Source organism: Nonomuraea sp. NPDC059023, from assembly GCF_042740095.1.
In the GTDB taxonomy this organism is placed as follows: domain Bacteria; phylum Actinomycetota; class Actinomycetes; order Streptosporangiales; family Streptosporangiaceae; genus Nonomuraea.
Genome location: NZ_JBHYIO010000029.1, coordinates 1 through 55581, shown reverse-complemented (window position 1 = coordinate 55581; position 55581 = coordinate 1). Strand labels below are relative to the sequence as shown.

General features: G+C 72.2%; 50 protein-coding genes and 1 pseudogene (1 of these 51 only partly in view). 33 read left to right on the top strand and 18 right to left on the bottom strand.

Annotation, left to right across the window (positions count from 1 at the left end; all coding sequences use genetic code 11):
- Window positions 1–702: the 5' portion of an alpha/beta hydrolase gene (locus ACFWYW_RS38995; protein WP_379616357.1), read on the bottom strand. It extends 267 nt beyond the left edge of the window; the window shows 702 of its 969 coding nt (coding positions 1–702); it begins with the start codon at window positions 700–702; its stop codon lies off the left edge, out of view.
- A gap of 204 nt (window positions 703–906) precedes the next feature.
- Here ACFWYW_RS38995 and ACFWYW_RS38990 point away from each other — a divergent pair, with 204 nt between their 5' ends.
- From ACFWYW_RS38990 to ACFWYW_RS38980, 3 genes and pseudogenes are all read left to right on the top strand, one after another.
- A complete protein-coding gene (locus tag ACFWYW_RS38990) occupies window positions 907–1692 on the top strand; it encodes an ABC transporter permease (RefSeq protein WP_379616359.1) in 786 nt (261 codons plus the stop codon).
- Window positions 1685–2473, top strand: a complete 789-nt coding sequence (locus tag ACFWYW_RS38985; protein WP_379616361.1) for an ABC transporter permease — start codon at window positions 1685–1687, stop codon at window positions 2471–2473. The genes ACFWYW_RS38990 and ACFWYW_RS38985 overlap by 8 nt, the downstream gene beginning before the upstream one ends.
- Before the next feature lie 2 nt (window positions 2474–2475).
- Window positions 2476–3156: pseudogene (locus ACFWYW_RS38980) on the top strand (ATP-binding cassette domain-containing protein); the annotation flags it as partial.
- Window positions 3157–3206: 50 nt separating this feature from the next.
- Here ACFWYW_RS38980 and ACFWYW_RS38975 read toward each other — a convergent pair.
- Window positions 3207–3686, bottom strand: coding sequence for a hypothetical protein (locus ACFWYW_RS38975; RefSeq protein WP_379641208.1), 480 nt, complete (start codon window positions 3684–3686; stop codon window positions 3207–3209).
- A gap of 115 nt (window positions 3687–3801) precedes the next feature.
- Here ACFWYW_RS38975 and ACFWYW_RS38970 point away from each other — a divergent pair, with 115 nt between their 5' ends.
- Complete coding sequence (locus tag ACFWYW_RS38970; RefSeq protein ID WP_379616365.1) at window positions 3802–4341, top strand: MFS transporter; 540 nt, start codon at window positions 3802–3804, stop codon at window positions 4339–4341.
- Between the two features lie 54 nt (window positions 4342–4395).
- Window positions 4396–5115: a YcnI family protein gene (locus ACFWYW_RS38965; RefSeq protein ID WP_379616367.1), complete on the top strand. Its 720-nt coding sequence runs from the start codon at window positions 4396–4398 to the stop codon at window positions 5113–5115.
- Window positions 5116–5611: 496 nt separating this feature from the next.
- Here ACFWYW_RS38965 and ACFWYW_RS38960 read toward each other — a convergent pair whose 3' ends face one another.
- From ACFWYW_RS38960 to ACFWYW_RS38950, 3 genes are read right to left on the bottom strand one after another with little or no spacing between them, the layout of a single operon-like run.
- Window positions 5612–6571, bottom strand: a complete 960-nt coding sequence (locus tag ACFWYW_RS38960) for an ABC transporter permease (protein WP_379616369.1) — start codon at window positions 6569–6571, stop codon at window positions 5612–5614.
- Window positions 6558–7505 (bottom strand): ABC transporter ATP-binding protein, encoded by a 948-nt coding sequence (locus ACFWYW_RS38955; protein WP_379616371.1) that lies wholly within the window; start codon window positions 7503–7505, stop codon window positions 6558–6560. The genes ACFWYW_RS38960 and ACFWYW_RS38955 overlap by 14 nt, the downstream gene beginning before the upstream one ends.
- Window positions 7502–8596 (bottom strand): outer membrane lipoprotein carrier protein LolA, encoded by a 1095-nt coding sequence (locus ACFWYW_RS38950; protein ID WP_379616373.1) that lies wholly within the window; start codon window positions 8594–8596, stop codon window positions 7502–7504. The genes ACFWYW_RS38955 and ACFWYW_RS38950 overlap by 4 nt, the downstream gene beginning before the upstream one ends.
- A gap of 642 nt (window positions 8597–9238) precedes the next feature.
- On the opposite strand from ACFWYW_RS38950, the gene ACFWYW_RS38945 reads away from it, so the two are divergent.
- The 3 genes from ACFWYW_RS38945 to ACFWYW_RS38935 all read left to right on the top strand — a co-directional run bounded on the left by ACFWYW_RS38945 (window position 9239) and on the right by ACFWYW_RS38935 (window position 11532).
- On the top strand, window positions 9239–9913 hold the full coding sequence (locus ACFWYW_RS38945) for a response regulator transcription factor (RefSeq protein ID WP_379616375.1): 675 nt from the start codon (window positions 9239–9241) through the stop codon (window positions 9911–9913).
- The gene (locus ACFWYW_RS38940; protein WP_379616377.1) at window positions 9906–11291 is read left to right on the top strand and encodes a sensor histidine kinase; all 1386 of its coding nucleotides are present in this window, start codon (window positions 9906–9908) and stop codon (window positions 11289–11291) included. The genes ACFWYW_RS38945 and ACFWYW_RS38940 overlap by 8 nt, the downstream gene beginning before the upstream one ends.
- 67 nt (window positions 11292–11358) lie before the next feature.
- On the top strand, window positions 11359–11532 hold the full coding sequence (locus ACFWYW_RS38935; protein ID WP_379616379.1) for a hypothetical protein: 174 nt from the start codon (window positions 11359–11361) through the stop codon (window positions 11530–11532).
- A 4-nt stretch (window positions 11533–11536) separates the two neighbouring features.
- On the opposite strand, the gene ACFWYW_RS38930 is transcribed toward ACFWYW_RS38935, so the two are convergent.
- The 3 genes from ACFWYW_RS38930 to ACFWYW_RS38920 form a co-directional block, all read right to left on the bottom strand.
- The gene (locus ACFWYW_RS38930; RefSeq protein ID WP_379616381.1) at window positions 11537–14392 is read right to left on the bottom strand and encodes a BTAD domain-containing putative transcriptional regulator; all 2856 of its coding nucleotides are present in this window, start codon (window positions 14390–14392) and stop codon (window positions 11537–11539) included.
- Between the two features lie 84 nt (window positions 14393–14476).
- Window positions 14477–15310 carry a dihydropteroate synthase gene (gene folP, locus ACFWYW_RS38925; protein WP_379616383.1) on the bottom strand — a complete coding sequence of 278 codons (834 nt, stop codon included), beginning with the start codon at window positions 15308–15310 and terminating at the stop codon, window positions 14477–14479.
- Between the two features lie 294 nt (window positions 15311–15604).
- The gene (locus ACFWYW_RS38920; RefSeq protein WP_379616385.1) at window positions 15605–16474 is read right to left on the bottom strand and encodes a LysR substrate-binding domain-containing protein; all 870 of its coding nucleotides are present in this window, start codon (window positions 16472–16474) and stop codon (window positions 15605–15607) included.
- Window positions 16475–17139: 665 nt separating this feature from the next.
- Here ACFWYW_RS38920 and ACFWYW_RS38915 point away from each other — a divergent pair.
- The gene (locus tag ACFWYW_RS38915) at window positions 17140–18132 is read left to right on the top strand and encodes a neutral zinc metallopeptidase (protein WP_379616387.1); all 993 of its coding nucleotides are present in this window, start codon (window positions 17140–17142) and stop codon (window positions 18130–18132) included.
- A gap of 131 nt (window positions 18133–18263) precedes the next feature.
- Window positions 18264–19817: an LCP family protein gene (locus tag ACFWYW_RS38910; RefSeq protein ID WP_379616389.1), complete on the top strand. Its 1554-nt coding sequence runs from the start codon at window positions 18264–18266 to the stop codon at window positions 19815–19817.
- 17 nt (window positions 19818–19834) lie between these two features.
- Here ACFWYW_RS38910 and ACFWYW_RS38905 read toward each other — a convergent pair whose 3' ends face one another.
- Both ACFWYW_RS38905 and ACFWYW_RS38900 read right to left on the bottom strand, forming a co-directional pair.
- Complete coding sequence (locus ACFWYW_RS38905; RefSeq protein ID WP_379616391.1) at window positions 19835–20656, bottom strand: ion transporter; 822 nt, start codon at window positions 20654–20656, stop codon at window positions 19835–19837.
- A 75-nt stretch (window positions 20657–20731) separates the two neighbouring features.
- A complete protein-coding gene (locus tag ACFWYW_RS38900) occupies window positions 20732–21193 on the bottom strand; it encodes a nitroreductase family deazaflavin-dependent oxidoreductase (protein WP_379616393.1) in 462 nt (153 codons plus the stop codon).
- A 64-nt stretch (window positions 21194–21257) separates the two neighbouring features.
- Here ACFWYW_RS38900 and ACFWYW_RS38895 point away from each other — a divergent pair, with 64 nt between their 5' ends.
- Window positions 21258–21563 carry a DUF4190 domain-containing protein gene (locus ACFWYW_RS38895; RefSeq protein WP_379616395.1) on the top strand — a complete coding sequence of 102 codons (306 nt, stop codon included), beginning with the start codon at window positions 21258–21260 and terminating at the stop codon, window positions 21561–21563.
- On the opposite strand, the gene ACFWYW_RS38890 is transcribed toward ACFWYW_RS38895, so the two are convergent.
- Window positions 21553–22188, bottom strand: coding sequence for a TetR/AcrR family transcriptional regulator (locus ACFWYW_RS38890; RefSeq protein WP_379616397.1), 636 nt, complete (start codon window positions 22186–22188; stop codon window positions 21553–21555). The genes ACFWYW_RS38895 and ACFWYW_RS38890 overlap by 11 nt on opposite strands.
- A 55-nt stretch (window positions 22189–22243) precedes the next feature.
- Between ACFWYW_RS38890 and ACFWYW_RS38885 the strand changes: the two genes are divergently transcribed.
- On the top strand, window positions 22244–22981 hold the full coding sequence (locus ACFWYW_RS38885; RefSeq protein ID WP_379616399.1) for an ABC transporter ATP-binding protein: 738 nt from the start codon (window positions 22244–22246) through the stop codon (window positions 22979–22981).
- Entirely contained in the window at window positions 22978–23715 is a 738-nt protein-coding gene (locus ACFWYW_RS38880) for an ABC transporter permease (protein ID WP_379616401.1), read from the top strand. The genes ACFWYW_RS38885 and ACFWYW_RS38880 overlap by 4 nt, the downstream gene beginning before the upstream one ends.
- Here ACFWYW_RS38880 and ACFWYW_RS38875 read toward each other — a convergent pair.
- Window positions 23660–23926, bottom strand: coding sequence for a hypothetical protein (locus ACFWYW_RS38875; RefSeq protein WP_379641206.1), 267 nt, complete (start codon window positions 23924–23926; stop codon window positions 23660–23662). The genes ACFWYW_RS38880 and ACFWYW_RS38875 overlap by 56 nt on opposite strands.
- Window positions 23927–23931: 5 nt before the next feature.
- A complete protein-coding gene (locus tag ACFWYW_RS38870) occupies window positions 23932–25290 on the bottom strand; it encodes a S8 family serine peptidase (RefSeq protein ID WP_379616405.1) in 1359 nt (452 codons plus the stop codon).
- A gap of 183 nt (window positions 25291–25473) precedes the next feature.
- Between ACFWYW_RS38870 and ACFWYW_RS38865 the strand changes: the two genes are divergently transcribed.
- On the top strand, window positions 25474–27510 hold the full coding sequence (locus ACFWYW_RS38865; RefSeq protein WP_379616407.1) for a spermidine synthase: 2037 nt from the start codon (window positions 25474–25476) through the stop codon (window positions 27508–27510).
- A 7-nt stretch (window positions 27511–27517) separates the two neighbouring features.
- Here the strand turns inward: ACFWYW_RS38865 and ACFWYW_RS38860 are convergent, their stop codons facing one another.
- Window positions 27518–28747: a low temperature requirement protein A gene (locus ACFWYW_RS38860; protein ID WP_379616409.1), complete on the bottom strand. Its 1230-nt coding sequence runs from the start codon at window positions 28745–28747 to the stop codon at window positions 27518–27520.
- Window positions 28748–28749: 2 nt separating this feature from the next.
- Complete coding sequence (gene rpsD / locus ACFWYW_RS38855; RefSeq protein ID WP_379616458.1) at window positions 28750–29364, bottom strand: 30S ribosomal protein S4; 615 nt, start codon at window positions 29362–29364, stop codon at window positions 28750–28752.
- A gap of 78 nt (window positions 29365–29442) precedes the next feature.
- Between rpsD and ACFWYW_RS38850 the strand changes: the two genes are divergently transcribed.
- The 8 genes from ACFWYW_RS38850 to ACFWYW_RS38815 all read left to right on the top strand — a co-directional run bounded on the left by ACFWYW_RS38850 (window position 29443) and on the right by ACFWYW_RS38815 (window position 37303).
- Window positions 29443–30144, top strand: a complete 702-nt coding sequence (locus ACFWYW_RS38850; protein WP_379616411.1) for a DUF2470 domain-containing protein — start codon at window positions 29443–29445, stop codon at window positions 30142–30144.
- A 40-nt stretch (window positions 30145–30184) separates the two neighbouring features.
- Entirely contained in the window at window positions 30185–31333 is a 1149-nt protein-coding gene (gene xylA / locus ACFWYW_RS38845; RefSeq protein WP_379616413.1) for a xylose isomerase, read from the top strand.
- Window positions 31333–32742: a xylulokinase gene (locus ACFWYW_RS38840; protein ID WP_379616416.1), complete on the top strand. Its 1410-nt coding sequence runs from the start codon at window positions 31333–31335 to the stop codon at window positions 32740–32742. The genes xylA and ACFWYW_RS38840 overlap by 1 nt, the downstream gene beginning before the upstream one ends.
- Before the next feature lie 342 nt (window positions 32743–33084).
- Window positions 33085–33639 carry a hypothetical protein gene (locus ACFWYW_RS38835; RefSeq protein WP_379616418.1) on the top strand — a complete coding sequence of 185 codons (555 nt, stop codon included), beginning with the start codon at window positions 33085–33087 and terminating at the stop codon, window positions 33637–33639.
- Window positions 33640–34151: 512 nt separating this feature from the next.
- Complete coding sequence (locus ACFWYW_RS38830; protein ID WP_379616419.1) at window positions 34152–34697, top strand: MFS transporter; 546 nt, start codon at window positions 34152–34154, stop codon at window positions 34695–34697.
- 267 nt (window positions 34698–34964) lie between these two features.
- Window positions 34965–35534 carry a copper chaperone PCu(A)C gene (locus ACFWYW_RS38825; protein WP_379616421.1) on the top strand — a complete coding sequence of 190 codons (570 nt, stop codon included), beginning with the start codon at window positions 34965–34967 and terminating at the stop codon, window positions 35532–35534.
- Window positions 35527–36837, top strand: a complete 1311-nt coding sequence (locus tag ACFWYW_RS38820) for a Dyp-type peroxidase (RefSeq protein WP_379616423.1) — start codon at window positions 35527–35529, stop codon at window positions 36835–36837. The genes ACFWYW_RS38825 and ACFWYW_RS38820 overlap by 8 nt, the downstream gene beginning before the upstream one ends.
- A 109-nt stretch (window positions 36838–36946) precedes the next feature.
- Window positions 36947–37303, top strand: a complete 357-nt coding sequence (locus ACFWYW_RS38815) for an ArsC/Spx/MgsR family protein (RefSeq protein ID WP_379616425.1) — start codon at window positions 36947–36949, stop codon at window positions 37301–37303.
- A 42-nt stretch (window positions 37304–37345) separates the two neighbouring features.
- Here the strand turns inward: ACFWYW_RS38815 and ACFWYW_RS38810 are convergent, their stop codons facing one another.
- Complete coding sequence (locus tag ACFWYW_RS38810) at window positions 37346–38905, bottom strand: OmpA family protein (RefSeq protein WP_379616427.1); 1560 nt, start codon at window positions 38903–38905, stop codon at window positions 37346–37348.
- Between the two features lie 51 nt (window positions 38906–38956).
- Window positions 38957–40126 carry an ROK family transcriptional regulator gene (locus ACFWYW_RS38805; protein WP_184963984.1) on the bottom strand — a complete coding sequence of 390 codons (1170 nt, stop codon included), beginning with the start codon at window positions 40124–40126 and terminating at the stop codon, window positions 38957–38959.
- A 141-nt stretch (window positions 40127–40267) separates the two neighbouring features.
- Here ACFWYW_RS38805 and zwf point away from each other — a divergent pair, with 141 nt between their 5' ends.
- The 4 genes from zwf to eda are packed head-to-tail and all read left to right on the top strand — an operon-like array spanning window position 40268 to window position 45308.
- Window positions 40268–41782 (top strand): glucose-6-phosphate dehydrogenase, encoded by a 1515-nt coding sequence (gene zwf, locus ACFWYW_RS38800; RefSeq protein WP_379616430.1) that lies wholly within the window; start codon window positions 40268–40270, stop codon window positions 41780–41782.
- Window positions 41782–43743, top strand: coding sequence for a phosphogluconate dehydratase (edd, locus tag ACFWYW_RS38795; protein ID WP_379616432.1), 1962 nt, complete (start codon window positions 41782–41784; stop codon window positions 43741–43743). The genes zwf and edd overlap by 1 nt, the downstream gene beginning before the upstream one ends.
- The gene (glk, locus tag ACFWYW_RS38790; protein ID WP_379616434.1) at window positions 43736–44707 is read left to right on the top strand and encodes a glucokinase; all 972 of its coding nucleotides are present in this window, start codon (window positions 43736–43738) and stop codon (window positions 44705–44707) included. The genes edd and glk overlap by 8 nt, the downstream gene beginning before the upstream one ends.
- A complete protein-coding gene (gene eda, locus ACFWYW_RS38785) occupies window positions 44694–45308 on the top strand; it encodes a bifunctional 4-hydroxy-2-oxoglutarate aldolase/2-dehydro-3-deoxy-phosphogluconate aldolase (RefSeq protein ID WP_379616436.1) in 615 nt (204 codons plus the stop codon). Before glk ends, eda begins: the two co-directional genes overlap by 14 nt.
- 4 nt (window positions 45309–45312) lie before the next feature.
- Here the strand turns inward: eda and ACFWYW_RS38780 are convergent, their stop codons facing one another.
- The gene (locus ACFWYW_RS38780) at window positions 45313–46095 is read right to left on the bottom strand and encodes an IclR family transcriptional regulator (protein ID WP_379616438.1); all 783 of its coding nucleotides are present in this window, start codon (window positions 46093–46095) and stop codon (window positions 45313–45315) included.
- Window positions 46096–46291: 196 nt separating this feature from the next.
- On the opposite strand from ACFWYW_RS38780, the gene ACFWYW_RS38775 reads away from it, so the two are divergent.
- The 7 genes from ACFWYW_RS38775 (at window position 46292) to ACFWYW_RS38745 (ending at window position 55490) form a co-directional block, all read left to right on the top strand.
- Entirely contained in the window at window positions 46292–47323 is a 1032-nt protein-coding gene (locus tag ACFWYW_RS38775; protein ID WP_379616440.1) for a rod shape-determining protein, read from the top strand.
- Window positions 47324–47377: 54 nt separating this feature from the next.
- Window positions 47378–48169, top strand: a complete 792-nt coding sequence (mreC, locus tag ACFWYW_RS38770) for a rod shape-determining protein MreC (RefSeq protein WP_379616442.1) — start codon at window positions 47378–47380, stop codon at window positions 48167–48169.
- On the top strand, window positions 48169–48798 hold the full coding sequence (gene mreD, locus ACFWYW_RS38765) for a rod shape-determining protein MreD (RefSeq protein WP_379616461.1): 630 nt from the start codon (window positions 48169–48171) through the stop codon (window positions 48796–48798). Before mreC ends, mreD begins: the two co-directional genes overlap by 1 nt.
- The gene (gene mrdA / locus ACFWYW_RS38760) at window positions 48680–50551 is read left to right on the top strand and encodes a penicillin-binding protein 2 (RefSeq protein WP_379641218.1); all 1872 of its coding nucleotides are present in this window, start codon (window positions 48680–48682) and stop codon (window positions 50549–50551) included. Before mreD ends, mrdA begins: the two co-directional genes overlap by 119 nt.
- Window positions 50548–51660 (top strand): rod shape-determining protein RodA, encoded by a 1113-nt coding sequence (gene rodA, locus ACFWYW_RS38755; RefSeq protein ID WP_379616444.1) that lies wholly within the window; start codon window positions 50548–50550, stop codon window positions 51658–51660. The genes mrdA and rodA overlap by 4 nt, the downstream gene beginning before the upstream one ends.
- A 106-nt stretch (window positions 51661–51766) precedes the next feature.
- The gene (locus ACFWYW_RS38750; RefSeq protein ID WP_379616446.1) at window positions 51767–53212 is read left to right on the top strand and encodes a thiamine pyrophosphate-dependent enzyme; all 1446 of its coding nucleotides are present in this window, start codon (window positions 51767–51769) and stop codon (window positions 53210–53212) included.
- Between the two features lie 430 nt (window positions 53213–53642).
- Window positions 53643–55490, top strand: a complete 1848-nt coding sequence (locus ACFWYW_RS38745) for a serine/threonine-protein kinase (protein ID WP_379616448.1) — start codon at window positions 53643–53645, stop codon at window positions 55488–55490.
- Window positions 55491–55581: the final 91 nt, after the last annotated feature.

Here is a 55581-nt window from a genome sequence, read left to right as displayed (position 1 = left end):
GAGCGGATCGCGCGGGTCGAGCCCGGCCGTCCAGTGCCGGGCCAGCCAGCGCACCCGCCCGGCGGGCAGCATCGGGTCCTGCCAGCGGTTGGCGCGGCGCGGCACGTCGGTCAGGTCGGCCCACGGCGACAGGCACAGGGCCGCCTCGGGCAGGGGCAGGCCGCGGTCGCGCAGGGCCAGCAGGGTGGCCAGGCAGAGATGGCCACCGGCGGAGTCCCCCGCCAGCAGGATGTCGGACGGCGCGTGGCCGCGGGCCAGCAGGCAGGAGTACGCGTCCAGTGCGTCGGCCAGCGACTCCGCCAGCCGGTGCACCGGCCCCTGCCGGTAGTCGAGGGCGAGCACCGGGCGGCGCGCCACGACCGACAGCCGCCAGGTGAGAGGCCGGTGGGTACGCGGCGAGCAGGAGAAGTAGCCGCCGCCGTGGAAGTAGAGCAGCACCTTGCGCTCGTCCAGGCCCGCACCGGCGCGGATCCACTCGCCGCCGCAGTCGCTGAACCGGGCGGGGACGATGCCGACATGATCCGGCGGGGCCATCGGCAGCAGGCGCGACAGCGTGCCCAGCCGGGCGGCGGCGTCGAGCGCGAGCGGGTGGCGCAGCAGCAGGCTGGACGCGGGCTTCAGCGTGCCGCGCAGCAGGCCGTTGAGCGTGCGCGCCTGCCAGCTCATGGGGTAGTCGGGATAGACGTCCCTGTCGATGCGCATACAAGGCCTCCGATATATCCCCTTCCCTTCTGGAACATCGCTCTACCCACCAGTAAGTATCAACTCGCTTACGCGGATATTTCGGGGCGACCGCTCAAAAACCCGTTGCCACCACAGGCCCGGCGGCGCATAATGCATGGCTTGCCCGGCATACCCGTGCGCACCCCCGCGCACGGGCCGTTGTCGTGCCCTCACTCTCCGGAGGTGCACACCATTCTCCTCTACGCCCGGCTCGTCCGGTACGGCTTCCGCAAACACGCCACCTATGTAGCGGCAGCACTGGCCGGCGCCTTCACCAACAGCGTCTTCGGCATCCTGCGCGCCTACGTCCTCATCGCCCTGTGGCAGGCCAGGCCGGGTCTGGCCGGCTACGACGTGCTCGACGCCGTCACGTTCTGCTTCATCACGCAGGCCTTCATCGGCCCGATGCAGCTGTTCGGCGGCGGCCTGACCATCCCCGAACGCATCCGCAGCGGCGACATCGCCCTCGACCTGGTCCGGCCCGCCTCCCTGCAACTGTGCTCGCTCGCGGAGGACCTGGGGCGGGCGGGCTACCTGTTCATCGTGCGGGGCCTGCCGCCGACGATCCTCGGCGCCCTGTTGTTCGGCATCACCGCGCCGGACAACGCGGGCGCCTTCCTGGTCAGCTTCACGCTCGGCGTGGTGGTCAGCTTCGGCTGGCGCTACCTGGTGGCGCTGTCGGTGTGCTGGCTGCTCGACGACCGCGGCACCCTGGCCGTCTCCCTGGTGCTGACCACGTTCTTCAGCGGCATGATGCTGCCGCTGGGCATCTTCCCCGGCTTCCTCGGCGACCTGGCCGCGGCGCTGCCGTGGGCGGCCATGGTCCAGATTCCCATGGACGTCTACCTGGGCAAGACCGACGTCTGGCAGGCGCTCGGCGTCCAGGTGCTCTGGGTCGCGGTGATGCTCGGGCTGGGCGCGCTCGGCACCCGCCTGATCCGCCACCGGGTGGTGATCCAGGGTGGTTAGAACCTACGTGCTGCTGGCCTGGACCTGGACGCGCGCCGCGGCCGCGTACCCGGTCTCCTTCACGATCATGACGGTGCTCGGCTTCCTGGTCGCCGGGCTCGACGTGGCCGCCATCCTGGTGATCTTCTCCAACACCACCACGCTGGCCGGCTTCACCCGCGACCAGGTTCTCTTCCTGTACGGCACCTCCAACGTGGCCTTCGCGCTCTGCGACATGCTGGTCAGCAACCTCGACCGGATCAGCATGCACGTGAAGGCCGGCACGTTCGACACCATGCTGATCCGCCCGGTCAGCACCTGGATCCAGACGGCCACCGACCGCTTCCTGATCACCCGGATCGGCCGGGTGCTCCAGGCCCTGCTCGTGCTCGGCTACGCCGTGACCGCGCTCGACCTGCCCTGGTCGCGGCTGTGGATGGTGCCGATCATGATCGGGTGCGGGTTCGTCATCTTCTCCGCGCTCTGGACCCTGGCCGGGGCGCTGCAGTTCGTGCTGACCGACGCGCCGGAGGTGTCCAGCGCGTTCACCTACGGCAGCGGGCAGCTCACCCAGTACCCGTTCGCGATCTACGGCAGGGAACTGGTGCGCGGGGTGACGTACGTGCTGCCGCTGGCCTTCGTCAACTGGCAGCCCGGCCTGTACGTCCTCGGCCTGCCCGATCCCTTCGGCACGCCGGAGTTCATGCGCTTCCTGGGACCCGTCGCGGCCCTCGTCCTCGCCCTGCTGGCCGGGCTGGCCTGGCGCCAGGGCATCCGAAGCTACCGATCCACCGGGAGTTGACCATGATCGAGCTGGACCGGGCCGGGCGTTCCTTCAAGGTGAAGAGGAACGTCGTGCATGCCGTACACGATCTGTCCTTCACCGTGGCGCCGGGTGAGTTCGTCGGCTACCTCGGCCCCAACGGCGCGGGCAAGTCCACCACCATCAAGATGCTCTGCGGCATCCTCACCCCCACCTCGGGCACGGTACGCGTGGCCGGGCTCGACCCCTCGCGCAGGCGCACGGTCGTGGCCCGGCGCATCGGCGTGGTCTTCGGCCAGCGCACGACGCTGTGGTGGGATCTGCCGCTCAAGGACAGTTTTGAACTGATCCGGCTCCTTTACAAAGTAGATCGCAAGGACTTCCGGGTCCGGCTGGACGAGCTCGTCGAGACGCTCGACCTCAGCGCGTTCATGAAGACTCCGGTGCGGCAGCTCAGCCTGGGCCAGCGCATGCGCGGCGACCTGACCGCCGCGCTCCTGCACGCGCCCGAGGTGCTGGTGCTCGACGAGCCCACCATCGGCCTGGACGTCGTCAGCAAGAACAGCATCCGCGCCTTCCTCCAGCGCGTGAACGCCGAGCGGGGCACCACCGTGCTGCTCACCACCCACGACCTCGGCGACATCGAACGGCTGTGCAAGCGGGTCATGGTGATCGACCACGGCAGGATGCAGTTCGACGGCACGCTGGACGAGCTGATGGCGGGCGAGAACTCCCTGGAGGAGGTCGTCACCCGCCTCTACACCGCGGGCGCTCAGTAGTAGGAGCTCTCCTGCGTCTGCTCGTACTCCTCGTCCATGTCGTCGTAGCGGCGGGCCCAGCGGGAGGGGATCAGCACGGGGATGAACATCGCGACGCCGAGCAGGGCGTAGAAGCCCGAGGTCAGCATCGCCTTGTTGCCCGCGCCCGCCTCGGTGAGCAGCCAGTGCATGGTGGGCTGGTCGGGGATGAGCGACAGCGCGCGTACCGCGTCGAGGGCGTAGACCACCGTCCACGCCAGAAGCACCAGGGACGGGACGAACGTGGCCAGGGGCGAGACCCGCCCCGCCACCACCAGCCCGACCACCAGCCCGACGGCCGCCATGGCCCCGAGCGCGATCCACAACCGCTGCCCGCTCACCGGCGTGCCCATGCCGGCGACGAACGCCTGCTGGACTGCCCATCCTCCGCCTACGAGCACGGCGGCTGTCACCACCAGGCCGAGAAGTAAGCCAGCAAAGTGCCGCAACGTCATCACCTCATGTCAACGCGATCGGCACAGACCCTAGCGACAAAAGCCACAAATCAGCCAGGCATTGGTCACCTTGGGACTACCACAACCACTGCCCCGTGAGAGCATGAGGCAACCCATGCGCGCCCAACTCCCGCTCCGGCTCACCCGCTCGGCCGCCTTCGCCGCGGTCGGCGTGGGACTCGCCGCGCTCGCCCACACCATGGCCGGCGGCGCCGCCCCCACCCCGGGTTTGTTCTGCCTGAGCCTCGCGGCGGTCATGGCGCTGGGCACGGTCCTGTCCGGCCGCGAACGCACCCCGGCCACCATCAACACCGTCCTGATCGCCACCCAGCTCGCCCTGCACACCGCCTTCGGCTACGCGTCCGGCCCCGCGGTCCTCTCCCCGCTGACCGACCCCGAGCACGGCCTCGGCCAGAACACCGGCATGCTCCTCACGCACCTCATCGCCACCCTGCTCACGGGCTGGTGGCTGGCGCGCGGCGAGGGCGCGCTGTGGTCGCTCCTGCGCCGCCTGGGCCGCCGCCTGGCGCTGCTGCTCGTGTGCGTCGTTCCTGCCCGGGTACGGCAGGCCGCCTTCTTCACCTCCCGCCGCGTACCGGTCTGCCCGGCCGTCACGCTCACCGTCAGCAGGCGCGGTCCTCCACTTCCCGCCTGACCATCTGACACCCCTTTCATCCCCTTTCCCTGACAGCGAAGTGGAGATTTCCGCATGTCCTTCCTCCGACGTGCCGCGACCGTGCTCGCCGCCGCCTCAGCCCTCACCCTCGGCCTGGCCGCCCCGGCCCTGGCCCACGTCACCATCAACCCGGGCACCGCCGAGCAGGGCGGGTTCACCAAGGTCGCCTTCCGCGTACCGAACGAGCGCGACGACGCCGGCACCACCAAGATCGAGGTCGCCTTCCCGACCGACCACCCGCTCGCCTTCGTCAGCGTCAAGCCCGTGCCCGGCTGGACCGTCAAGGTCACGGAGAGCAAGCTGCCCCAGCCGGTGAAGACGGAGTTCGGCGACCTGGAAGAGGCCGTCACCAAGGTCGAGTGGTCCGGCGGCAAGATCAACCCGGGCGAGTTCCAGGAGTTCGAGGTCTCGATGGGCCAGCTCCCGAAGGACGTCGACCAGCTGATCTTCCCCACCACCCAGACCTACTCGGGCGGTGAGGTGGTCAAGTGGTCCGACGCCCCCAAGTCCGACGGCACCGAGGCAGAGCACCCGGCCCCCGTCCTGAAGCTGACCCCCGCGACAGCCGACGCCCACGGCACCCCCTCAGCCCCGGCCACCACCGCCCCGGCCGCCAAGCCGTCACTGACCCCGGTAGCGGCCTCGTCCTCTGCCTCCGACAACACCGCCCGCCTGCTGGGCGGCGCCGGCCTGGCAGTAGGCGTCATCGGCCTGGTAGTAGCCGCCCTGGCCCTCCGCCGCCGCCCCTCCTAACCCACCCCGGAAAACCCGGAAAACCCGGAAAACCCGGAAAACCCGGAAAACCCGGAAAACCAGACCCCCGGAACCCACCCTCCAGAGCCCACCACCCCTGGGCCCGACCCCCAAGGCCCGGGCCCAGGACCGAACCCCCAGCGTTGGCACCCCAACACCCCAAGCCCCCTGCCTGAACACCTCCCGGTAGCGCACCCCCCGGAACGCCCGCCGAAGTCAGGGCACCGCCGCCGCACCCACACCCACACCCACGCTTGTCAGCGCCGCAACGGCGGGACGCGTCACGGTCGAGCCCGGCGCAACACGAACGGCGCCCAGCCCTGCCCCACCCCACGCGGACCCGTACGCGTGTACGGCGGATGGCCACGCCACGGTCCCCGGTCAGCGAAGGGCCGTGACGGTGGGTGCCACGTCCGACGTGAGAAGCGATCCCCCCGACCTGCGCGAGCCCACGTCGGCGGGTGGCGCCCACCTGGCCCGCCGTAAAGGAAAAAAGCTATGAAGATATATCCTTGCCAGAAAACCTCGCCCAGGCGATGGAGAGGAACAGGGCGATGTAGGCGGTGAAGGCCAGCAGCCCGCCCGACATGTCGCCGATGGGATCGCGCAACGCCCCGTCGAACCCCGACCAATGCGTCGGCAGCAGGTACGGCGCCAGCCAGTCCAGCTGCGGAAACGCCCGCAGCACCTGCGTGACGATGATCAGCACCAGCGTGGCCGCGATGGCCCCGATCGACACCTCCGTCAGCGTCGACAGCGCCAGCGCGACGGCGGCCAGCGCCGCCATCCCCGCGCTCACGTACCCGACGGTGACGAGGATTCGCAGCAACCCGTCCGCGAAGCTCACGGTCGTCCCCGACAGCAGCGTCACCGGCCCGACGGGGAACAACGCCACCCCCACCACCAGCGCCGACACCGCCACGGCCGCGGTCACGGCGACGGCGAAGATGACCGCGTTGAGGTATTTGACCGCCAGCAGCCGTCCCCGCCCGGCCGGCGCGGCGAGCAGGTAGCGCAGGGTCCCGGCCCCGGCCTCGCCCGCGATCGAGTCACCGGCGACGACCGCGACCGCGATCGGCATCAGCAACGGCACCAGCGCCGACAACGCCACGAACGTCAGCATGAGGCTGTTCCCCGCCGTGGCCGCCAGCAGCGCGCCCATGCCGCCGTCGGCGTCCTCGGTGCCGATGCTCTTCAGCACGATGCCGATGATCACCGGCACCAGCGCGAGCACGCCGAGCATGATGAGGTTGCGCGGACGCCGGAACGTCAGCCCGAGCTCAGAACGCAGCAACCGCCAGAACGCCACCACCCCGCCGGACGGCTCGGGCTCGGACAGCACGGACGGCTCGGGCTCCGGCGGCGCGGCGGCGCGTTCGGCGCTGCGCCGTGTCTCGCTCACCGGCACCAGTCCCGGCGTCCGGCGAGCGCCGGTCTGGGTGTCAGCCGTCGACATCGAACCCCTCCCCCGTCAGTCCCACGAACACGTCCTCCAGGCTCGTGCGCACCACCGACAGCCCGCGTACGGCCACGCCCGCCACGACCAGTTCCGCGTTGATCCGCTCCGGCGCCTGCCCGCCGAGTTCCGCGGTCACGTCGGAGCCCACGCGCACGTCGGGCAGGTCGAGCGCGGTCAGCACCCGTGCGGCCGTTTCCAGGTCGGGCGTGTCGATCCTGATCCGGGCGGCGCGCCCGCCGCTGAGCGAGGCGATGGTGCCCTGGGCGACGAGCCGCCCGGCGCTCATGATCCCGGCGTGGGTGCACATCTGCTCGACCTCGGCCAGCAGGTGCGAGGAGACGAACACGGTCGTGCCCTCGGCGGCGACGTCCTTGACCAGGGCGCGTACCTCGCGGGTGCCCTGCGGGTCGAGTCCGTTCGTGGGCTCGTCGAGCACCAGCAGCCGCCGGGGCCGCAGCAGCGCGGCGGCGATGGCCAGGCGCTGGCGCATGCCCAGCGAGTACGCCCGGTAGCGCTTGCCCGCGGCCGCGGCGAGACCGACCCGCTCCAGGGCCTGCGCGGCCCGCGTCCTGGCGGTCCTGGGCGGCGCGCTCGGGTCGGCGGCGTCGAAGCGCAGCAGATTCGCCTCGCCCGACAGGTACGGATAGAAGGCCGGCCCCTCCACCAACGCCCCCACCGTGGTCAGGGGCGGCATCGTGAAAGTGCCCTCCGTGGGCGCGATCAGCCCGAGCAGCATGCGGATCGTGGTCGTCTTGCCCGAGCCGTTCGGCCCGAGGAAGCCGTAGACGGACCCGCGCGGCACGTCCAGGTCGATCGCGTCCACCGCGACCTGGCCGCCGCGAAAGCGCTTGGTCAGGCCACTGGTGGTGATGGCGGCGGGCGGGGCCGCCCCGGAGGGCGCCCCCGCTTCCAACATGACCTCGGATGTCACTGGCCTGCGACCTTGACGAGCTCGTCAGGGGTGACCGCGCCGGCCAGCAGGCGGCCGTCGTCGGTCAGCAGGGCGGTGACCAGTTTGGTCTTGATCATCTTGCCGGAGCCCCATGCGCCGCTCACCGGGGTCGCCTGGTCGAGGATGAGCTTCGCGGTCTGGGCCTCGCGCGAGTTCGCGTCCTGCCCGTCCTGCTTGAACGGCAGCACCGCCACGCTCGTCCAGCCCTTGCCGATCACCTTGAGCTGCTCGGCGGCCTTCTCGGCCTCCTTGTCGTGACCGGCCGGCGGCTCGCTCAGCTGGCCGAAGTCCTTCTCCTCCACCTTGGCGCCCGCGGGCGGGGTGAAGGCGAAGTTCTCCTCGGCCGGCGGGCTGAACGTCACCTGCGTGAACCCGACCTGGAAAGCCGGTTCCGCCGAGCCCTTGGCGAACACCTGCACCTGCAGCGGCTGGTAGTTCTCGCCGTCCAGGGCCAGGCGCACCTCCTTCACCAGCGAGCTCTGCGCCTTGGGCGTCAGCACCAGCTGGTAGACGGAACGGCCGGCGACCTCGGCGGTGTTCGTCACCGAGACGCCCGTGTCCTCGTTGACCCGGTCCAGGAACGTCTCGGCGACCTGCTGCGGCGTCAGGTCCGTCGGGCTCGGCGTCGCAAGCGGCTCCTTCCGCTGCTCGGACTTGGCGGGCAGCTTCACCTTGGTCGCGGTGTTCGTGCCGCTGTCCCAGTACCAGGTCTGGTCGCCGTTGACGATCAGGTTGGTCTCACTCATCTGGCCGGGCAGGGCGATCCTCAGCCGGTCCTGCGCGCCGTACCAGACCTTGACCTCGTGCGAACCGGACAACAACGCCAGCGGCGAGGCCTCACCACCCTGGGCGGGCAGCGCGGGCAGGCCGAGCGAAGCCGTCTGCTGGACCGTGCCCGACATCGGCGGCGGCCCACCCGCCTTCTTGACCGCCGCGGCGGCATCGGCCAGCAGCTGCTCGGCCGTACGTTCGGGCAGGACGGGCTCGCCGCTGACGGCGGCGATCACGGGACCGGCGCCGACCGCCGCCCCGATCACGGCGGCGGCCGCGATCGGGACCCCCCACCTCACGATCGTTCCTCTGCGCATCTCACTCCTTCACGGTATGCGGATGTTCCCACCGTGGTGCATCGGTCCTTAGGTGATCCTGAGAGCGTCTGAGAGCCCTCTCAGCTGCTCCCCGTCCCGACGTTGCGGTCTCCCTTCCTATCCGTTACGGCGAAGCCGCCGCCCACACCACCCGCCGACGTGTGTCGGCGCAGGTCGGCGGGATCGCTTCTCACGTCGGACAACTCCCCGCCGCAACGGCCCCCTTACCCAGCCACCCCGGCCCCGGCCGGCCTCCGCACACCTTGCGCCGACCTCCACCGCACCCCGTCCCGCCGCACCGGCGCCCAAAAGCGTCGGAGTGCGCGGGAGCGTCGAGACCGCCCAAAGCGCTCGCCGACCATCCCGGAACGCCGCACCCTCGGACGCCGCGCCCCCAAGCACCGCGTGCCCCGGACACCGCGTGCCCAGGCCGGGCGCCGCGCGTCTTGCGCCGACCTCCACCGCACCCCGTCCCGCCGGACCGGCGCTCTTCAAGCGTTGGGGTGTCCGTGGCGCGGGGCACCGTTTCAGGGGGCTGGCTGCGTGCGGAGACGGCTTGACCGGGGGTGCGTGGGGTGGGTGGGCTGAGAGGGTTCTCAGGCGGGGGTGCCTACACTCCAGGGCATGAGGGTTCTGGTCGTCGAGGATGAGCGGCGTATGGCGGCGGCGCTGCAGCGTGGTCTGCAGGCGGAGGGGTTCGCCGTGGATCTGGCCCACGACGGCGAGGAAGGGCTGCACCTGGCCCGCAACGGCGAGTACGACGTGGTCGTCCTGGACATCATGCTGCCCCGCCTGTCCGGCTACAACGTCTGCAAGCACCTGCGCGCCGAGGAGAACTGGGTGCCGATCCTGATGTTGTCGGCCAAGGACGGCGAGTACGACATGGCCGACGGTCTCGATCTCGGGGCCGATGACTATCTGACCAAGCCGTTCTCCTACGTGGTGCTGGTCGCGCGGCTCAGGGCGCTGCTCAGGCGGGACGCGGGCCGGCGGCCGGCCGTTCTGACCGCCGGGGATCTGTCGCTGGACCCGGCCCGGCGACGGGTGGAGCGTGGCGAGGCGCAGGTCGAGCTGACGCCGCGGGAGTTCGCGCTGCTGGAGTACCTGCTGCGGCGGCGGGACGAGGTCGTGTCGAAGTCGGAGATCCTGGAGCACGTCTGGGACACCTTCGACACCGACCCGAACGTCGTCGAGGTCTATGTCGGCTATCTCCGCCGCAAGATCGACGCCCCGTTCGGCAGGAACGCGCTGCAGACCGTGCGCGGCGCGGGCTACCGCCTGGCCGGCGACGGTGGCTGACTCGCCGCTGGCCTGGTGGCGGCGGCAGGGGCTGCGGTTCCGGCTGACCATGGTGGCCGCCGCGGTGCTGGCGCTGGCGCTGGCGATCTCGGCGTCGGTGCTGCTCAGCGTGCTGCAGCGGGCGCTGCTCGGCACGGTGGAGGACTCGTTGCGCCAGCAGGCGCAGACGGTGCGGGTCAAGGCCGACAACGAGACGCTGACCAGCCCGATCGTCACCCATGACGGGACGATCGTGCAGGTTCTGGAGCGCGACGGCCGGATCGCGAACGTCACCTACGGCGCCGACCGGCTGGTCCCGCTGCTGGACGCTCCGGCCAGGCAGCGTGCGCTCAAGGGCGAGGCGCTCTATCTGGACGGCCGGCCGTACGCGATCCCGGGGCCGCTGCACGTCGTGGCGGTGAGCGCGGACCGGGGCCGCACCGTGCTGGCGGCGCGCCCGATCGGCGAGATCGTCCAGAGCCTGGGCGTGGCCGGGAAGGTGCTGTTCGTGGGTACGCCCGCGCTGGTGGTGCTGCTGGCCGCGGCGAGCTGGCTGATCATCGGCAGGACGCTGCGGCCGATCGCCGCGCTGCGCAGGGGCGCCGCCGACATCACCCACACCGCCCGCTCGCGCCGCCTGCCGGTGCCGCAGGCCCGCGACGAGGTGCACGCGCTGGCGCTCACGCTCAACGACATGCTGGCCCGCCTGGAGGAGGCGGAGAAGCGCCAGCGCTCGCTGGTCTCCGACGCCTCCCACGAGCTGCGGAGCCCACTGGCCAGCATCCGCCTGCAGCTGGAGGTGGCGCTGGGCCATCCGGAGGGCGCCGACTGGCAGGAGACGGCCGAGGGCGTGCTGGAGGACACGTTGCGTCTGTCGCGCCTGGCCGAGGACCTGCTCGCGCTGGCCCGCCTCGACGAGCGCGGCGGCCGTCCGGCCCGCCGCGAGCCGGTCGGCCTCGACGAGGTGGTACGGCGCTGCGTCGAGCGCTACGGCGAGGCCCACCTGGTGGCCTGCGACCCGGTCCTGGTGACCGGCGACGCCCTCGACCTGACCAGGGTGCTGACGAACCTGCTGGACAACGCCGTCCGCCATGCCGCCTCCAAGGTGGAGGTGGCGCTGACGGCCGACGGCGTGCTGACCGTGACCGACGACGGCCCCGGCATCCCGCCGGAGGACCGCGAGCGCGTCTTCGACCGCTTCACCCGGCTGGACTCGGGCCGGGGCCGCGACGAGGGCGGCGCGGGGCTGGGACTGGCCATCGTGCGGGAGACGGTGCGCGCGCACGACGGCCGCGTGTATCTGGAGGACGCGCTGCCCGGCCTGCGCGTGGTGGTGGAGCTCCCCGCCGCCCGCAAAAACCCGGAGAAGCCTGCGAAGACGCATAAAGCGGATCGATAGCGCCTTCCCCTACGCTCCCCCGGACGGACGCGCGCCGTCCGCGATCAACGAACGTGAAGGAAACACCATGCGCAACATCCTTATCGCCCTGGGCCTGGCCGCGGCTCTCGCGGGCGGCACCGTGGCGGTCGCCTCCACCGCGGCGGCCAAGCCGGTCATCGGCTGCGAGGGCAAGCCGCTGTGCGACGACGACGACATGCACTGGCCCAACCCGATCGGCTCGCCCACTCCCAAGACCTGACCGGTCAGCGCGCGCGGGCGAGGGCCTCGGCGGCCTTCGCCCGCCATGGTTCGGCGCCGATCTCCTCGAACAACGCGTACGCCTCCTGAAGGTGTGACTCGGCGGCCCGTTCGCCGCCCTCCATCATCAGCAGCCCGAGGTTCAGCCGGATCCGGCCGGAGATGAGCCGCTCCCCCAGCCGCTCGGCGAGGTCCAGCGCCGCCGCCAGCGTCCCCTTGGCCTGGTCGGGCTGGCCGAGCGCGATCCTGGCCTCGGCGATGCCCTGCATGACGTAGGCCTCGCCGATCCGGTCGCGGACGTCGCGCACGATCACGGCCGCCGCCTCGAACGCCTCCAGGGCCCGCCGGCCCTCGCCCTTCAGCAGCGCGAGGCGGCCGATGGAGTTGAGTGCCTGGGCCTCACCGCGTGGCACGCCCTCCTCCCGGAAGATCTCCAGCGCCTGCTCAAGCAGGGGGCTGCCCTCGTCGAGCGTGCCCCGTTCCAGGTGGATGACGGCCAGGTTGACCAGCGCGTGGGCCTCGGCGGCCCGGTCGCCGACGGCGCGCAGCAGGGGCAGGGCCTGTTCGTAGCGCTCCCTGGCGGCGGCGATGTCGCCGCGCATCCGCTCGACCATCGCCATGTTCCGCAGGGCCAGGGCGCGGCCGTGGGTCTCGCCGATCTCGTCGAACAGGTCGAGCGCCTCGGTCAGCATGGGGTGGGCCTCGCCGTACCTCTGCTGGAAGACGGCGAGTGAGCTCAGCGAGTAGACCATCGCGCCCTCGCCGCGGATGTTGCCCGCCTCGCGGCAGGCCTTGAGCGCGAGTTCGCTGACCGCGCGCCACTCGTCGAAGTAGCCGTGGGTCTCGAACAGAGTGATCGCGGTCATCGCGATGCTCCAGCACAGCTCGTCCAGGCCGTGCGCGGCGGCCTGGCGCACGAGCGCGAGCAGCGTGGCGCGCTCGCCGTCGAGCCAGGTCAGCGGGTCGTCGCCGATGAGCGCGTCGGCCAGCGTGGGCGCGAAGGGACCGGATCCCGCCTTGCCGCGCAGGAGCGTGAAGTGGCCGCCGTAGTAGCGCTCGTGGGCGCGCTCGCTGAGGCGGACGAAGGCGGAGCAGGCACGCTCCAGGGTGGCCAGCCGCTGCTCGCGGCGTTCCTCGGTCTGCGCGCGCTCGCCGGCGAAGGCGCGTACGAGATCGTGGATGGCGTAGTGGCCGCCTCGGACGGTCAGCAGGGACGCGCCGACGAGCTCGTCGAGCGCCTGCTCGGCGTCGCCGTCGAGCAGCGCGCCGGCCATCCAGGCGGTCGTCTGCGGGCTGTCGAGCAGTCCGATCCGCCGGAAGAGGGTACGCGCCCGCGCGGACAGGCCCCGGTAGGACACCTCCAGGCTGGCCCGGACCTCCAGGTCGCCGTGGCTGAGCACGTCGAGCATGGTACGTGAGTCGCTGAGCAGGCCGACCAGGGTCTCGATCGTCCACTGGGGGCGCACGGCCAGCCGGGCGCCGGCGATGCGCAGCGCCAGGGGCAGGCCGCCGCACTGGGCGGCGAGCCTCCTGAGCGCGTCGGGTTCCGCGGCGGCGCGCCGTTCGCCGACGTCGCCCATGAGCAGCCGGACGGAACCGGCGTCGTCCAGGACCTCCAGCCTGATCACCCAGTGCTCGGCCATCCCGATGGGGCGCTCGCGGCCGGTCACCAGCACGCCGCAGGGCCCGCCGCCGGGCAGCAGCGGCCAGATCTGCTCGAAGGATCCGGCGTTGTCGAGCAGGACGAGCAGCCTGCGTCCGGCGACCGTGGAGCGGAACAGGGCGCCGCGTTCCTCGGCCGAGCGCGGGATGGCGCTGACGCCGAGCGCGCGCAGGAACATGCTGAGCACGTCGGTGGCCTCGGTCTGCCCGTCGCGCAGGTCCACGTAGAGCTGGCCGTCGGGGTAGTGCGAGGACAGCTCGTGGGCGGCGTGCACGGCCAGTTCGGTCTTGCCTACGCCGGCGCGGCCCACGACGGCGGCCATGGGCAGCGGCCCGTCCGCGCCCGAAGTGGCCAGCATGCCGGTGAGCCTGGCCAGCTCGGCGGAGCGGCCGGCGAGCGTGGAGATCATCGGCGGGAGCTGGCGCGGCACCGGCGTGAGCCTGACGGGCGGCGCGGGCCGGTCGAGCTCGTCCTCCTGGTTGAGGATGGCCAGCTCCAGGCGGCGCAGCTCGTCGCTGGGCTCCAGCCCGAGCGTGTCGAGGAGCATCTCGCGGTAGGCGCGGAAGGCGTCCAGCGCCTCGGCCTGCCGTCCCGAGCGGTACAGGGCCAGCATCAGGTGGTTGTGCGGCCGCTCGCGCAGCGGGTGGGCCTCGACCAGCCGCCGCAGCTCGCCGACCAGCTCCAGGTGGCGCCCGAGCCCCAGTTCCAGCTCGACGCACTGCTCGTTGGCCAGCAGCCGGCGTTCCTCAAGATCATGGACCATCGGCCGGATCAGGTCGCTGTCCACGTCGGACAGCGCCGGCCCGCGCCACAGCGCCAGCGCCGCGCGCAGCGTGCGCGCGGCCCGCTCGGGCTCCTCGCCGCGCGCCCGCGTGATCAGATCGTCGAACTCGGCCAGATCCAGCCGCGCCGGCTCCACCTTCACGACGTAGCCGGGCGAGCGCGTGATCAGCGTGTGGTACGGCTGCGCCGTGTCGTGAAGCACGCGGCGTAGCTGCGAGATCCGGATCTGCACCTGGTTGCGCGCGGTGCCCGGCGGGTTCTCCCCCCAGGCCGCCTCGATCATCCGCTCCAGCGGGACGACCCGGTTCGCTTCGAGCAGCAACATGGCCATGACGACCCGCTGGAGGCTGCCCCCGAGATGGAGCTCCTGTCCCTCGTGTTCGACCAGCAGCGGTCCGAGAATCTTGAATCGCATCCGCTCTCCTCCGCCGGTGATGCTTCCAAGCGGGTGTTGCACAAGATCTGCACTCTGATCGCAACCCAGCTAGGCACGGGGATACTACGCGAGCCGAGCTATCTCGGCGAGTGCGGATCGGGCGGATGCGGCATCGTGAACCCGGAAGACCCGGGCTCCCTGGAGCGCGGAAACGGCGAGTGTCGCGATGGTCCCCGCATGCCGCCGATCCACCGGCAGCCCGCCGAGCGTCTCGCCGACGAAGTCCTTGTTGGACACCGCCACGAGGACGGGCCAGCGCGTGGCCACCATTTCGTCCAGGCGTCTGCTGACCTCCAGCGAGTGGAAGGTGTTCTTGCCGAAGTCGTGGGCCGGATCGATGAGGATCGCGTCGCGGGCCACGCCCGCGGCCACGGCGCGCTCGGCCAGATCGACGGTGTAGCCGATGACGTCGTCCACCACGTCGGCGTAGGCGATGCGGTGCGGGCGGGTGCGCGGCTCCACGCGACCGGCGTGCGCGCACACCAGGCCGGTGCCGTGGCGGGCGGCCACCTCCGCGAGGCCGGGGTCGACGCCGCCCCAGGTGTCGTTGAGCAGATGGGCGCCGGCGCGGGCGACCACCTCGCCCACCTCGGCGCGCCAGGTGTCGACGCTGATCAGGAGGCCGGGGTGGCGTTCGCGCACCGCCTCGACCAGGTCGGCCACGCGGCGGATCTCCTCGGCGGCGTCGACGTCGTCGCCGGGCCCCGCCTTGACGCCGCCGATGTCGACGATGTCGGCGCCTCCGGCCACGGCCCGGTCCACGGCGTCGAGCGCGGCGGCGAAGCCGTACGTGCGGCCTTTGTCGTAGAAGGAGTCTGGGGTGCGGTTGACCACCGCCATGATGGCGTGCTCGCCGGGGGCGAAGGTGCGCTCTCCCAGGCGCAGCGTCCCGGTCATCAGAGGTTCCGCCGTCCGCCGAGGTGGCGACCGGGACGGGCGCGTCGGCCCGCGAGGCCTAGCCCATTACCGGCAAAGTGCGCCGGCAGGCCTTGCGGAGCCGCGTCCGGGTCGTCCAGGCCGGCGCGCGGGCCGGCTGCATCGAACTGGAACCTTGTCTTCTGGGGCCTGAAGCCCCGTCCCGTCGCGGATACCGGATCCCCTCCGCCCTGGCCGGGTGGCGGGCCCGCCTCTCGGACGTGGGTCGCGCGTGCGTCCGGGAAGGCAGTCGGTAGTCGGGTCATGCACAGAATGTTAGGCGGCACTTCCCTTCTCCGCCGTCGCCAGGAAGTCCTGGGCGCTCAGCGGCAGTCTCTTGCGGGCGTGCACGACGGCGATGACGCGCCGCACCGCGGGTTCCAAGGAGCGCACGACCAGGCCCGCACGGACGGCCATCTCGGCCAGGCCCCGATACCACAGCAGGGAGGCCTGTCCCGTTCTGACCGCGTTCAGCCAGCCGTTGCGCTCGTCGGTCTCGAGCACCACCACCGGGGTGACCGCGAACTTGCCGAACATGGCGTCCAGCTCCCTGCGCCGCAACGATCCTCGTGCGGGCAGTGCCAGGCGCATGCCGTGGAGACGGCCCATGGGGACCGGATCCGGCAGGTCGAGGCCCGGCGGGGAGATCAGCACGATCTCCTGCCGTTCCAGCGGATGGGTGATCAGGTCCGTGGGGACCGGGAGGTCCGTCAGGCCGAGGTCGGCCCTGGCCTCCCTGATGGCCGTGACGACTCCGTCGCGACCGTCACATCGCACGATCTGCACGCGAACCCCTGGATGCTCGGCGGTGTAGGCGGGCACCAACCGGCCCGCCAGTCCGGCTTCCAGGCTGGGAGTGGCGGCGATCCGCAGCTCCACCTCAGGGGATCCGCCGTGGCTCGCGAGCGCTTCGATCTCGCTTACGGCATCGAGTGCCTCCCTTGCCAGCTTGATGACTCTCCTGCCCTGCGCCGTGACCACGACGCCCCGACCCGAACGCGCGAAAAGCGTCATGCCCAGCTCGCGTTCAAGGTCCCGAATCGCCCGCGAAAGCGCAGGTTGCGCGATGTAGAGCGATCTGGCCGCGTCGGTCATTGTGCGGTGCTCCGCAGTTGCGACCACATAGCGGAGCTGCTGCAGATTCATGCCACTGAAGCTAGGACAACAGCCCCCGCCCGGTCCGGCACATAGCGGAGATCACCTCGAATGATTTCGGACCGTAACCGAGTACGCCCACATCCGTGACGGGTGATAAATCAGTATGCTTCTGCCCCAAATTCGGCAAAGGTCCGGTCTTGTCGGCAACGGGGTGAAGGGAGTTCACGGTGACGGGGAACGGGCAGCACCCACCGCCGCCCCACGGGCAGGGGCAGCCCCAGATTCCACCGTCGCGTCCGTGGCCGCCTCCGGGCTACCGAAAGCCGCAGGAACAGCCGTCGCCGCCCCAGGGGCCGTCCTATCCGCCGCCTCCGCCCCAGGGGCACCCGCCGCAGGGCCGTCCGCCGTACGGCCGGCCCGCGCCGCCCCAGGGCCCGCCGCCGCAGGGCCCGCCCGCGCCGCCCCAGGGCCGTCCCCCTTACGGACAACCGCAAGCACAACCGCCCTACCCGCAGCCTCCTTACGGACAACCGCAAGGACAGCCCCAAGCACGGCCGCAAGGGCAGCCCCCATATCAGCAGCCACCGCACCGGCAGCAGCCGTACGCGCAGCCGCCCCGGCCCCCGCAGGGCGGGTGGCCGCCGCCCCCGCCGCCGGGGCAGTTCCGGCAGTGGCCGCAACCGCAGCGCAAGAAGTCCGGCAGCACGGCCGCCGTGCTCGGCGCGGTCTTCGGCGTGGTGGCGGTGATCGGGGTGCTGCTCGTGGTCGGTTCCGCGCTGCTGATGGGCGGCGGGTCGCGTACCGAGACCTCGACGCCGATCGCGGTGCCGACCTACACGCCCCCGACGCGCAGCCACACCAGGGAGCCGATCCGGCCCACCCGGCGCCCGACGCCCACCGAGACGCGGTCGGAGGACACCGAGACCCGGCCCGACGACACCGAGACGGTCAACCCGCCCGCCCAGGTGAAGCTCGACACGAGCCTGAAGACCAACTCCATGTACCGGGCGGGCGCGCTGCCGCGCACGACGTGCCGGGCCGGCAACACCAGCATCTTCAGCCACAGCCAGCTCAAGGCGCTGATCCTGAAGACGGGCAGGTGCATGGACCAGGCGTGGGGGCCGATCCTGAAGCGCCAGGGCATCGGCTGGAGCCCGCCGGGCTACGCGATCGCCGCCAAGCGCGGCCGGGGCGCCTGCGGGGACTACCCGTCGCCGGGCAGCATCGTGCCGTACTACTGCCCGCGCAACAACACCATCTACGCCTCCACCTCGGCCATGGCCAAGGGGAACGGCAACGCCCTCGGCTACGGCCAGATCGTGCCGTGGAACGGGGCGATCATCAGCATGATGGCCCACGAGTACGGCCACCACGTGCAGAACATCAGCGGCGTCATGAACTCCTGGTGGTCCAGGACCCTGGACTCCACCAGCCGCAGCGGGAAGCTGGCGCTGAGCAGGAGGCTGGAGCTCCAGGCCACGTGTTTCGGCGGCATGTTCATGAAGGCCGTGGCGCCCAGTTACCCGATCAGCGCGGGCAACCGCGCCAAGCTCTTCTGGTTCTACTCCCGGGTCGGCGACCATCCCGGATACCCCCGCGACCACGGCTCTCCGGCCAACAACCACCGCTGGTTCCGCCAGGGCTGGGACCGCAACCAGGCCCTCCAGTGCAACACCTGGATGGCCTCTTCGTCCTCGACCTCCTGAGGTCATCCTTCGTTCATCTCAGATTGGCCAGTTGACTGTGATGTCCCTTTATGGGGGCTAGAATCTGGCAATCTTGTGCAACCGGGGGCAAAGTCATGGGTTTTGCCTGGTAAATGCTTGAAGGAGCCGGTGTGACGAAGGACGAAGAGGTCGGCACCGTGCCCGCGGACAGGAAACGGCGGGCAACACGCCGCACCCGCGGCGCCCGGCCGGCCGGGGAGGGCAGGCCCAAGTCCGCCGCCCCCCGCTTCGCCAAGCCCCTCACGCTCGCCTCCGTCCTCGGCTGGACGATGCTCTCCGTCCTCGTGCCCGGCGCCGCACACCTGCGCGCCGGGCGCCGTCGTATCGGGCTGACGCTCATCGGCGTCTACGCCGTCATCCTGCTGACCGCGCTGGCCATCGTCCTGATCAACATGACCCGGCCCGGTATCTTCATCGGCTGGACGACCGCGATCACGGTCCTCGCGGCGGTGGGCGCGCTGGCGTGGTTCGCGCTCATGCTCGCCTCCTACATCGCGCTGGGCCCCAGCAAGCTCGGGCAGCAGGGGCAGATCGTCTCCGGCATCGCCGTCGGCATCCTCGGCGTGGCCGTCATGTCGCCCTTCGCCCTGACCGCCCAGCTCGTGATGAGCGGCCAGGACGCGCTCCAGCAGATCTTTCCCAGCGGCCAGAAGGACCCCGACATCGCGCCGGTCAAGCAGGAGGACCCCTGGAACGGCCGCGACCGCGTCAACTTCCTGCTGGTCGGCGGCGACGGCGCGGGCAACCGCGACGGGGTGCGCACCGACAGCATGACCGTGGCCAGCGTGCACGTGCAGACCGGCAACACGGTGTTGTTCAGCCTCCCGCGCAACCTGCAGCACATACGCTTCCCGGCCGGCACCCCGATGGCCAAGCACTTCCCCAACGGCTTCCAGGCGGAACTGCCCAACGGCGGCCTGCTCAACGAGGTCTGGAAGTTCGCCAACGACAACCCGCAGGTCGCCGGCGGCAAGAACAAGGGCCCCCGCGTCCTCATGGACGCCATCGGGCAGACACTCGGCCTCAAGATCGACTACTACGCCCTGGTCAACATGTACGGCTTCGCGTACCTGGTCGACGCCATCGGCGGCCTCAAGATCCGCGTCGAGCGGGACATCCCCTGGGGCGGCCTGTACGGCACCGCCGGCACCATCAAGGCCGGCACCCGCGTCCTGTCCGGCGAGGAGGCCCTGTGGTACGGCCGCTCCCGCGTGGGCAGCGACGACTTCTCCCGCATGGCCCGCCAGCGCTGCGTCATCGGCGCCTTCGCCCAGCAGGCCACGCCCATGAAGGTGCTGAGCAACTTCGAGAAGGTCGCCCGCGCCGCCAAGCGCATGGCCTCCACGAACATCCCGCACGAACTGCTGGAGCACCTGGTCAACCTGGCCGTGAAGGTGAAGGGCGCCAGGATCACCAGCCTGCAGTTCGTGCCGCCGGAGTTCTACTCGGGCCGCCCCGACTGGATCAAGATCCGCAAGGCGTCGGCCAAGGCGCTCACCGACTCGCTGAAGCCGGCCCGCAAGACGCAGGTCGCCAACGCCTCGGCCGCCCCCTCGGCCTCCGGCACCCCCACACGGAACGGCGCCGCCGCCCCGGCCGAGACCCCGACCCGCAACACCAACAAGTCCGCCAAGAGCCTGTCGGAGCTCTGCGGGCTGAGCTAACGGGCCGGAAGACCCGGCTAGCGGCCGGCCGGCGAGCCGGCCTCGTCGGGCCAGAGGCCGTTGGAGTCGCGCAGCTCGGCCACCTCCCTGCGCAGCGCGGCGAGCTCGTCCAGGATCAGCCGGGCCGACATCTCGGCGTGGCTCTCCAGCTCGGCGCGCTCCTCGGCCGACTCCTCCTCCATGGCGCTGACGACCACCGCCATGAACAGGTTCAGCACCACGAACGAGCACAGCAGGATGAAGACCACGAAGAACACCCACGCGCCCGGGTGGACGGTCATGACCTCGCGGGCGATGTCGGGCCACGCCTCGCCGGTCATGGTCTGGAACAGCGTGAACAGGGACGTCTGCAGGTCGCCGAAGTAGGCGGGGGCGGTCGCGCCGTACAGCTTGGTGCTCATGACCGCGGCCACGTACAGGACCAGCGCCAGGAGCACGACGATGGAGCTCATCCCCGGCATGGCGCGGAGCAAGGCGGACACGACCCGCCGCAGGCTCGGGACTGCGGAGATGAGGCGCAGCGCGCGCAGGACCCGCAGGGCCCGCAGCACGGACAGGTTGCCGCTGGCGGGGGCCAGGGCGACGCCGACGATGAGGGCGTCGAAGATGTTCCACGGGTCGCGGAAGAACCGGGAACGCTCCACGTAGAGCTTGGCCAGCAGTTCGGCGACGAAGACGTAGAGGGCGGCGTGGTCGATGACGCGCAGGGCCGTGCCGTATTCGGCGACGATCGAGGGGAAGGTCTCGAGGCCGAGTGTGGCCGCGTTGACGAGGATGACGGTGATGATGATGCGCTGGAAGCGCTGATGTTCGATACAGGCGCGAATGCGGTCACGCACGTGCAGGCTCCCCAAAGGTTGATCAAGACCCGTCCATGATGACGTAACACTTATGGACGGTAGATAAACAGTTGATCAACGCATCGGAGTCAGACGGAACACCCGTAACTCCCGTCCCGATACCCGCGTGTAGTGGTCGTAGACCGGCCACATCGCCAGCAGGTCCGGCCAGGCGGCGGCCCGCGCCTCGCCCTCCAGCAGGGTCGCGAGGACGGGGAAGGTGGCGCCGCGGAAGCTCACGGCGGCCTCGGGGGTCTTGAGCAGATTGCCGGTCCAGGAAGGGTGTTGCGGGCGGCCGTAATTGCTGCCCACGACGAGCATGCTTCCGTCCCGCTCGGGAAGGCAGGCCAGCGGCGACGAGCGCTTCTGGCCGCTCTTGGCGCCGGTGGTGACCAGCAGCAGCACGGGGGTGACCACGTCGCTGGCGAGCCGGCCGCGGGTGAGCCGGTGCACGAGGCGGTCCATACGCGGCACGACCACGGGCGCGACCTTGGGGAACCACGACGTCGCCGACAGCCACTGGAAGAACGCCTTCACCCGGCCCACGCTAGGACACAAGCAAGCGCTCGGTCAACGATCTCATGTGGTAGAAAACGCTCCTATGGCTTATCCCCACGGCCCCTCCCCCTACGGCCCGCCGCCGATGACCCACCCGAACGGGACCACGATCCTCGTGCTGGGCATCCTCAGCCTCGTGATCTGCCTGTTCCTCGGGCCGTTCGCCTGGGCGATGGGCAACAAGGCGCTGCGCGAGATCGACTCCAGCGGCTACTACTACGAGAACCGCGGCAACGTGAACGCCGGCCGCATCTGCGGCATCATCGGCACCTGCCTCATGGGCCTGATCGTCGGCGGGTACATCCTGCTGTTCGGCTTCGCCCTGCTGGCCGGCGCGTTCAGCTCCTGACCCCGTAGCGGCCGATCCCGTTCTCCAGCAGGTCGAAGGCGGCTTCGGCCCGCCTTCTGACGTCGGGCAGGATCTCCCCCCAGCTCTCGCCCGCCTGCTTGCGGCGTACCGCGAGCCTGGACAACATCCGGGTGACCGACAGGATCTGCGCGGCCACCAGCCGGGGTGACAGGTCGTCGGGGTCGGCCTCGACGTCCTCGGCCACCGTTCGTGCCAGCCGCAGGTCCGTGGCGTCCTCCAGTTCCCGCATCCTGGCCATCAGCGAGGGGCTGTCGCCGACCAGCTTGCCGAACTCCTCGGCGCCCTCGTTGAGCCCGTAGCGCCAGTCGCCCGTGTCGAGGGCGTCGAGGAAGTCGCGGCGGAAGGCGGCCAGCACGCTCTCGCCGCGCCCGCGCTCGCGCACGACCTTGCTCGGCAGGTCCTCGACCTCGTCCCAGCGGTCCATGAACAGGTCTTCCTTCGTGCGGAAGTAGTTGAAGACCGTGTTGACCGAGATGTCGGCGGCCCGCGCGACCTCCGCCACCGTCACGTTCTCGAACCCCCGCATCATGAACAGCCCCATCGCCATGTCCGCGATGCGCTCCCTCGTCTCACGCTTCTTGCGCTCGCGCAGCCCCTCTTCCATGCCTTCAATGCTACCAAGTTTGCAGTGACACCAAAATTTCAGTTACCCTAAAAATATGTTGACCACAAAGGGCCTCGGCAAGACGTTCAAGAGCGGTGTGGAGGCCGTACGCGGCGTCGACCTCCACGTGGACGAGGGCGAGATCGTCGGCTTCCTCGGTCCCAACGGCGCGGGCAAGACCACCACCATGCGCATGCTCACCACGCTGCTCACCCCCACCGCGGGCAGCGCCACCGTCGCCGGGCACGACCTGCTGTCCGACCCGCGCGCCGTACGCCGCCGCGTCGGCTACGTCTCCCAGCACGGCGGGCTCAGCCTCGCCGGCCCCGTCGGCGAGGAGCTCGAACTCCACGCCATGCTGTACGGCCTGTCCCGCCCGGCCGCCCGCGCCAGGATCGCCGACGTCCTGGCCCGCCTGGAGCTGACCGGCCTGGAATCGACGCCCGGAGCCGCCCTGTCCGGCGGGCGGCGGCGCCGCTTCGACATCGCCTTCGGCCTGGTCCACGACCCGGTCCTGCTCTTCCTCGACGAGCCCACCACCGGCCTGGACCCGCAGAGCCGGGCCAACCTGTGGACCCACATCCGCGCCCTGCGCGAGGGCGGCGCCACCGTCTTCCTGACGACCCACTACCTCGACGAGGCCGATGCCCTGTGCGACCGCATCGTCATCATCGACCATGGCGTGGTGGTGGCCGAAGGCACCCCGTCGCAGCTCAAGAGCGGCGGGCGTACCCTCGACGAGGCCTTCCTCGACATCACCGGCCGCTCGCTGCGAGAGGACGTGACCGCGTGAGCGCCGCCGCGATCCGCGAGACCTGGCTGCTGTTCCACCACACGACGCGCAACAGCCTGCGTCACAAGGTCGGCCTGCTGGTCGCCGCCGTGCAGCCGCTGTTCTTCCTGGTGCTGTTCGGGCCGATCTTCGCCACGTTCGGCGACTGGGAGACGTTCGTGCCCGGCCTGATCGTCCAGCTCGGCCTGCTGAGCGCGGGCCTGGCCGGCTTCGGCATCGTCTTCGACTGGCGCTCGGGCGTGCTGGAGCGCCTGCGCGTCACCCCCGCCTCACGGCTGGCCCTGCTGCTCGGCCGGGTGCTCAACGACGCGTTCACGCTGGTGATCCAGACCGTGCTGCTGGTGGCCGCGGCCTACGCGCTCGGCCTGCGGGCGCCGGTCGCCGGGGTGCTGGCGGCGATGGTACTGGTGGTGGTGCTCGGGGTGAGCCTGGCGGCGCTGTCGTACGCGGCCGCGCTCACGCTCGACGAGCACCTGTTCGCCCCGGTGATGACGACAGCCGTGGTGCCTCTGATGCTGCTGTCGGGGGCGTTCCTGCCCATGTCGATGGCGCCGGGCTGGCTGGAGGCGCTCTCGCGCGTCAGCCCGTTCCGGCACGTGCTGGAGGCCATGCGGGAGTTGTTCGCCGGGCACTACTGGAACGCGACGGTCGTCACCGGCCTCGCCGTCGTCGTGGTGTTCACGGCGGTGAGCCTGGTGATCGGGGCCCGGGTCTTCCATCGCGAGAACGCTTAGGCGGGCCGTAGGGCTCGATCTTGGGGTCGGAGAAGGGCGGGCCGGCTCTGCGGCCCGCCTCCTCTGTCACCCGCAGGCCGTACAGGCCGAGGTCGGGGTCGATGAGCACCAGCCCGTAGGCGATGTCGACGTCCTCCTCGGCCAGGCCGAGCCTGCTGATCGCGTCCTCCAGCGTCGCGCCCGGCGGCAGCCGTACGGTAATGAGGACCATAGCCCTCAGGCTACGCTCTTGGCCCTGCGCTGCAGCGCGGCGATGACGCCCGCGGTGTCGACGATGCCGTAACCGTAGTCGTAGTCGAAGCCGACCTCGCTGCGGTCCTCGGCCGTACGGCGCAGCAGGGCCCGCAGTTGCGCGGGCGACAGCCGCGAGGACGGCCAGCGGGTGCGGACGGCGGCGACCAGGCCCGCGGCCACCGGGCAGGCGGCAGAGGTGCCGGAGTCGGGCTCGGTGTCGCCGAAGGCCTTGGAACCGGAGAAGTGGGTGTAGGCGCAGATGTCCGGCTTGCGGGCGGTCAGCCGGCCGGGTCCCTGCGAGGAGTAGCCGACCCGCTCGCCGCCGACGTCGACGCCGCCGATCGACAGCGCTCTCGGGTGGGAGTTGGCGCCGACGATGGGCCGGTCGGGGTAGGCGCAGCGGCCGTCCTTGCACTCGCGCCCGCAGTTGCCCGCGGCGAACAGCACGTCGGCGCCCGCCCGGTCGAGGCTGGCCACGATCAGGTTGAACGGGTGGGCGGCGTTGTCGGAGTAGTTGCCGGGGTGGCCGACGGGGAAGTCCCAGGAGGGCGAGAACGACCCCCAGGAGTTGCTGATCACCAGCGACCTGGAGTCGGCGGGCTGGGCGTCCAGGACGGTGCGCAGGTGCGCGAAGGCGGCCACCGCGTCCGACAGCAGCCCGTCGAGCGCCGAGCCGCCCGGCCGGGTCGACAGCAGCACCGGGATGTCGATGAGGCTGGCCTGCGGCGCGCCGATGAGCGTGTCGAAGGCGCACATCGTGCCGTGGTCGACCTCGAACTCCCCCGGTCGTCCGGTGACCCCGGCGGGGTTCCAGCTGCGCTCGGCGTCGAGGGTGACGCCGCGTCCGAGGTGCCTGGCCACGTGCGCGGCGTTGATGCCGGTGTCGAGCACGGCCAGCGCCACCCCGGAGCCGTCGAGCCCCTCGGCGGCAAGACCGGCGGCGTTGATCAGCCGCTCGACGTCGTGCCAGTCGCCGACCGGAGGGTCGCCGCCGCAGGTCAGGCTGGACTCGATCACCGGGTCGGCGAAGACGCCGACCACGTCGGGGCGGATCGTGGGCAGCATGGTGACGCGGGTGGCCAGTTCGTCGTCGGAGATCGTGCCGCGGACGAGCACCGAGGCGTCCTCGGCGGCCAGGGAGAAGTCGAGCGGCTGGTTGAGCGAGAGGGGGTCGCCGCCGGGCAGGGGGACGGGCCGTGGCACGGCGACGGGAACGAAGGCGGAGTCGAGTTCGACTCCGGGCAGTCCGTCGGCGACGTCTGCCGTGGTGGCCGTCTGGCCGGGGTCGGCTACCGCCGCGACCAGATCGGGGGAAGGGCGGAGCTGAATCAGAACCCGCATGGGGACACCACCGAACGTTTGGAGGGAACGAACCTCCCAACATTCCTTCATCCATCGCGGCGCGTCCAGCGCATCGTCACAGGTTTGACCTGCTGAAATGCCCCATAGCTCGCTAACAGGACGACTTTTGTTCTGGGGCGTCAGCCTTCCTTGGTTTCGGTCCGTAAACTACGGTGAGTCGTCATGACCACCCAGGTGCTGGCCGCCCCTCAGGAGTCCGCTTCCGGGCATTGGCTGGCCGTGCGACCGCGCCTCATACTCGCCAGCGCGTTCATGCTTTTCCTCGAACTCGCGCTGATCCGGTGGACAGGCTCGAATATCGTCCATTTGAGTTATTTCACGAACTTTGTCCTGCTCGGCTCCTTTCTCGGCATCGGGCTGGGATTCCTGCGGGTCGGGCGGACCAAGCGGCAGCCGTACTATTCGCCGGTCGTGCTCGCGGTGCTGGTCAGCGTGGTGCTGGCCTTCCCCGTGACCGTCAACCGCGACACCGAGGGCGTCCTGTACTGGACGAGCCTGTCCATGGAGGGGCCGCCGGCCTGGGTCACGCTGCCCATCGTGTTCGTGGCCGCCGCGCTGGCGCTCATGGGGCCGGCCGAGCTGGTCGGGCGCTGCTTCCCCGAGCTGCCCCGGCTCGAGGCCTACCGCTACGACCTGATCGGCAGCCTCACCGGCATCGGCGTCTTCACCGGCCTGTCGTTCCTGTCGGCGCCGCCCGTGGTCTGGGGGACGATCGCGGCCGTCTGCTTCCTGCTGCTGCTGACGCCGAAGCCGTGGGTGCCGTACTGGGGGCTGGTGGCGCTGCCCGCCATGCTCGTGGCCGGGCTGCTGGCCGCCGAGAGCGTCACCGCCGGCGCCCTGTGGTCGCCTTACTACAAGGTGACCTACAAGCGGATGCCGTACCAGATGCCCGTCTACGACATCTCGGTCAACGGCATCCCGCACCAGCAGGCCATGCCGGCCGAGACGCGGCTGCAGATCGAGCGGCAGTACGCGCTGCCGTACGAGCGGGCCGCCGCGCCGCCGCGCGAGGTCCTCATCGTGGGCGCCGGCAGCGGCACCGACGTGGCCATCGCGCTGTCCAAGGGGGCCACCTCGGTCGACGCGGTCGAGATCGACCCCAAGCTGCGCCAGCTCGGCGGCGAGCTGCATCCGGACAAGCCCTACTCCGATCCGCGCGTGACCACGCACATCACCGACGGGCGGGCCTTCCTGGAACAGACCGACCGCAGGTTCGACCTGATCCTGTTCGCGCTGCCCGACTCGCTCACGCTGGTGCCCGGGGCCAGCTCGCTGCGGCTGGAGAGCTACCTGTTCACCGAGGAGGCGATCAAGGCCGCCCGTGAACGGCTCAAACCGGGCGGGGCGTTCTCCATGTACAACTACTACCGCGAGAGCTGGCTGGTGGACCGGCTGGCCTCCACCGTGCAGAGCGCCTTCGGCCACAAACCCTGCGTGGACGTGGTCAGCACCGCCGGGCACCAGGCCGTCATCACCTCGGGCGTCACGCCGCAGGCCCAGCGCTGCGCCGCCGAATGGGCGGGCGCCGCGGCAGGGACGCCCGCTCCGGCGCCCGACGACCGGCCCTTCCTGTATCTGAAGGACCGGACGATCCCGGCGATCTACCTGATCACGCTGGGCCTCATCCTCCTCGTCAGCCTGCTGGCGGTGCGGGTGGTGGCGGGGCCGTACCGGAGAATGCGCCCTTACGCGGATCTTTTCCTGCTCGGCGTGGGGTTCCTGCTCCTGGAGACCAAGAGCGTGACGGGCTTCGCGCTGCTGTTCGGCACGACGTGGGTGGTCAACGCGGTCGTCTTCGCGGGGGTGCTGGTCGCCGTGCTGGCCGCCGTCGAGGTGACCCGCCGCTTCCGCACCCCTCCCCTGAGGGTGATGTACGGCGTGCTGCTGGCCGGCCTCGTCCTGGCCTGGCTGGTGCCGAACGCGTGGCTGCTGTCGTTGCCCACGCCGCTGCGCGCGGTGGCGGCGGTGACGGTCGCCTTCCTGCCGATCTTCGCGGCGAACGTGGTGTTCGCCAAGCGGTTCGCCGACTCGGCCGATGCCACGACGTCCTTCGGCGCCAACCTGCTGGGCGCGATGGTCGGCGGCTGCCTGGAGTACGTGGCGCTGGTGATCGGCTACCAGAGCCTGCTCATCGTGGCCGGGCTGATCTACCTGGGCGCCTTCGTCCTGCTGCCGCGCAAGAACGCCGCCCTCGTGTGAGGGCGGCTCAGGCCGGGGACGGGGCTGTGGGTGCTGTGGCGGGCGGGCGGTAGGCGACCCGCCACAGCGCGGCGGCGAGCAGGACCGCGACGACCGCCCAGGCGGGCAGCGGTCCGCCCAGCAGCCCCAGCAGCACGGGGACCGCGGTGGCCGGCAGCGCCCACGCCCAGATCCACAGCCGCCGCGCCCCGGTGGCGACGCCGATCACGGCGGAGGCGGCGAAGTACACGGCCAGGCCCGCGCACAGCACCCACCGGATCCCGGGGTGCAGGTGCTCGACGGGCTGGGCCACGACGGCGCCGAGCCCGGCCGCCGCAGCGACGAGCCCGGCGGTCATGACGAAGTGGGCGGGCAGCGCGACCGACGGCGGCAGTCCCCGCTCGCTCGCCTCGGGCACGGCGGTCACGCCGTACTGCAGCGTCACCCACCACAGGCACACGACCAGCGCGAAGGAGCCCGCGGCCGCGAGCTTGAGCTCGGTGCTCCAGTCCTGGCCACCGGCCTCGACGACGATCTGCATGACCGCCTCGCCGAGCACGATGATCACGAACAGGCCGAGCCGTTCGCCGAGGTGCGCGGTGTGCAGGACGGCCTCGTAGGGGGCGGGTATCTCGCGCGGAGGGCGGCGGCCGTCGCCGTCGTGCCGCCTGGCGCGCTCCTTGAGCCGCTCGGACTGCGTCTTCAGAGCCTGCAGGAGCCGTCCGGGGTGGCGGGCGTTCTGGAGGGTGAAGAGCAGGTCGAGCAGGATGCCGAGCGCCCACAGCCAGTAGGTGACGGGGGCGGGGGTCCAGAAGGAGACGATCCAGGGGGCCAGGCCGGCGCCGAGCTGGGCGGCGGGCCACGAGGTCACGACGGCCCCCGAGCTCTGGATGGAGCGGGAGCCGCTGAGCCGGCAGACGACGTAGGCGACGGCGAACCAGTCGTCGTGGTTGCCGCCGCCGGGCACGGCGTGCGCCACGTCGGGCGCGGCGGCGGCCATCACCGCGATGCCGAACATGCCGATCAGCATCGCTCGGGTGCGGGTCTTGCCCGCGCGGACGTTGGCGTAGATCGTGAAGGAGGTCCAGATGCTCCAGATCGCGTAGTAGAGCATCACGAACAGCGCGACGCCCGGCCAGGCCGGATGGAGCAGGCGGTGGGCCAGCTGGGCCACCGCCACGACGACGACCAGGTCGAAGAAGAGCTCCAGCCAGCTCGCGTGGCGGTCCGCCGTTTCAGTCGCGCCTACGTCACTCACGCCTACCGAGAATAGAACTCCACCACGAGCTGCTCCTCGACGGGGATGGCGATCTGCTCGCGCTGCGGCTTGCTCACCAGCGTGAAGCGCAGTTCGGACAGCTCGACGGAGAGGTACCCGGCGGGGCGGTCGTCGGCGTAGATGCCCTCGGCCGCGGCCACGAACGGCTGCATCGCGCGCGACTTCTGGCGTACGGCGATGACCTGGCCGGGCTTGACGAGGTAGCTCGGGATGTCGACCTTGCGGCCGTCCACGGTGATGTGGCCGTGGTTGACGTACTGGCGGGCGGCGTAGATCGACGGAGCGAGCCCGGCTCGCAGCACGAGGGAGGCCAGGCGGGTCTCCAGCAGGGTCACCAGCTCGGCGCCTGACGCGCCTTCCTTGCGTACCGCGAGGTCCCAGTAGCGGCGCAACTGGCGCTCGGAGACGTCGTAGTACCAGCGCAGCTTCTGCTTCTCCATGAGCCGCATGCCGTAGTCGCCGGTGTTGCGGCGGCTGGTCTTCCTGCCGTGCTCTCCGGGCGGGTACGGCCGCGCCTCGAAGTACCGCACGGCTTTCCTGGTCAGAGGGACGCCTGCCCGTCGGGACAGCCGCACCTTCGGCCCGGTGTAGCGCATGTTCACCTCAATGTGGTTAGGTAATACTTACTTAGGCAAGGCTAACCTACTACAGCGTGTGAACTCAAGGAGACCTGCATGCCGCCGATCGCGGAACGCATCCGCACCCTCGCCTCCGGAGCCGGCGTCGCCAGGCTCACCCTCGACGGCGTCCCCTTCCCCGCCCGCGGCGGCGTGGACGAACAGGGCCGTCCCGTGCTGCTGGTCAAGCCGGGCGAGCGCCTGCACGGCCTGGAGGGCGACGCGGTGATCGCGGTCAACCTCACCGCCACCCGGCTGCTGGGCGCCGTCGAGCACCCCCGCGGGCTGGTCGAGGTGCAGGGGTGGGTGCTGGCCGTACCGGAGGAGGACACGCGCGCCGCCGCCGTCGCGGTCGCCACCGCGTGCGCCGACGAGGACCTGTTCGAGGCCATCGAGCGGTACGGCGAGCCCGGCGCTCCCCGGCTCATGAGAATGGACGTCGCCCAGGTCGTCTACCTGACCGGCCAGGACTCCGGCGTGCTCGACGCCGACGAGTACCTGGAGGCCGAGCCCGACCCGCTGGCCGAGACCGCCGAACGGGTGCTCGCCCACCTGAACGAGTCGCACCGCGCGCAGCTCCAGGGCGCCGTGGCCGCGCACCTGGGCACGCCGGTCGGCGAGGCGTGGCTGTGGGAGCTGGACCGCTACGGCGCGACCGTACGCGTGGACGACACGCTGGTGCGCTTCCCGTGGCCCGTGCCCGCCCAGACCGGCACCTGCCTGGAGACCGCCCTGCGCGGGCTGATCTGCGCCTGCTGATGATATGAAGTGCTGAAGCGCACATGATCGGGAGGCCGCTTTGGACGCGTACACCCCCACCCCCGGCGACCGCTTCACCTTCGGCCTGTGGACCGTGGGCTGGCCGGCCCGCGACCCGTTCGGCGACGCCACGCGGGCGCCGCTCGACCCGGTGGAGAGCCTGCACCGCCTGGCCGAGCTCGGCGCCTACGGCGTGACCTTCCACGACGACGACCTGATGGCCGTCGAACCCGACCGCGACCGGGCCGTGGCCGCGTTCACCAAGGCGCTGGCCGAGACCGGGCTCAAGGTGCCCATGGCCACGACGAACCTGTTCACGCACCCGGTCTTCAAGGACGGCGCGTTCACCAGCAACGACCGCGACATCCGCCGGTACGCGCTGCGCAAGGTCCGGCGCAACCTCGACCTGGCCGCCTCGCTCGGCGCGAGCGTGTACGTCTGCTGGGGCGGGCGCGAGGGCGCGGAGTCCGACGCGGCCAAGGACGTGCGCTCGGCGCTGGCACGCTACAAGGAGGCGCTCGACCTGCTCTGCGATTACGTCGCCGAGCAGGGCTACGACCTGCGCTTCGCCATCGAGCCCAAGCCGAACGAGCCGCGTGGCGACATCCTGCTGCCGACGATCGGGCACGCGCTGGCGTTCATCGGCGAGCTGGAGCGCCCGGAGATGGTCGGTCTCAACCCCGAGGTCGGCCACGAGCAGATGGCCGGGCTCAGCTTCACCCACGGCATCGCGCAGGCCCTCTGGCACGGCAAGCTCTTCCACATCGACCTCAACGGCCAGCACGGCCCCCGGTACGACCAGGACCTGGTCTTCGGCCACGGTGACGTCAAGAACGCCTTCTTCCTCGTGGACCTGCTGGAGCACGGCGGCTACACCGGGCCCCGGCACTTCGACTACAAGCCCGCGCGCACCGAGGACGCCGAGGACGTGTGGGTCTCGGCCGCGGCCAACATGCGCACGTACCTGATCCTGCGGGAGAAGGCGCGCCGCTTCCGTGCCGACCCCGAGGTGCTGGAGGCGCTGCGCGACTCCCGGGTCGGGCAGCTGGCCGAGCCGACGCTGGCGCCCGGCGAGACGCTGGCCACGCTGGAGGATCCCGGCTTCGACCTCGACGGCGCCGCGGCGCGCGGGCTGCACGCCTCGCGCCTCGGCCAGCTCGCGCTGGAGCATCTGCTCGGGGTGCGTTGATGCCGCTGGTGGCGGGCGTGGACTCCTCCACGCAGAGCTGCAAGGTGGTGGTGCTCGACGCCTCCTCCGGCCATCTGGTACGGCAGGGCCGGGCCGCTCACCCGGCGGGGACCTCGGTGGATCCGGCGGCCTGGTGGGAGGCGCTGGCCCTGGCCGTCCGCGAGGCGGGCGGGCTTGACGATGTGGCCGCCGTCGGGGTGGCCGGGCAGCAGCATGGGATGGTCTGCCTGGACGAGTCCGGAAATGTCGTGCGGGACGCGTTGTTGTGGAACGACACCCGCTCGGCCGGCGCCGCCCGCGATCTGGTCGGCGAGCTGGGCGGAGGCGCGGCCTGGGCCGAAGCGGTGGGGAGCGTGCCGCCGGCCTCGTTCACCGTCTCCAAGGTGCGGTGGCTGGCCGAGCACGAGCCGGAACACGCCCGGCGGACGGCCGCGGTGTGCCTGCCGCACGACTGGCTGACCTGGCGGTTGCTGGGCGACTCATCCCGGGCCGGTCTTCCGATGGAACGGCCCCACGCGTTTCCGCTGGAGCGGCTTGCCACCGATCGGGGGGACGCGTCGGGGACCGGGTACTGGTCGCCGTTCACCGAGTCGTACCGGTATGACCTGCTGGAGCTGGCCATGGGGAGCCGTCCGGCGTTGCCCCGGGTGCTGGGACCGGCCGAGGCGGCCGGGGAGGCGGGCGGCCTGCTGGTCGCGGCGGGAACCGGTGACAACATGGCCGCCGCCCTCGGCCTCGGGCTGCGCCCCGGTGACGTGGTCGTGTCGATCGGCACCTCGGGGACCGCGTTCGCCGTCGCCGAGCGGCCCGGCGCGGACCCGGGCGGGGTGGTGGCCGGGTTCGCCGACGCCACGGGGCGATTCCTGCCGCTGGTGTGCACGCTCAACGCCGCCCGCGTGCTGGAGGCCGCGGCCGCCATGCTCGGCGTCGGCCTCGCGCGCCTGGATTCGCTGGCCCTCGCGGCTCCTGGCGGGGCTGACGGGCTGGTGCTCGTGCCGTACCTGGAGGGTGAGCGGACCCCGAACCTGCCCGGCGCCACCGGCTCCCTGCACGGCCTCACCCTGCGTACCGCCACGCCCGGACACCTGGCCAGGGCCGCGGTCGAAGGGCTGCTCTGCCACCTGGCCGACGCGCTGGAGGCGCTGCCGGTCACGGGCGAACGCGTCCTGCTGATCGGCGGCGGGGCCGGATCGCGTGCGGTGCGGGAGATCGCTCCGGCCGTGTTCGGCCGCCCGGTGGCCGTGCCCGCGCCGCAGGAGTACGTGGCCAGGGGCGCCGCCCGCCAGGCCGCCTGGGCGCTGTCCGGCGCCCCCGCCCCACCGGACTGGCCCGCGCCGGGAACCACCGAGCACGAGGCGACCCCGCAACCGTCGATCCGCGAACGCTACCGGCACGCCCTCGGCCTCTAGGAGCCCCTGCGCCTGTGCGCTCGTTGGTGGCTTTGCGGCGGGTTCCGGGGAGTGTGGGGTACGGCAGGCGTCACGGCTGACCGCCTGCCGTACCCCGTGGAGCTTCTCACGCCCCACCCGCCCCCCGCACCCCTGGGGCCCCGAACCCGCGCGGGCGGCCAGGTGCGGCGAGCGCGAGGACAACGGCGGGGACCAGAGCGGTATGGGCTGGTGGGCGCACGGGCCGGACCTGTCCGCACCACGCCCGGCCCGCGCGGATCTACCAGAATGCCAGCCCTCGATCACGGCCCGCTGTGAGCCTTGTGTGTGCATTCGCTCCGCGAGTGACTACCATCGGCGGCTGTGAACGAGACGCGTCCTCGCGCGAGCCGGGCCCTGATGATCGCCGGAGTACTCCTTGGGGTGCTCCTGCTGGCGACGGCGGCCATCCTCTCCAGGGGCGCGCTCGGCGGAGCCTCCCTGAACGCCGTCGGCTGGCCGGGCTCCCCCGGCCATCCAGGCGACCCGGGCCAGAAGACCGCCCAAGCCGAGGCCACCCCCTCGTCCACGCCCCGCCCGTCCCGCGCGCACCCCACCCCCTCCCAGACCCACACCCACCCCCCGACCCCCGTAGTCGGCCAGCCTCCGACACGCACCCCCATGCGCCCCCGCGAGTCCCGCCGCCCCACGCCGGTGGCCCCGAGCCCGGCCGACACCAGCGCGAACTCCCCCGCCGACGTCACCCCCATCGGCCCCAGCGCCCAGACCACCGCCGCCCCGCCCCCCGTCACCCTCCCTCCCGCCGAACCCCACCCATCCGCCACCCCAACCCCCACCAAGACCAAACCCACCAAACCCAGGCCCACCAAGACCCGCACCCCGGGCAAGAAACCCGGCAACCAACCCCGCAACCGCTAACCACCCCAACAGCCTCAACCAACGCCGGCCCAGGGCAGCAGCTCGCCGAGCGGGGCGCGGGCCCGGCCCAGCAGGGCCCGGCGCATCACAACCTGGCCGGGCGCGACACGGCACAGCGCGCCCCGGAGCGCCCCGGCTCTGCGCGGCGGGGCCCAACCCCGAGCCGCCCAACCCCGAGCGGCACGACCCCGGGCGGCACGGCGCGACAGGCCTGCTGCGGCCCCGGGTGGCGCGGCGCGACAGGCCTGGGCGCCGGGTGGCGCGGCCGGCCTGGTGCGGCGGTCACGGCCGCGTGGCGGATGTTCACCACGTGGCGTGGTGGGCGTTCACCGCATCGCCTGGGCGCGCACCGGGCTGCGGGTGGCGGAGCGTGGAGCCGGTGGGCGGGGAGCGGGTTAGTCCATGGCTGCGGGACTGGCGGTGGTGGCTTGTGGCATTTGGCTGGGTGTGGGGGAGGGCGGGTGGGGGTGGGGTCGCGGGTGGGGGGTGGCTCTGGGATGATGGCGGGCACTATGCCTGCCTCCCTGCCGTTCCGTCTGGTGCGTGCCGTGGCGTTCGCCGCGGTGTGCACGGGGCTGGGCATGGGCGCGCATGTCGTGGCCGGTGCCACCGTGGCGCTGCCCGGCGCGGTGGCGGCCATCGCGTTGTCGCTGCTGGCGGCGTTGCCGCTGACCGGGCGGGAACGTTCGGCCGGTGGGATTCTGGCGCTGCTGGTCGTGGTGCAGGCCGTTCTGCACGTGATGTTCTCGATGCTGCACGACGCGGCGCCGGTGGCCGTCCAGGGCGGGCACGCGCACTCCGGGCTGGTGCCGGGGCTGGGCATGCTCGTGATGCACGGGTGGGCGATCGTTCTGACGGCGCTGTGGCTGTCGAAGGGCGAGGCCGCGCTGTGGGGACTGTTCCGCCGGGTGCTGGTGCGGCTCGGCCTGCTGCCCGCCGTACCCGTGATGGAAGGCCCTTCCGCTCCCGTACGGCACGCGGAGCCCCCCACTCCCCGCTCCGCCCTCCTGGAGCACACCCTCTCAGGCCGGGGCCCACCTCTCTTCCTGGCCGCCTGAACCCCTTCGCCCCGGGGCACACCTGACGCGTTGCCTTCAAACCCGGCAACCGCTGTGGCCGGGCTGACGCGCGTCCGTGCCACGACCCGCTCAGCGGCCCTGGCAACGGACCGTGCCTGCATCGGCGACCCCTGGCTCATCTGTCTGTGGCGGCGTGAGTCCCGTGCTCTGGGTGGCCCTGTAGCCGGGCGGAGGGCGTGTCGGGCCGGGCCCGCTGTGGGTGTTGATTGCCCGAAATTTCTGGACCTTTGGAAGAGAGAGCTCATCATGCGTATTCGTCATGCCCTCCTGGCCGTCGTGGTCACCGCCGCGGTCGCCGCCTGCGGTGGACAGCAGGCCACCTCCGCCGCCCCCGCCGGCAACGCGCCCACCGGCGCCGCCTCCAGCCCCGCCTCTGACGCGCCCACCGGTACCGGCGGGGAGGCCACGCCCGGCGCCGCGGGCCCGCTGACCATCGCCGATCCCTGGATCAAGACCACGAAGAGCGGCATGACCGCCGCCTTCGGCACCATCGCCAATCCCTCCGCCGCCGCGATCACGATCGTCTCCGCCACCTCCACCGGCGCACCCACGGTGGAGCTTCACGAGACGGTCGGCGAGGGCACGCAGATGACCATGCGTCCCAAGGAGGGCGGCTTCACGATCCCGGCGGGCGGGAAGCTGGAGCTCAAGCCCGGTGGCGACCACATCATGCTGATGGACGTCACCACCCCGGTGAAGCCGGGCTCCGAGGTGGGCTTCACGCTGACGTTCAAGGACGGCGGCACGATGGAGTTCAAGGCCGTGGGCAAGGACTTCGCCGGCGCCAACGAGAAGTACCAGCCCGGCCATGAGTGACGGCGAGCGTCCTGCCGGGATCTCCCGCCGCCGCCTGCTCGCCGGTGGCGCGGCGGCGGGTGGCCTGGTCGCGACGGGTACGCTCGCCGCGGGTCTCCCGGCCGACGCCCAGGTCGCCAACGACTCCGCCGCGGGCCGGTCGGGTCAGGCCACGGCCGGGCGGACGGGAGCGGGACACACCGGTGCGGGCCAGGCCGCGACGGGGCAGGTCACCGCCGAGCCGATCGGAACCGGCGCGGCCACGGGGCAACCCGCCGCCCCACAGGGCGTCGACGGCGCGGCCGTGGAGCCGTTTCATGGGGCCCGGCAGGCGGGTGTCGCCACCACGCCCCAGGCCCACGCCGCCTTCGCCGGGCTCGATCTGCGCAAGGGCGTCGGCAGGGAGGCGCTCGGCAGGCTGATGCGGCTGCTCACCGACGACGCCCGGCGGCTCACCCAGGGCCGCGGCGCGCTGGCCGACACCGAGCCCGAGCTGGCGGCGCTGCCCGCGCGGCTGACGGTGACGTTCGGGTTCGGGCCGGGGCTGTTCCGGGCGGCGGGCGTCAAGGGCGGGCCGGAGCAGTTGCCGAGGTTCTCGGTGGACCGGCTGGAGGACCGGTGGTCGGGGGGCGATCTGCTGCTGCAGATCTGCTGCGACGATCCGGTCACGCTGGCCCACGCGCTGCGCATGATCGTGAAGGACACCGCGTCGTTCACGAAGGTCAGGTGGGTACAGCGCGGGTTCCGGCAGGCGGTGCAGCGGCCGGGGCTGACCCAGCGAAATCTCATGGGGCAGCTCGACGGGACGGTCAACCCCAAGCCGGGGACACCGGAGTTCGAGCGGGCCGTGTGGATCACGGACGGGCCGCTGGCCGGCGGCACCATGCTGGTTCTGCGGCGGATCCGGATGCTCATGGACTCCTGGGACGCCGCGGACCGGGTGGCCAAGGAGTTCACGGTGGGGCGGCGGCTGGACAACGGCGCCCCGCTGAGCGGGCGGGCCGAGCATGACGAGGCCGACTTCGCCAAGGTCAACGCGATCGGCTTCCCGGTGATCTCGGAGTACGCGCACATCCGGCGGGCACACACCCAGGACCCGGGGCTGCGGATGTTCCGCCGCGTGTACAACTACGACGACGGGGACACCGGGCTGCTGTTCGCCGCCTACCAGGCGGACGTGGCGCGGCAGTTCACGCCGGTGCAGCGCCGCCTGGCCAAGGCCGATCTGCTCAACGAGTGGACGACGCCGATCGGGTCCGCGGTCTTCTACGTCCCGCCGGGCTGCGAGGAGTCCGGCTGGGTGGGCCAGGGCCTGCTGGGCTGACGCAAAGGAGCTGGCGTAAAGGAGCTGGCGTAAAGGAGCTGGCGTAAAGGACCGGCTCATGGGCCGGAAGAGTAGGGCGACTCCACGTGAGGAGCCCTATTCTTCCGGCATGGAGATCTGGATCAACCCCGCCTGCTCGAAGTGCCGGTCGGCGATCTCCCTGCTGGACGCCGAGCAGGCCGAGTACACCGTCCGCCGCTACCTGGACGACCCGCCCACCGAGGCGGAGATCCGCGAGGTGCTCTCCCGCCTCGGCCTGGAGCCCTGGGACATCACCCGCACCGGCGAGGACGCCGCCGGGGACATGGCCTCCTGGCCCCGCGATCCGGGCAGCCGCGACCGGTGGATCCGGGCGCTGGCCGAGCACCCGATCCTCATCCAGCGCCCCATCATCACCGCCGACGACGGTCACGCGGTGATCGGCCGGACGGAGGAGTCCGTCCGCTCCGTCCTCCCGCCACGATGATCACCGCCGCGGGAGCCGCGGCGGTGATCACAGCCTGTCAGGCTATTGGATCGGGACCTGCAGTTCCCGGAACCCGGCGATCTTGACGCTCAGCCCCGAGGCCCCGTCCGGCAGTGCGAACAGCCCCCAGAACTCCCGCTTCTGCCCCGGCGCGAACTTCTCGGTGCCCAGCCGGACCCCGGAGACGCCGCTGCACGCGCAGTACGATCCCGGGTCGTCACCGGTCTGGACCTCGATGCGGCCGGGCAGGTACCGGCGGCGGTCCGCCTGGTCGGTGAGGACGACCGCGCTGGCGGACTGGTACTTGTACGACTGCCAGTCCTGGCCGTCGTGCAGGTCGTTGTACCACGCCTCCGCCGTGCCCTCGTTGGCGATCGTGTAGGTGAGCAGGCCGAGCCCGCCCGGCAGCCGGCGCAGCCCGGTGACCTCCATGGCGATGGGCTGGCCGTCGGCCTTGGTGGTGCCCGTCAGGTCGTCGCCGGGGCCCACGGTGGAGACGACGTCCTGGGAGGGGGACGGCCGCGCGGCGGCCCGCGGCTTGGCGAAGGTCACCGTGACCCGCCGGTTGCGCCGCTTGCCCTCGTCGGTGTCGTTGCTGTACAGGGGGCGGCGGGAGCCGTACCCCTTGGTCTGGAAGGCGACGCCGTCGCGCGTCAGCAGCGGCGCGAGCGCGGCCTTCACGGCCTGGGCGCGACGCGCGGACAGCGGGTCGTTGATGGCGTCGTTGCCGGAGGAGTCGGCGTGGCCCTCGACCTTGACCTCGGTGGCGGGCGAGGCCTCGATGAGCTTGGCGGTACGCGCGAGCACCGCCTTGGCCCGCGAGGTGAGCACCGCCTTGTCCACGGCGAACAGCACGTCGGATGACAGGTTCACCCGGAGGTCCTTGCCGTCGTCCGCGGTCTCCTCGGTCCTGTCGTTCGACTCCGACGGCAGCACGACGCGGTGGACGAGCGGGGTGACGGGCTCGGCGTCGGGGTCGGGGAAGTCGCCCTGCGGCGGGTCGTCGCTGACGGGGACGTTGAGCATGGGCGGGGCCAGCGGGGTGACGACGGTCGCGGTCTGCTGGTCGCCGCTGGGGGCGGGCATGACGGCGTAGAGGGAGATCGAGGCGCCCGGCTTGATGAAGTAGCCGATGTCGTCGCGCTTCTCGTCGGTGCAGAGGCAGGGGCTGCCCTCGGGCTTGTACGGCAGGATCCAGGTCCGGGCTTGCTCGTCGAGCACGCCGATGCCGGAGGCCCACCTGATCGCGCCGAGCTTGCGGGTCTCGTCGCCCATCGCGCCGGTCCAGGTGAGGTCCTTGTCCGCACCGGTGTTCGTGAGGCGGATCTGGACCACCAGATGCTTGGCCTTGAGCCGGTTGAGCCCGACCACTTCGACCTTGAGGTCGGGGGTCATGGTGCTGCGGGTCTCGGCCAGGGCGGGGCGGTCGTCGCTCGTGGCGGAGGGGGTGACCGCGGGCGTCGTCGTCGCCGGGGTGGTGGCGGGGGTCGCCTCGGGGGCCTTCGTGGGGGGCGGCGCGGCCTGCTGCGGTTGGGGCAGCATCCCGCAGCCGGTGGTGGCCAGCGTCAGGACGGCGGCCAGGGCCAGGATCCGGTTAGACATGGCGGAGATTGTGCCATGACCGAAACACCAAACTATTCGAAAAGGGTACTTTCAGCTCAGGGCGTCGTCCACGGCGTCCGGTGACAGAACGTGGTCCAGGACCATCACCGCGCAGCCGGTGATGCCCGCCCCCGCGCCCATCCTGCTCGCCTCGATCCGCAGCGTGCGGGTGGCGAGGGCGGTGGAGCGCCGGTAGACGACCTCGCGGATGCTGGACACCAGGGGGCCGAACGTCTCGGCCACGTCGCCGCCCAGCACCACCACCGACGGGTTGAGGATGTTGACCGCGGAGGCCAGCACCTCGCCGATGCGCCGGCCCGCCTCGCGTACCGTCGCCATCGTCTGGGCGTCGCCGGCCCGCACGAGCGCGGTGACGTCCTCGATGGTCTTGACGTCCTTGCCCGCGGCGCGCAGGTCACGCAGCAGCGCGGTGCCGCTGGCCACCGAGTCGACGCAGTCGATGTTGCCGCACCGGCACAGCACGCCGCCGCCGTCGCGTACGGGGATGTGGCCGATCTCCCCCGCCGCGCCGAGGGCGCCGCGCAGGATCTCGCCGCCGGAGATGATCCCGGCGCCGATCCGGGTGGAGATCTTCACGAACATGAGGTCGGTGACGTTCGCGTGGGCGCCGCGGTGCTCGCCGATGGCCAGGACGTTCACGTCGTTGTCGACCAGCACGGGCACGTCGAAGCGGGCCCTGATCAGCGGCGGGATGACCACGCCCGTCCAGGAGGCCATGACCCGGGCGCTCTCGGTGCGCCCCTGGGCGAACTCGACGGTCGCCGGCACGCCCATGCCCACGCCGCGGACCCGCGAGCGCGGGGTGTCGCCGAGCAGTTCGTCCCAGGTGTCCATGAGCAGCGGCAGCACGACGTCGGGCCCCTGCTCGACGTCGATGTGGAAGCGCCGTGCGGCCAGTTCCGCGCCGGACAGGTCACACACCGCCACCCGGGTACGGCTGGCGCCGAGCGCGGCCACCAGCACCACGCCGCCCCCGGCGTTGAACTCCAGCCTGACCGGCGGCCGCCCGCCGGTGGAGGGCGCGTCGGTGCGCTCCACCACGAGGCCGCGCTCGATCAGCTCGCCCACCCGCAACTGCACGGCAGGCCGGGACAGTCCCGTGACCCGGCCGAGGTCCGCTCGCGTCACGGCCTCTCCGGTGCGGATGAGCCGCAGGAACTCGCCACTGGTGGCGAGGGGCGCGGCGGTACGTCGAGGCATCGACTTAGTGAATCACACCTGCTTAAGTCATGAACAGTCCCGACTTTCTTATCTCAAATAGCAAAACTCGGGTTGTGCACGACCCAAACTCTGGCTAATGTCCGTTCTGTCCTTGCTTGGCTGATCATCGGAGCTCGTGTCGTGTCCCCCCTCTCGTCTCCCGCCGCCGTCCACGCCGCCGACCTCGTCGTTTTCGGCGGGACCGGCGACCTGTCCATGCGCAAGCTGATCCCGGCGCTGTACCACAGCGACAGGGACGGCCGCCTGGCGCCAGAGACCCGCGTCATCGCCATGTCCCGGGGCGGGCTCACCGACGCCGACTTCCGGGGCAAGGTCGACGCCGAGGTACGCGACCAGGTCCCCGTCGACGACCCGGCCGTCTGGCAGCGCTTCCTGGGCCGCCTGCACCACGTGTCGGTGGACGTCGGCGGCCCTTCCGGCAACCCGGACAAGTCCGGCTGGGCCGAGCTGTCGAAGCAGCTCGCCGGGCACGAGCAGCGTGACCGCGTCTTCTACCTGGCCAGCCCGCCGATGACGTTCGGCCCGTTCTGCCGCGAACTGCACGAGGCCGGCCTGGTCACCCCGCAGTCGCGGGTGGTGCTGGAGAAGCCGCTCGGCCGCGACCTGCCCAGTGCACAGCGCATCAACGACGAGGTCGGCGCGATCTTCGACGAGCACCAGATCTTCCGCATCGACCACTACCTCGGCAAGGAGACCGTGCAGAACCTGCTCGTGCTCCGCTTCGCCAACGCCTTCCTCGAGCCGATCTGGAACTCCCTCTGGATCGACCACGTGCAGATCACCGTCGCCGAGACCGTCGGCACGCCCGGCCGCCGCGGCTACTACGACCAGGCAGGCGCGCTGCGCGACATGGTCCAGAACCACCTGCTGCAACTGCTCACGCTCACCGCGATGGAGCCCCCGGCGCGCAACGACCGCGAGGCCATCCGCGACGAGAAGGTGAAGGTGCTGCAGGCGCTGCGCCCCATCCAGGAGGGCAGCGAGGTCGACCGCTTCACGGTCCGCGGCCAGTACACGGCTGCGTCCAATGCGCCCGAGTCCGGCGCGGCGGGACCGATGGTCGGCTACCTCGACGAGCCCGCCTCCACCCCGCCCACCGAGGACTCCAAGCGGGTCGAGACGTTCACCGCCATCCGCGCCGAGATCAAGAACTGGCGCTGGGCGGGCGTGCCGTTCTACCTGCGCACCGGCAAGCGCATGCCGCGCCGCGTCTCGGAGATCGTGGTGCAGTTCAAGGACGTGCCGCACTCCATCTACCCCGGCGGCTCGCCCAACCGCCTGGTGCTGCGCCTGCAGCCGGAAGAGGGCATCGAGCTGCACATCATGGCCAAGGAGCCGGGCGCGGGCGAGACCACGCTCAAGCCGGTGCCGCTGTCGCTCAGCTTCGGCCAGACCTTCACCGCCCGCGTCCCCGAGGCCTACGAGCGCCTCCTGACCGACGTGCTGGCCGGCAACCCGACGCTGTTCATGCGCCGCGACGAGGTCGAGGCCGCCTGGCGCTGGATCGACCCGATCCTGGCGGCCTGGGAGTCCTCTCCCGAACCGCCGGAGCCCTACCCCGCGGGCACCGCCGGCCCCGCGGGCGCCCACGAACTGCTCGGCCGCAGCGGCCGGGCCTGGCACGAGGAGGCGTGATGACCAACCGGGAGATCCAGGAGATCACTGACCGGATCGCCGAGCGCAGCGCCGCCAGCCGTACCGCCTATCTGGCGCGCGTCCGCCGCGACGGTGAGGCCGCCCGCGCCCAGGGCCCCGCCCGCGCGCACCTCGGCTGCGCGAACCTCGCGCACGGCTTCGCGGCCGCCTCCGCCGAGGACAAACCCCTCCTCCGCGGTACGGCCAAGCCCGGCATCGCCATCGTCACCAGCTACAACGACATGCTCAGCGCCCACCAGCCGTACGAGACCTACCCGCCGGAGCTGAAGAGGGCGGTGCGCGCCGCCGGCGGCGTGGCGCAGGTCGCGGGCGGCGTGCCGGCCATGTGCGACGGCATCACCCAGGGCCGCGCCGGCATGGAGCTGTCGCTCTACAGCCGCGACGTGATCGCCATGTCCACGGCCATCGCGCTGTCGCACGACATGTTCGACGCCTCGCTGCTGCTGGGCGTCTGCGACAAGATCGTGCCGGGCCTGTTCATCGGCGCGCTGCACTTCGGGCACCTGCCGGCGATCTTCGTCCCGGCCGGTCCGATGGCCTCCGGGCTGCCGAACAAGGTCAAGGCGCGCACCCGGCAGCTGTTCGCCGAGGGCAAGGTCGGCCGCACGGAGCTGCTGGAGGCCGAGGCCGCCTCCTACCACTCCCCCGGCACCTGCACCTTCTACGGCACCGCCAACTCCAACCAGGCGCTCATGGAGGTCATGGGCCTGCACCTGCCCGGCTCCACGTTCGTCAACCCGCACACCGAGCTGCGTCACGCCCTGACCGAGGCGGCCGGGCGGCGGGCCGTGGAGATCACCGCGCACGGCTCCGAGTACACCCCGATCGGCGAGCTCGTCGACGAGAAGTCGATCGTCAACGCCTGCGTGGCGCTGCTGGCCACCGGCGGCTCCACCAACCACACGCTGCACCTGGTGGCCATGGCCGCCGCCGCGGGCATCGTGCTGACCTGGGACGACCTGGCCTGCCTGTCGAAGGTCGTGCCGTCGCTGACCAAGATCTACCCCAACGGCCAGGCGGACGTGAACCACTTCCGCGACGCCGGCGGCATGCAGGTGCTCATCGGCGACCTGCTCGACCACGGGCTGCTGCACGGCGACGTGCTGACCGTGGCCGGGCGCGGGCTCGACCACTACCGCTCGGCCCCGTCGCTGAAGGACGGCGCGCTGGTCTGGGAGGAGCGCACCGAGGGCAGCTCCGACCTCGGCGTGCTGGCGCCGGTGTCGGCGCCGTTCGCGGCCGACGGCGGGATCCACATGGTCGAGGGCAACCTCGGCTGCGCCGTCAGCAAGGTGTCGGCGGTCAAGCCGGAGCACCTGGTCATCGAGGCACCGGCCAAGGTCTTCGACGACCAGCTCGAACTGCTGGCCGCCTTCGAGGCCGGCGCGCTGGACGGGCAGGACTTCGTGGCCGTCATCCGCTACCAGGGGCCCTCGGCCAACGGCATGCCCGAGCTGCACAAGCTGACGCCGCCGCTGGCCGTCCTGCTCGATCGGGGGCAGAACGTGGCGATCGTCACCGACGGCCGGATGTCCGGCGCGTCGGGGAAGGTTCCGGCGGCCATCCACCTGTCGCCGGAGGCCGCCGACGGCGGGGCCATCGCGCTCGTGCGCGAGGGCGACGTCATCCGGCTCGACTCCGCCGCCGGGACCCTGGAGGTGCTGGCGGACCTGTCGGGACGCGAACCGCAGGGGCGGGCGCTGAGCGACGCCGAGTGGGTGGGGACGGGACGTGAGCTGTTCGCCGCCTTCCGGCGGATGGCCGGGCCGGCCGAGTACGGGGCCGGGGTCTTCGGGGTGAGCGGCGCCGAGCAGCCCGAGCACGGGCCTGGCCTGGGCTTCGCCGCGCCGGCCGGGGCCGCGCACGCGGAGGCCACGCCGTCCCGGCTGAAGGTCATGGAAGAGCACGCCCGCCACGCCGCGGAGCACGCCGGTGGGTGAGCTGCCGTGGCTGGTCGCCGACGTCGGCGGCACCAATGCCAGGTTCGGGCTGGTCACCGCGCCGGGCGAGGCTCCCTCGCACGTCGCGGTGCTGGCCGGGGCCGATCACGCGAGCCTTCCGGATGCCGTAGCCGCCTATCTCGCGGACCACGCGGGCGGAGTGCGGCCGGGGGCGGCGTGCGTGGCGGTCGCGGGACCGATCGGCGGTGACTCCTACCAGCTGACGAACCTGCCGTGGTCGGGGTCGGTCAGGGATCTGGGCGTGCCGTACGCGGTGCTGCTCAACGACTTCGAGGCGCTGGCCGTGTCCCTGCCCCACCTGGGCGCCGACGACCTGGCCGACCTCGGCGGGCCGGTGCCGGGCGACGGGATCAAGGCGGTGCTCGGGCCGGGGACCGGGCTCGGGGTCGCCGGGCTGGTGCCGGCCGACCATGGCTGGATCCCGGTGCCGGGCGAGGGCGGCCACGTCAGCGTCCCGGTGCACGACGAGCGCGAGCAGGAGATCGTCGCCGCGCTGCGCGCGCAGGGGTTGCGGCACGTGGAGGCCGAGCACGTCCTGTCCGGCCCCGGGCTGGCGCGCCTGTACCGGGCGCTGGCGCTGGTCAACGGCGCCGCCCCCGAGGACGGGCTGAGCGCCGCGGAGATCGTCGCCCGCGCCGGCGACCCGCTGTGCGCCGAGACCGTGGACGTCTTCTGCGCCATGCTCGGGACGTTCGCCGGGAACGTCGCGCTCACCCTGGGCGCCAGGGGCGGCGTCTACATCGGCGGCGGCGTGCTCCCCCGTATCGTGGAGCGCGTGCGAGCCAGCGCCTTCCGCCGGCGGTTCGCCGCCAGTCCCAGCATGTCCGGGTACCTGTCGTCGATCGCCACCACGCTGATCGTCGCGCCGCAGCCGGCGCTGACGGGGGCGGCGGCCTGGCTGACCCAGCAGCTTTCGAGGAGAAGTGTCTATGAGCCTGCTTGATCTCGCCCCTGTCGTGCCCGTCGTGGTGATCGACGACGTGAAGACGGCGGTCCCGCTCGCGCGGGCGCTCGTCGCGGGCGGGCTTCCGGTCATCGAGGTGACCCTGCGTACGGCTGCCGCCCTGGAGTCGATCGCGCGCATCGCGGCGGAGGTTCCGGACGCGGTGATCGGCGCCGGGACCATCCGGTCGGCGGCCGACATCGCGGCGGCCGTCGGGGCGGGGTCGAAGTTCCTGGTCTCGCCCGGTACGACCCCGGCGCTGGCCGAGGCGCTGCTGGGGTCCGGCGTGCCGTTCCTGCCGGGGGCGGCGACCGCTTCCGAGGTCATGGCGCTGGCGGAGCGGGGTGTCAAGGAGCTCAAGTTCTTCCCGGCCGAGGCGGCGGGCGGCCTGCCGTACCTGAAGAGCCTGGCGGGACCGCTGCCGGACGTGCGGTTCTGCCCGACCGGCGGGATCAGGCCGGCCACCGCCCCCGACTACCTGGCGCTCCCGAACGTGGGCTGTGTGGGCGGCACGTGGCTCACGCCCGCCGACGCCCTGGCCGCGGGCGACTGGGCGCGGGTGGAGAAGCTCGCCGCGGAAGCGGCCGCGCTGCGTCCCTGAAGGATCAGCCGAGGCGGGCCAGGGCGGCGGAGATGGCCTGGGCGGCGCCTCTGACGGAGATGCCGAGGCGGGCCAGGGGCAGGGCGACCGCCGGTCCGGCCACCGAGATCGACATGGCCACCTTGCCCGCGGCGTCGAACACCGGCGCCGCCACGCAGGCCACCCCGTCGGCGAACTCCTCCTGGGCGTAGGCGACGCCGTAGTGACGTACGCGGGCGAGTTCGCGGTCCAGGCCGGTCAGGCTGGTGATCGTGCGGCGGGTCAGGCGCGGCGGGCTGCCCTGGTCGGCCAGCGACTGGCGTAGCCCGGAGTCGTAGGCGAGCAGCGTCTTGCCGATGGCCGTGCAGTGCAGCGGCGCCCGGTCCACGCCGTCGGAGGGCGAGGCGACCCGGTTGTGGCCGTAGACCCGCTCGACGTACTCGGCTTCCAGGCCCGACAGCACGGCCAGGTTGACCGTCTGGCGGGTGGTCTCGTACAGGTACAGCAGGTACGGCAGGACGGCCCGCCTGGTCCCGGGGATGCGGCCCCGGGCGTCGCCGAGCCGGGCGAGCAGGTCGCCGACGAGGTAGTCGGTGCCGGCCCGTTTGGCCAGGGACCGCGAGCACAGGACCGCGAGGATCCGGTGGGCGGTCGACTTGGGCAGGCCGGTGTTCCTGCACAGTTGCGACAGGCTGATCGGCTGCGCCGCGGCGCTGAGCGAGAAGAGGATGTCGATCCCCTTCTCCAGGCTGCCCGGCTGGGCGGCCTCCGGTGCGCGCCGGTGCTGCACGATCGACTTCCCCGGCATGTCCACCATCCTCATCCTCGCCAAGGAGAAGGAAGGGCTTCCCCCGGGGTGCGATCCATGGTTTCGGGTTTACCCGAACCAGGGATCAAGCACACCGTCCTTGCTAACGATTGTGAAACCTTCTGACCTGGCCGTTTGACGGGGAATAGGTGGGGAAGGGCGTGATTTATCCCCCACCAGAGGGCTGGTGTCGCCCATGCCCATCCCGTTTCCCTTCCTTGGCCGTGACCTGGCGGTGGATCTCGGCACCGCCAACACTCTCGTCTACGTCCGAGACCGCGGCATCGTGCTCGACGAGCCGTCCGTCGTGGCGATCAACACCCGCACCGACAAGATCGTCGCCGTCGGCGGCGACGCCAAGCAGATGATCGGCCGCACCCCCGGCTACATCGTCGCCATCCGCCCGCTCAGGGACGGTGTGATCACCGACCTGGAGGTCGCCGAGCGCATGTTGCGCTCCTTCATCCAGAAGGTCCACCGCCGCCGCTACATCGTCCGCCCCCGCGTCGTGGTCGCCGTGCCCAGCGGCACCACCGGCGTCGAGCAACGCGCCGTCAAAGAGGCCTGTTACGAGGCCGGCGCCCGCCAGGTCTACCTCATCGAGGAGCCGATGGCCGCCGCGATAGGCGCCGGCCTGCCCGTGCACGAGCCGGCCGGCAGCATGGTCGTCGACGTGGGCGGCGGCACCACCGAGGTGGCCGTGATCTCGCTCGGCGGCATCGTCAGCTCCACCTCCATCCGGGTCGGCGGCGACGAGCTCGACCAGGCGATCATCGCCCACACCAAGAAGGAACACGGCCTCATGCTCGGCGAGCGCACCGCCGAGCAGCTCAAGATGAACATCGGCTCCGCCTACCCCGACGGAGACGACCCGATGGCCGAGATCCGCGGCCGCGACCTGGTCAGCGGCCTGCCCAAGACCGTCCCGGTGAGCGCCGCGGAGATCCGTGCGGCGCTGGCCGAGCCGGTCAACGCCATCGTCGAAGCGGTCCAGGCCACGCTGGACGAGTGCCCGCCCGAACTGTCGGGCGACCTCATGGACAGCGGCATCGCCCTCACCGGCGGCGGGGCGAAGCTGCTCGGGCTCGACCGGCGGCTGTCGGAGGCCACCGGCATGCCGATCAAGCTGGTGGAGAACCCGCTGCAGTCGGTGGTGCTCGGCTCCGGCCGGTGCGTGGAGGAGTTCGGCCGCCTGAAGGACGTCTTCGTACCGGAGACCCGTCGCTGATCTGGAAGGAGGCGACCTGCGGATGCGCTCGGGGGCCGCCGGGGAGGAAGAAGGATGAGACGGGGCCGGGGCGCGCTCGGCAGGAAACCTGGCCGGGGCCGGCTGGTGGTGGGCGTCCTCGTGCTGGCCGCGGCGCTGCTCATCGCCGCCGACCGGGAGGCCGCGCTGCAACCGCTGCTCACCGCGGGCGCCGCGGTGGCCGGACCGGTCGAGAGGGCGGTCTCCGGCCTGGCCGCCGGCGGCTCCGACAGCCGCCGGATCCGGGCGCTGGAGCAGGAGAACGCCCGCCTGCGGGCCGAACTCTGGACCCGCCCCCACCGGCCCGACCCCGCCACGCCAGGACCGCGCTTCGTCGCGGCCCAGGTCATCGCGTACGGCGGGCAGCAGGGCCTGTCCGCCACCGTCACCATCGACGCCGGCACCGCCTCCGGCGTCCGCCCCGATCTGACCGTGCTCAACGGCGACGGCCTCGTGGGCAGGGTCGTCGCCGCCGGTCCCGGCACCGCCACCGTCCTGCTGGCCAGCGACGCCACCTCGGTCGTCGGCGCCCGCCTCCAGGGTGAGAAACCGGGCGAGGTCGGCACCGTCACCGGCGGCGGCAAGCCCGGCGGCCTGCTGCGCCTGAACCTGCTCGACGCCGAGGCCCCGGTCTCGGCGGGCCAGAAGGTGGTGACGTTCGGCTCGCGGCGGATGGTGCCCTTCGCCCCCGGCGTCCCGATCGGCACCATCGTCAGCGTCTCGCCCGCCACCGATCCCCTCACCCGTACCGCCCTGGTCCGTCCGGCGGCCCGCCTCACCGCCCTCGACGCGGTCGCCGTCGTGATCCCGCCGGGGAACGCGCCGTGATGCCCGCGCGGGCCTGGGCGGCGGTCGCGCTCGCGCCGCTGATCCAGGTGGTGCTGGTCAACCGGCTGTCGCTGCCCGGCGGCGTCACCCCCGACCTGACCCTGCTGGCGGTCCTGGCCGTCGCCCGCCTTCGGGGGCCGGTCGCGGGCGCGGTGGCCGGGTTCGCCGCGGGCGCCGTCCTCGACCTGATCCCGCCGGCCGTGCACCCGGTGGGGCGCGACGCGCTGGCCCTGTGCCTGGCCGGGTACGTCGCCGGCCACCTGCTCAGGCTGCCGGCCGTCGCCGCCTTCCCGCTGGGCGTGCTGGCCGGGCTGCTGTTCACCGCGGGCGTCCACGCGGCGCTCGGCGACCCGCGCGCCGGGGGCCCGGCGCTCGTCCACGTCCTCCCCCTGGCCGCCGCCTACACGGTGGCCGCGAGCCCCCTGGTCTGGTTCCCGATGCGGTGGAAGGCGCCCGATGCGTTCCCGGCTGCTGGTCCTGCACGTGCTGATCGCCTCCTTGCTGCTCATCCTGCTCATCCGGCTGTGGGACGTGCAGGTGCGCCACGGCGACGACTACGCCAGGGCCGCGGCGGAAGATCACGTCAGGCAGGTGGTCGTGCCGCAGGTCAGGGGCGGGATACTCGATGACCGCGGCCGCCCGCTGGTGCGCAACCGCACCCGGCTGGCGGTCACGGTCGACCACGTGGCGCTGACCCGCCGGCGCGACGGCGGGCGCGCGGTGCTCGACCGGCTGGCCTCCGTGCTCGGCGTCCCGGCCGCGCGCCTGGCCGAGCAGGTCCGCCTGTGTACGGCCGGCGTCCGCCCCCCGTGCTGGCCCGGCTCGCCGTACCAGCCGATCCCCGTGGCGGGGGAGGTGAGCACGCGGGCGGCGCTGCAGATCGCCGAGCGGCCCGAGCTGTTCCCCGGCGTGAGCGCCGACCCCGTGCCGGTGCGCGAGCACCCGCGCGGCGAGCTGGCGGCGCACACGCTCGGCTACGTCGCGCCGTCGGGCGGCGGCGACCCGGCCAGTGGCATCGGGCTGTCCGGTCAGGAGGGGCTCGAGGCCCGCTACGACGCCGACCTGAGCGGGCGGCCGGGCAAGCGCGAGGTGGTCGTGGACACCACCGGCCAGGTCGTCAGGACGCTCACCGAGACGCCGCCGGTGGCCGGGCACGACCTGGTGACCAGCATCGACGCCGAGGTGCAGGAGGTGGCTGAGCGGGCGCTGCGCCGGGCGGTGGAGGGGGCGCGCGACCGGCGGCTGCCCGCGGACGCCGGCGCGGCGGTGGTCATGGACGTGCGGACGGGACGGGTGGTGGCGCTGGCCGCCCACCCGGGCTACGACCCGGACGTGTGGTCGGGCGGCATCTCCGGCGACGCCTACCGCGAGCTGCGCGGCAGGCTGCAGCCCAAGGCGATCCAGGGCCAGTGGGCGCCGGGCTCCACCTGGAAGATCACCTCGGCCGCCGCGGCGGTGAAGGCGGGCTACGCGCTCGACGGGATCTATGGCTGCCCGGGGTCGTTCCGGGTGGGCGCCAGGTCGTTCAGGAACTTCCGCGGGATCCCGCTCGGCAGCATGCCGCTGAGCCGGGCGCTGACCGCCTCGTGCGACACGATCTTCTACCGGTTCGCCTACGAGATGTGGCTCAAGGACGGCGGTACGAAGCCCGGCAAACGGCCCAAGGATCCGATGCAGAAGATGGCGGCGGCCTTCGGGTTCGGCAAGCGCACCGGGATCGACCTGCCCGGCGAGGCGGCCGGGCGGCTGCCGACGCGGGCGTGGAAGCGCGCGTTCTGGGCGCAGACCAGGAAACAGTCGTGCAAGGAGGCCAAGCGGGCCAGGTCCGCCTACGTCCGGGCGATCGCGAAGGAGAGCTGCGTGGACGGGCACCGGTGGTGGGCGGGCGACGCGGCCAACTTCTCCATCGGGCAGGGTGACGTGCTTGTGACGCCGTTGCAGCTGGCCAGGGCGTACGCGGCGCTGGCCAACGGCGGCAAGCTGTTCACACCGCGCGTGGGCAAGGCGGTCGTACGGGCCGACGGCAGCGTGGTGCGGCGGATCAAGCCGAAGGTGGCCGGGCGGCTGCCGGTGCCGGGAAAGGTGCTCGCCTACATCCGCAAGGCGCTGGCCGAGGTGCCCAAGAGCGGGACTGCGGCCGGGGCGTTCGCCGGGTTCCCGCTGGACCGGCTGGCGGTGGCCGGCAAGACGGGTACGGCGGAGGCGTACGGCAAGAAGGACACCTCCTGGTTCGCCTCCTTCGCGCCAGCCGGCAAACCGCGCTACGCCGTGGTGGTCGTGGTCTCGCAGGGCGGGACGGGCGCGTCGACGGCGGCGCCGGCCGTACGGGAGATCTGGTCGGGCATGTACGGGCTGGAGGGCAGGAAGGCGGCCCTGCGGTGAGGGCACAGCGGCCCGACTGGGTGCTGGCCGTGGCGGCGGTGGCGCTGTGCGGGCTGGGCGCGGTGCTGGTGTGGTCGGCCACCGAGCCCCGGCTGCTGGATGCCGGGCAGGATCCGCTCACCTACCTCAAGCGGCAGCTCGTCAACATCGCCGTCGGGGTCGCGGTCATGGTCGCGCTCTCGGCGACGGGTCACCGGGTGCTGCGGGCGTACACGCCGTGGGCCTATCTGGGCGCCGTGCTCAGCCTGGCGGCGGTGCTGACGCCGCTGGGCCGTACCGTGAACGGGGCGCAGGCGTGGCTCGGTCTCGGGCCGCTGCAGGTGCAGCCGTCGGAGCCGGCGAAGCTGGCGCTCGTGCTGGCGCTGGCCACCGTGCTCGCCGAGCGGGCCGACGGCGAGCGGCGGCCGCGCTCGACCCAGGTCGGGCTGGCGCTGGCCCTGGCCGCGCCGCCCGCCGCGCTCATCCTGCTGCAGCCCGACATGGGCACGTTCCTGATCCTGGCCGCGGTGGTGCTGGGGGCGCTGTTCGCCGCCGGGGTGGCGCTGCGGTGGCTGCTGGCGCTGAGCGGGTCGGCCGTCGCGGCGGGGGCCGCCGCCTGGTTCCTGGGCCTGCTCCAGCCGCACCAGGTGAGCCGTCTCATCGCCTTCGCCGAGCCGGGGGCAGACCCGCTCGGCGCCGGCTACACCGCCAAGGAGGCGCTGGTCACGGTCGGCTCGGGCGGCGCGTTCGGGCGCGGGTTGTTCAACGGCGACCAGACGGCCGGGCGGTTCGTGCCCGAGCAGCACACCGACTTCGTCTTCACCGTGGCCGGCGAGGAACTCGGCTTCCTCGGCTCGGCGCTGATCGTGGCCCTGCTGGCGGTGGTGCTGTGGCGCGGGCTGCGGATCGCGGGCCGCGCGGGCTCGTTCGGCTGCGTCGCCGCGGCGGCGATCGTGTGCTGGCTGGCGCTCCAGACGTTCGTGAACATCGGCATGGCGCTCGGGCTGGCCCCCGTGATCGGCGTCCCGCTTCCCCTGGTCTCCTACGGCGGGTCGGCCACGGTGGCCGCCTTGGCCGCGATCGGCGTCCTGCAGTCAATCCACCGAGGCCATCCACCCAAAGGGCACTGACCTGCGGTTTTCCCTGCCGGAACACAGCCTGGAAATTCGCACTCGGCGTTCCATCGGCCGAAACGGATGATTGCCTCATTGGTGCCGTGGAGTTCCCATCAATGGCATGAGCACCACAAGCCGGGCCATCGCCGACTGGATGCGGCTGCGGGACCTCACCACCGTCTTCGGCGGCCCGGGAGCCGACGGCGCCTTCCCCGGCGACGTCCGCCGCGTCCGCGGCCTCCAGGAGGCCGTCGTGGTCGCGATGGCCGACGGGTACGCCTCCGTCACCGGCCGCCCCGCCCTCGTCGACCTCGGGTGCGCGGCCCACGGGGCGGGCGCCGTCCTCGGGGCCGCCGCCAACCACACCCCGCTCATCGTCACGACCGGGCCGGGGCGGACCGGCGAGGGCCGCGAACCCGCCGGGCCCGCCGTCAAGTGGTCCTGCGCGCCCGCGCCGCGCGACGTGCCCGCCGCGCTGGAGTGGGCCTACCACGTCGCCCTCACCCCGCCGCGCGGCCCCGTGTTCCTGTCGCTGCCCGCCGGACTGGCCGCGGCCGACGCGGACCCGGCACCCGCGGTCCGCCCCCTGGCCGCCGCGGCCGCCCCCGACCCGATCGCGCTGGCCGTACTGGCCGAGCGGCTCGACCGCGCACGCTCGCCCGTGCTCGTCGTCGGCGCCGACGTGGACGCCTCGGGCGGCTGGGCGGCCGCGGTCGAACTCGCCGAGCGCTGCGCCCTGCCCGTCTGGGAGGCCGCGCAGTCCGGCCGCGTGTCCTTCCCGCAGTCCCATCCGCACTACCGCGGCGCCCTGCTCCCGGACGCCGGGCCGGCCGCCCGCCAGCTCGCCGCCCACGACCTGGTCCTCGCCGCCGGCGCCCCGCCGCCGGAGGGTGTCGCCGCCGTCCTGCTCACCTCCGACCCGTCCTGCGCCGCCTTCGGCGACGTCATCGTGGGCGACGTACGGCAGGCGCTGACCGCCCTGACCGAACTCACCAAGCTCAGGCAGGAACCCCTGCCCGGCACCTGGCCGGCGCCCTCCCCCGCGCCCCGCGGCAGCCGTCCGATGAGCCTCGTCACCGCGCTGGCCGCGCTGGCCGAGGGCGCGCCCCCCGAGACGATCTGGGTCAGCGAGTCCCCGCCCAGCCGCCCGGTCTTCCAAGACCAGATCAGGGTCGACCGGCCCGGCTCGTTCCTGTGCGCGGCGGGCGGCGGCGCCGGGCACGGGCTGCCCGCCGCCATCGGCGCCCAGCTCGGCGAGCCGTCCCGGCCGGTCGTGGCCGTCGTCGGCGACGGGTCGCTGCAGCACGCCGTCGCCGCCCTGTGGAGCGCCGCCGCGTACCGGGTGCCGCTGACGGTCGTGGTCCTCACCGACGGCGCGCAGGCGATGCTGCGCTGGCTGTCGCGCCTCGACGGCGCGGGCCCCGGCGCCGACCTCTGCGCCATCGCCAAGGGGTACGGCGTCGCCACCGGCCACGTGGAGTCCGCCGAGGCGCTGACCGCCGCGCTGCGCGTCGCGACCGCCTCCGACCTGCCCATGCTCGTCGAGGTCCCCGTGAACGGGCCTTAGCGTGGGCGCACCCAGGCCCGCGTGCACCGCCGCGCACCCTATTGAGCGGCGGGCACGACGGGAGGCCCGGCGGCGTCCCGGTCACCGTGGTTCGTGTCCGAGGCGCGCTTCCATGCCCGTGCCGGGCGCCGCCGCTGCCTTCGGGAAGGGGGTGATCGCATGAAGACGGGCTCCGGCGTCAGCTGGATCCGCTAGTCCACGCACCCTCCGGAGGGCCCCCGTACCGTGGTGGCGCCGATCCCCGGGGCGGGAGCCGTACCCTTCCCGCCGCGGCCGGACCCTCCGGAGCCTCAGAGCCCCGGCCTGCGATGCGACCCAGTGCGACGCCTGATCGTCTCTCAACCGTTAGAGTCTTGGGAGAAAAGGCATGCCGGGCGGAGGATCGGTCGGTTTGAGACGGCGGGATGACGACGGTGAGAGGGCGGCGAGGGTGGGAAAGCGCGGTCCGCTGACCCCCGACGACCCGTCCGAGATCGGCCCGTATGAGCTGGTCAAGCGCCTTGGCTCGGGCGGTATGGGCACCGTCTACCTGGCCAAGGGCGCCGACGGGTCCAAGGTGGCGCTGAAGGCGATCCGCCGCGACTTCGCCGCCGACCCGGTCTACCGGGCGCGCTTTCACGAAGAGGTGTCCAACGCGCGCAAGGTCGCCTCGTTCTGCACCGCGCGCGTACTCGACCACGGCGAGCACAACGGCCTGCTCTACCTCGTCACCGAGTACATCGACGGCGTCTCCCTGGAGGACCACCTCATCGAGCACGGCGCGCTGGAGCCGTCGGTGCTGCACGCGGCCGCGGTGGGCGTGGCGGCGGCGCTGACCGCCATCCACGCCGTCGGCCTGGTCCACCGGGACCTGAAGCCGGCCAACGTCATGCTCACCCTCGCCGGGCCGCGCGTGATCGACTTCGGATTGGCCCGTTCCACGCACGTCAACTCCCGCCACACCAACGCCGGCATGGTCATGGGCACACCCGGCTGGATCGCGCCCGAGCAGGTCTTCGAGGGGCGTACCAGCCCGGCGGGCGACGTGTTCGCGTGGGGTTCTTTGATCGCTTACGCGGGGCTGGGCGGGCACCCCTTCGGCGAGGGCGACGCCTACGTCATGGCCGCCCGCGCCAGGACCGCCCCGCCCGACCTGCGGGGGCTGCCCGCGCCGCTGGACCGGCTGGTGGCGGCGGCCATCCACCCCGACCCGGCGCGACGGCCCGCGTCGCGGCAGTTGCTGCTGGAGCTCGTGGGCGCGGCCGACGAGCCCGCCGCCCAGCTGGCCGCCACCCGCCACCTGACCAGCATGTGGGACCCGGCGGTGGCCCAGAACCCCCCGGGCCGCCCGGCCCCCTTCACCCCACCCCCGGCCCCCCACCCCGGCTCCCCGCCCCCACACCCCGGCCCGTCGGGCCGGCCCCCACGCCCCGGTACCACGGGCCAGCCCCCACACCCTGGTGCCTCGGGTCAGCCTCCGCACCCCGGCCCTCCGCCACAGGCGGGTCCTCCCGTCCCCGGCGCACCCGGTTCGGGTGGGCCCGGTTCGGGTGGGCCTGGCAGGCAGGGGCCCGGGCATTCGACCACGGGTCAGGGGCCGTTGCCGGGGCCGGCGGGTCCCGGGCCGCGTCCCGGGCATGATCCGCGTCCTGGGCATGATCCGCGTACCGGGCCGCCTGTGCGTGATCCCCGGCGCTCTGGGCCCGGGGTGACCGGGCCGGTGCCGCTGGCCCAGCACTCCACGACCGGGCAGGGGCCGCTGCCCCGGCCTTCCGCCACCGGGCAGGGGCCGCTGCCGCCGCGGGGTTTCGGCGTACCCCAGCGATCGGCGCGGCGGGGGTTGTCGGGGTGCCTCATCGCCGCGGTGATCGTGCTGGTGGTGATCGTGCTGTTCATCTCGCTGATGGCATGGATGTTCCGCGGCCCGTCGGCGGCGGGTGAGGGCGCGCCGGTCCAGGACGGCAAGCTGAAGTTCACCGTGACCGCCACCAAGTGCCCCAAACCGGCCAAGACCGCTGAGCGCCGTCAGTGCCGCCTGTCCGTACGGGTGTCCAACATCGGCCAGGAGGCCAGGGTCCTCTACCCGGGCCAGCAGAAGCTGATCGATCAGGACGACGTCCTCCACGGCGCCGCCAGGCTCCTGGACAAGGCGGGCAAGGAGATCACCCCGGTCCGGATCGACCCCGGCCAGTCGTTCACCGGAGCCCTGGAGTTCGATCTGCCCAAGACCTCCAGCGCGGAGAGCGTCGAACTGCACGACTCCGGCCTGAGCCGCGGCATACGCGTCGAACTCGGCTAGCTGTTCTGTCCTGAGAGGTTAGGTACGCGGTTGGCGGGTGGTTGGCCGCCGAGTGCGGTGTGGCCGCGGTGGTGATTGTAGGCGTGTAGCC

What these genes read in the sequence shown, in the direction of transcription:
- ACFWYW_RS38975 (WP_379641208.1), bottom strand. Translation starts at nt 3,686, where the DNA reads ATGACGTTGCGGCACTTTGCTGGCTTACTTCTCGGCCTGGTGGTGACA.
- ACFWYW_RS38970 (WP_379616365.1), top strand. Translation starts at nt 3,802, where the DNA reads ATGCGCGCCCAACTCCCGCTCCGGCTCACCCGCTCGGCCGCCTTCGCC.
- ACFWYW_RS38965 (WP_379616367.1), top strand. Translation starts at nt 4,396, where the DNA reads ATGTCCTTCCTCCGACGTGCCGCGACCGTGCTCGCCGCCGCCTCAGCC.
- ACFWYW_RS38960 (WP_379616369.1), bottom strand. Translation starts at nt 6,571, where the DNA reads ATGTCGACGGCTGACACCCAGACCGGCGCTCGCCGGACGCCGGGACTG.
- ACFWYW_RS38945 (WP_379616375.1), top strand. Translation starts at nt 9,239, where the DNA reads ATGAGGGTTCTGGTCGTCGAGGATGAGCGGCGTATGGCGGCGGCGCTG.
- ACFWYW_RS38935 (WP_379616379.1), top strand. Translation starts at nt 11,359, where the DNA reads ATGCGCAACATCCTTATCGCCCTGGGCCTGGCCGCGGCTCTCGCGGGC.
- ACFWYW_RS38930 (WP_379616381.1), bottom strand. Translation starts at nt 14,392, where the DNA reads ATGCGATTCAAGATTCTCGGACCGCTGCTGGTCGAACACGAGGGACAG.
- folP (WP_379616383.1), bottom strand. Translation starts at nt 15,310, where the DNA reads ATGACCGGGACGCTGCGCCTGGGAGAGCGCACCTTCGCCCCCGGCGAG.
- ACFWYW_RS38920 (WP_379616385.1), bottom strand. Translation starts at nt 16,474, where the DNA reads ATGAATCTGCAGCAGCTCCGCTATGTGGTCGCAACTGCGGAGCACCGC.
- ACFWYW_RS38895 (WP_379616395.1), top strand. Translation starts at nt 21,258, where the DNA reads ATGGCTTATCCCCACGGCCCCTCCCCCTACGGCCCGCCGCCGATGACC.
- ACFWYW_RS38890 (WP_379616397.1), bottom strand. Translation starts at nt 22,188, where the DNA reads ATGGAAGAGGGGCTGCGCGAGCGCAAGAAGCGTGAGACGAGGGAGCGC.
- ACFWYW_RS38885 (WP_379616399.1), top strand. Translation starts at nt 22,244, where the DNA reads ATGTTGACCACAAAGGGCCTCGGCAAGACGTTCAAGAGCGGTGTGGAG.
- ACFWYW_RS38875 (WP_379641206.1), bottom strand. Translation starts at nt 23,926, where the DNA reads ATGGTCCTCATTACCGTACGGCTGCCGCCGGGCGCGACGCTGGAGGAC.
- ACFWYW_RS38870 (WP_379616405.1), bottom strand. Translation starts at nt 25,290, where the DNA reads ATGCGGGTTCTGATTCAGCTCCGCCCTTCCCCCGATCTGGTCGCGGCG.
- ACFWYW_RS38865 (WP_379616407.1), top strand. Translation starts at nt 25,474, where the DNA reads ATGACCACCCAGGTGCTGGCCGCCCCTCAGGAGTCCGCTTCCGGGCAT.
- rpsD (WP_379616458.1), bottom strand. Translation starts at nt 29,364, where the DNA reads ATGCGCTACACCGGGCCGAAGGTGCGGCTGTCCCGACGGGCAGGCGTC.
- ACFWYW_RS38850 (WP_379616411.1), top strand. Translation starts at nt 29,443, where the DNA reads ATGCCGCCGATCGCGGAACGCATCCGCACCCTCGCCTCCGGAGCCGGC.
- ACFWYW_RS38840 (WP_379616416.1), top strand. Translation starts at nt 31,333, where the DNA reads ATGCCGCTGGTGGCGGGCGTGGACTCCTCCACGCAGAGCTGCAAGGTG.
- ACFWYW_RS38830 (WP_379616419.1), top strand. Translation starts at nt 34,152, where the DNA reads ATGCCTGCCTCCCTGCCGTTCCGTCTGGTGCGTGCCGTGGCGTTCGCC.
- ACFWYW_RS38825 (WP_379616421.1), top strand. Translation starts at nt 34,965, where the DNA reads ATGCGTATTCGTCATGCCCTCCTGGCCGTCGTGGTCACCGCCGCGGTC.
- ACFWYW_RS38820 (WP_379616423.1), top strand. Translation starts at nt 35,527, where the DNA reads ATGAGTGACGGCGAGCGTCCTGCCGGGATCTCCCGCCGCCGCCTGCTC.
- ACFWYW_RS38815 (WP_379616425.1), top strand. Translation starts at nt 36,947, where the DNA reads ATGGAGATCTGGATCAACCCCGCCTGCTCGAAGTGCCGGTCGGCGATC.
- ACFWYW_RS38810 (WP_379616427.1), bottom strand. Translation starts at nt 38,905, where the DNA reads ATGTCTAACCGGATCCTGGCCCTGGCCGCCGTCCTGACGCTGGCCACC.
- ACFWYW_RS38805 (WP_184963984.1), bottom strand. Translation starts at nt 40,126, where the DNA reads ATGCCTCGACGTACCGCCGCGCCCCTCGCCACCAGTGGCGAGTTCCTG.
- edd (WP_379616432.1), top strand. Translation starts at nt 41,782, where the DNA reads ATGACCAACCGGGAGATCCAGGAGATCACTGACCGGATCGCCGAGCGC.
- eda (WP_379616436.1), top strand. Translation starts at nt 44,694, where the DNA reads ATGAGCCTGCTTGATCTCGCCCCTGTCGTGCCCGTCGTGGTGATCGAC.
- ACFWYW_RS38780 (WP_379616438.1), bottom strand. Translation starts at nt 46,095, where the DNA reads ATGCCGGGGAAGTCGATCGTGCAGCACCGGCGCGCACCGGAGGCCGCC.
- ACFWYW_RS38775 (WP_379616440.1), top strand. Translation starts at nt 46,292, where the DNA reads ATGCCCATCCCGTTTCCCTTCCTTGGCCGTGACCTGGCGGTGGATCTC.
- mreC (WP_379616442.1), top strand. Translation starts at nt 47,378, where the DNA reads ATGAGACGGGGCCGGGGCGCGCTCGGCAGGAAACCTGGCCGGGGCCGG.
- mreD (WP_379616461.1), top strand. Translation starts at nt 48,169, where the DNA reads ATGCCCGCGCGGGCCTGGGCGGCGGTCGCGCTCGCGCCGCTGATCCAG.
- ACFWYW_RS38750 (WP_379616446.1), top strand. Translation starts at nt 51,767, where the DNA reads ATGAGCACCACAAGCCGGGCCATCGCCGACTGGATGCGGCTGCGGGAC.